The 57671-nt window shown below is 42.4% G+C and carries 42 protein-coding genes and 2 pseudogenes (1 of these 44 running past the window's edge); 20 read left to right on the top strand and 24 right to left on the bottom strand.

Features of this window, described 5'->3' with window-relative positions:
- Positions 1-114 carry the final stretch of a type 1 glutamine amidotransferase gene (locus tag H6G97_RS12445; protein WP_190940912.1) on the top strand. It extends 705 nt beyond the left edge of the window, so the window shows 114 of its 819 coding nt (coding positions 706-819); the start codon falls outside the window, past its left edge; it ends in the stop codon at positions 112-114.
- 53 nt (positions 115-167) lie between these two features.
- Here H6G97_RS12445 and H6G97_RS12440 read toward each other — a convergent pair whose 3' ends face one another.
- The 3 genes from H6G97_RS12440 to H6G97_RS12430 all read right to left on the bottom strand — a co-directional run bounded on the left by H6G97_RS12440 (position 168) and on the right by H6G97_RS12430 (position 2327).
- Positions 168-332, bottom strand: a complete 165-nt coding sequence (locus H6G97_RS12440) for a hypothetical protein (protein ID WP_190940911.1) — start codon at positions 330-332, stop codon at positions 168-170.
- Between the two features lie 131 nt (positions 333-463).
- Positions 464-1801: a TRAP transporter large permease gene (locus H6G97_RS12435; protein ID WP_190940910.1), complete on the bottom strand. Its 1338-nt coding sequence runs from the start codon at positions 1799-1801 to the stop codon at positions 464-466.
- Positions 1785-2327 (bottom strand): TRAP transporter small permease subunit, encoded by a 543-nt coding sequence (locus tag H6G97_RS12430; protein WP_190940909.1) that lies wholly within the window; start codon positions 2325-2327, stop codon positions 1785-1787. Before H6G97_RS12430 ends, H6G97_RS12435 begins: the two co-directional genes overlap by 17 nt.
- Before the next feature lie 446 nt (positions 2328-2773).
- Here H6G97_RS12430 and H6G97_RS12425 point away from each other — a divergent pair.
- Positions 2774-4302, top strand: a pseudogene (locus H6G97_RS12425) (YifB family Mg chelatase-like AAA ATPase).
- Between the two features lie 34 nt (positions 4303-4336).
- Here H6G97_RS12425 and H6G97_RS12420 read toward each other — a convergent pair.
- Positions 4337-4600, bottom strand: a complete 264-nt coding sequence (locus tag H6G97_RS12420) for a hypothetical protein (protein WP_242054907.1) — start codon at positions 4598-4600, stop codon at positions 4337-4339.
- 130 nt (positions 4601-4730) lie between these two features.
- Here H6G97_RS12420 and H6G97_RS12415 point away from each other — a divergent pair, with 130 nt between their 5' ends.
- From H6G97_RS12415 to H6G97_RS51205, 5 genes and pseudogenes are all read left to right on the top strand, one after another.
- Complete coding sequence (locus tag H6G97_RS12415; RefSeq protein ID WP_190940908.1) at positions 4731-5747, top strand: YihY/virulence factor BrkB family protein; 1017 nt, start codon at positions 4731-4733, stop codon at positions 5745-5747.
- Between the two features lie 155 nt (positions 5748-5902).
- A complete protein-coding gene (locus tag H6G97_RS12410) occupies positions 5903-6454 on the top strand; it encodes a DUF421 domain-containing protein (RefSeq protein WP_190940907.1) in 552 nt (183 codons plus the stop codon).
- Between the two features lie 40 nt (positions 6455-6494).
- Positions 6495-7790, top strand: coding sequence for an adenylosuccinate lyase (gene purB, locus H6G97_RS12405; RefSeq protein WP_190940906.1), 1296 nt, complete (start codon positions 6495-6497; stop codon positions 7788-7790).
- 222 nt (positions 7791-8012) lie between these two features.
- Positions 8013-8573, top strand: a complete 561-nt coding sequence (locus H6G97_RS12400; protein WP_190940905.1) for a DUF4126 domain-containing protein — start codon at positions 8013-8015, stop codon at positions 8571-8573.
- Between the two features lie 54 nt (positions 8574-8627).
- Positions 8628-8733 (top strand): annotated as a pseudogene (locus tag H6G97_RS51205) (DUF433 domain-containing protein); the annotation flags it as partial.
- A gap of 317 nt (positions 8734-9050) precedes the next feature.
- Here the strand turns inward: H6G97_RS51205 and hemH are convergent.
- On the bottom strand, positions 9051-10217 hold the full coding sequence (hemH, locus tag H6G97_RS12390; RefSeq protein ID WP_190940904.1) for a ferrochelatase: 1167 nt from the start codon (positions 10215-10217) through the stop codon (positions 9051-9053).
- A gap of 93 nt (positions 10218-10310) precedes the next feature.
- On the opposite strand from hemH, the gene H6G97_RS12385 reads away from it, so the two are divergent.
- Entirely contained in the window at positions 10311-10934 is a 624-nt protein-coding gene (locus H6G97_RS12385) for a class I SAM-dependent methyltransferase (RefSeq protein ID WP_190940903.1), read from the top strand.
- 30 nt (positions 10935-10964) lie between these two features.
- On the opposite strand, the gene H6G97_RS12380 is transcribed toward H6G97_RS12385, so the two are convergent.
- The 5 genes from H6G97_RS12380 to H6G97_RS12360 all read right to left on the bottom strand — a co-directional run bounded on the left by H6G97_RS12380 (position 10965) and on the right by H6G97_RS12360 (position 16275).
- A complete protein-coding gene (locus tag H6G97_RS12380) occupies positions 10965-12221 on the bottom strand; it encodes an FAD-dependent hydroxylase (protein WP_190940902.1) in 1257 nt (418 codons plus the stop codon).
- Positions 12222-12344: 123 nt separating this feature from the next.
- On the bottom strand, positions 12345-13238 hold the full coding sequence (locus tag H6G97_RS12375) for an N-acetylmuramoyl-L-alanine amidase (RefSeq protein WP_190940901.1): 894 nt from the start codon (positions 13236-13238) through the stop codon (positions 12345-12347).
- A gap of 191 nt (positions 13239-13429) precedes the next feature.
- Complete coding sequence (locus H6G97_RS12370) at positions 13430-13765, bottom strand: hypothetical protein (protein WP_190940900.1); 336 nt, start codon at positions 13763-13765, stop codon at positions 13430-13432.
- A gap of 11 nt (positions 13766-13776) precedes the next feature.
- On the bottom strand, positions 13777-14883 hold the full coding sequence (locus H6G97_RS12365) for a TRAP transporter substrate-binding protein (protein WP_190940899.1): 1107 nt from the start codon (positions 14881-14883) through the stop codon (positions 13777-13779).
- A gap of 165 nt (positions 14884-15048) precedes the next feature.
- Positions 15049-16275, bottom strand: a complete 1227-nt coding sequence (locus tag H6G97_RS12360; RefSeq protein ID WP_190940898.1) for a pentapeptide repeat-containing protein — start codon at positions 16273-16275, stop codon at positions 15049-15051.
- A 720-nt stretch (positions 16276-16995) separates the two neighbouring features.
- Between H6G97_RS12360 and H6G97_RS12355 the strand changes: the two genes are divergently transcribed.
- The gene (locus H6G97_RS12355; protein WP_190940897.1) at positions 16996-17691 is read left to right on the top strand and encodes a response regulator transcription factor; all 696 of its coding nucleotides are present in this window, start codon (positions 16996-16998) and stop codon (positions 17689-17691) included.
- A 699-nt stretch (positions 17692-18390) separates the two neighbouring features.
- On the opposite strand, the gene H6G97_RS12350 is transcribed toward H6G97_RS12355, so the two are convergent.
- Positions 18391-18675, bottom strand: a complete 285-nt coding sequence (locus tag H6G97_RS12350; protein ID WP_190940896.1) for an Npun_R1517 family heterocyst differentiation transcriptional regulator — start codon at positions 18673-18675, stop codon at positions 18391-18393.
- An 869-nt stretch (positions 18676-19544) separates the two neighbouring features.
- Here H6G97_RS12350 and ndhM point away from each other — a divergent pair.
- From ndhM to H6G97_RS12330, 4 genes are all read left to right on the top strand, one after another.
- Positions 19545-19904: an NAD(P)H-quinone oxidoreductase subunit M gene (gene ndhM, locus H6G97_RS12345; RefSeq protein ID WP_190940895.1), complete on the top strand. Its 360-nt coding sequence runs from the start codon at positions 19545-19547 to the stop codon at positions 19902-19904.
- Between the two features lie 763 nt (positions 19905-20667).
- Positions 20668-22947, top strand: coding sequence for a protein phosphatase 2C domain-containing protein (locus tag H6G97_RS12340; RefSeq protein WP_190940894.1), 2280 nt, complete (start codon positions 20668-20670; stop codon positions 22945-22947).
- Between the two features lie 361 nt (positions 22948-23308).
- Entirely contained in the window at positions 23309-24889 is a 1581-nt protein-coding gene (locus H6G97_RS12335) for a CHAT domain-containing protein (protein ID WP_190940893.1), read from the top strand.
- Between the two features lie 150 nt (positions 24890-25039).
- Positions 25040-25687, top strand: a complete 648-nt coding sequence (locus tag H6G97_RS12330; RefSeq protein WP_190940892.1) for a hypothetical protein — start codon at positions 25040-25042, stop codon at positions 25685-25687.
- A 320-nt stretch (positions 25688-26007) separates the two neighbouring features.
- Here H6G97_RS12330 and H6G97_RS12325 read toward each other — a convergent pair whose 3' ends face one another.
- From H6G97_RS12325 to H6G97_RS12280, 10 genes are all read right to left on the bottom strand, one after another.
- A complete protein-coding gene (locus H6G97_RS12325) occupies positions 26008-27390 on the bottom strand; it encodes a PrsW family glutamic-type intramembrane protease (protein ID WP_190940891.1) in 1383 nt (460 codons plus the stop codon).
- A gap of 863 nt (positions 27391-28253) precedes the next feature.
- On the bottom strand, positions 28254-28706 hold the full coding sequence (locus tag H6G97_RS12320) for a nitrate reductase associated protein (protein WP_190940890.1): 453 nt from the start codon (positions 28704-28706) through the stop codon (positions 28254-28256).
- A gap of 200 nt (positions 28707-28906) precedes the next feature.
- Positions 28907-29365 carry a phosphate-starvation-inducible PsiE family protein gene (locus tag H6G97_RS12315; protein ID WP_190940889.1) on the bottom strand — a complete coding sequence of 153 codons (459 nt, stop codon included), beginning with the start codon at positions 29363-29365 and terminating at the stop codon, positions 28907-28909.
- 282 nt (positions 29366-29647) lie between these two features.
- Positions 29648-31855 (bottom strand): molybdopterin oxidoreductase family protein, encoded by a 2208-nt coding sequence (locus H6G97_RS12310; protein ID WP_190940888.1) that lies wholly within the window; start codon positions 31853-31855, stop codon positions 29648-29650.
- A 193-nt stretch (positions 31856-32048) separates the two neighbouring features.
- The gene (locus H6G97_RS12305) at positions 32049-33569 is read right to left on the bottom strand and encodes an MFS transporter (RefSeq protein WP_190940887.1); all 1521 of its coding nucleotides are present in this window, start codon (positions 33567-33569) and stop codon (positions 32049-32051) included.
- A gap of 94 nt (positions 33570-33663) precedes the next feature.
- Positions 33664-34503: a nitrate ABC transporter ATP-binding protein gene (locus H6G97_RS12300; protein WP_190940886.1), complete on the bottom strand. Its 840-nt coding sequence runs from the start codon at positions 34501-34503 to the stop codon at positions 33664-33666.
- 81 nt (positions 34504-34584) lie between these two features.
- Positions 34585-36573 carry an ABC transporter ATP-binding/substrate-binding protein gene (locus H6G97_RS12295; RefSeq protein WP_190940885.1) on the bottom strand — a complete coding sequence of 663 codons (1989 nt, stop codon included), beginning with the start codon at positions 36571-36573 and terminating at the stop codon, positions 34585-34587.
- 91 nt (positions 36574-36664) lie between these two features.
- On the bottom strand, positions 36665-37498 hold the full coding sequence (gene ntrB / locus H6G97_RS12290) for a nitrate ABC transporter permease (RefSeq protein WP_190940884.1): 834 nt from the start codon (positions 37496-37498) through the stop codon (positions 36665-36667).
- Positions 37499-37605: 107 nt separating this feature from the next.
- The gene (locus H6G97_RS12285) at positions 37606-38928 is read right to left on the bottom strand and encodes a CmpA/NrtA family ABC transporter substrate-binding protein (RefSeq protein WP_190940940.1); all 1323 of its coding nucleotides are present in this window, start codon (positions 38926-38928) and stop codon (positions 37606-37608) included.
- Positions 38929-39084: 156 nt separating this feature from the next.
- The gene (locus H6G97_RS12280) at positions 39085-40689 is read right to left on the bottom strand and encodes a ferredoxin--nitrite reductase (RefSeq protein ID WP_190940883.1); all 1605 of its coding nucleotides are present in this window, start codon (positions 40687-40689) and stop codon (positions 39085-39087) included.
- A gap of 494 nt (positions 40690-41183) precedes the next feature.
- Between H6G97_RS12280 and H6G97_RS12275 the strand changes: the two genes are divergently transcribed.
- The 7 genes from H6G97_RS12275 (at position 41184) to H6G97_RS12245 (ending at position 50212) form a co-directional block, all read left to right on the top strand.
- Positions 41184-41597, top strand: coding sequence for a QcrA and Rieske domain-containing protein (locus H6G97_RS12275; protein ID WP_190940882.1), 414 nt, complete (start codon positions 41184-41186; stop codon positions 41595-41597).
- A 43-nt stretch (positions 41598-41640) separates the two neighbouring features.
- A complete protein-coding gene (locus H6G97_RS12270) occupies positions 41641-42939 on the top strand; it encodes a HEAT repeat domain-containing protein (protein WP_422394180.1) in 1299 nt (432 codons plus the stop codon).
- Between the two features lie 774 nt (positions 42940-43713).
- The gene (locus H6G97_RS12265; protein WP_190940881.1) at positions 43714-44667 is read left to right on the top strand and encodes a WGxxGxxG family protein; all 954 of its coding nucleotides are present in this window, start codon (positions 43714-43716) and stop codon (positions 44665-44667) included.
- Positions 44668-45095: 428 nt separating this feature from the next.
- Positions 45096-46043 (top strand): LysR family transcriptional regulator, encoded by a 948-nt coding sequence (locus tag H6G97_RS12260; RefSeq protein ID WP_190940880.1) that lies wholly within the window; start codon positions 45096-45098, stop codon positions 46041-46043.
- A 112-nt stretch (positions 46044-46155) separates the two neighbouring features.
- Positions 46156-47691 (top strand): protein kinase domain-containing protein, encoded by a 1536-nt coding sequence (locus H6G97_RS12255; protein WP_190940879.1) that lies wholly within the window; start codon positions 46156-46158, stop codon positions 47689-47691.
- Positions 47692-48479: 788 nt separating this feature from the next.
- Positions 48480-49133: an MORN repeat-containing protein gene (locus H6G97_RS12250; protein ID WP_190940878.1), complete on the top strand. Its 654-nt coding sequence runs from the start codon at positions 48480-48482 to the stop codon at positions 49131-49133.
- Between the two features lie 491 nt (positions 49134-49624).
- Positions 49625-50212, top strand: coding sequence for a L,D-transpeptidase (locus H6G97_RS12245; protein ID WP_190940877.1), 588 nt, complete (start codon positions 49625-49627; stop codon positions 50210-50212).
- 61 nt (positions 50213-50273) lie between these two features.
- On the opposite strand, the gene H6G97_RS12240 is transcribed toward H6G97_RS12245, so the two are convergent.
- The 3 genes from H6G97_RS12240 to H6G97_RS12230 form a co-directional block, all read right to left on the bottom strand.
- On the bottom strand, positions 50274-51125 hold the full coding sequence (locus H6G97_RS12240; RefSeq protein ID WP_190940876.1) for a hypothetical protein: 852 nt from the start codon (positions 51123-51125) through the stop codon (positions 50274-50276).
- Positions 51126-51240: 115 nt separating this feature from the next.
- Entirely contained in the window at positions 51241-51672 is a 432-nt protein-coding gene (locus H6G97_RS12235) for a hypothetical protein (protein WP_190940875.1), read from the bottom strand.
- Positions 51669-57050 (bottom strand): eCIS core domain-containing protein, encoded by a 5382-nt coding sequence (locus H6G97_RS12230; protein ID WP_190940874.1) that lies wholly within the window; start codon positions 57048-57050, stop codon positions 51669-51671. Before H6G97_RS12230 ends, H6G97_RS12235 begins: the two co-directional genes overlap by 4 nt.
- Between the last annotated feature and the right edge of the window lie 621 nt (positions 57051-57671).

Below are 57671 nucleotides of genomic sequence, written 5' to 3'. Positions count from 1 at the left end.
CAGCAGGAAATTACCTTAAAACCATTTGACGATAGCCTCGCTGCACAAGCAAGAGAAGCGATGTTTAAGCGATTGAAAGTGAGTTTACCAAGCGCTGCGGCTGCGAAAGTTTAAATTTTCGTGTTTTTCTCGTTCCCTGACTTTCACAGGGAACGCAATTCCCCGGTTTAAAATATTCGTCCCTCTTTAAGCATTTTGCGGATTGAGGTTTTATCTAAAGCTACTTCTTGCCGCAGTTGTTGCGTTGTGGCAATTGCTTCTTGAATTGATTTTTTTGTCGTCCGCTTTCTCCAAGCGTTATATTGCAGTACATTTTGGAGTTGCGATCGCAATGGTATTTTTGGGCTTAGGCATCTCAAAGAAAAAGAGGGAGCGGTAAACTTAGTTTGCGTCTCCCTACATTCAAAACAACCAAAAAGTCCCAAATTAAAGCCTTTTGATTTTTGACTTCCGCCTTACCGCACTAGTTTCCCAAAGAAGGCAAGAAACTGACAATTCCAGGGAAAATAATAATTAACACCACCACTAATAGCTGCAACAAAATAAATGGTATTACACCACGATAGATATCCTTTGTAGTAACTTCTGGTGGCGCGACACCCCGCAAGTAAAACAGCGCAAAGCCAAAGGGAGGAGTGAGGAAAGATGTTTGCAAATTTGCTCCCAAAACTACACCATACCAAATCAAGTCAATACCTAAGTTTTGGGCAACTGGTACAAACAACGGCACGACAATAAAGGCAATCTCGAAAAAGTCGATGAAAAAGCCGAGGATAAATACTACCGCCATGCTGACAATCAAAAAGCCAGTTTTACCGCCGGGGAGATTGGCAAGAACATCGAACATGAAGCGATCGCCATTTAATCCCCGAAAGACTAAACTAAAAGCTGTGGAACCAAATAGGATAAAAACTACCATACTAGTGATTCGCAAAGTAGCATCACAAACTTGACGCAGAGATTCTAAGGTAAGTTTACGATTAGCAGCCGCCAGTGCGATCGCACCACCACAACCAACTGCACCCGCTTCTGTCGGCGTAGCAATGCCAAAAAATATACTCCCCAAAACTAACAAAATCAGGATCAAAGGCGGTATCATCACCCGAATTATCCGCCTTCCCAAAGCTTTACCACCAATATCTCTCACCTCAGCAGGTAAAGCTGGTGCTAAATCTGGCTTCAAAAATGCCACAATCAGCACGTGTACGGCAAATGCACCAGCCATCATCAAACCGGGAATCACCGAACCGAGAAACAAATCGCCTACCGATACACCCAATTGATCGCCCAGCACTACCAACACCACACTCGGCGGGATAATTTGCCCCAAAGTTCCTGATGCAACTATCACACCAGTAGCTAATTCTTTGTTGTAACCATAGCGGAGCATAATTGGCAGAGAAATCAAACCCATTGCCACCACAGTCGCCGCTACTACCCCAGTAGTTGCTGCTAACAGCGCACCCACCAAAATCACAGCTAAAGCCAGTCCGCCGCGCAAGCGTCCCAACAAAATCCCCATCGTTTCTAAGAGTCTCTCCGCTATCCCCGATTTCTCCAGCATTGCTCCCATGAAGATGAAGTAAGGGATAGCTAATAAGGTATAGTTTGCCATGATGCCAAAAATCCGCTGTGGCATGGCAGTTAGAAACACTGGGTCAAATACACCTAAGCTAATTCCCAATATTCCAAATAAAATTGCCACACCACCCAAAGAAAAAGCCACCGGATACCCCAGCGACAGCAACACCAAAGCACCAGCAAACATCACTGGCCCCAGCCATTCATAAGCCAGCGTCATGATTTTCCTCCCTGCTTTGAAGAATTGCCAAGTTTTTGATCGCCTGAGAAATTCCCTGGAAAATCAGCAGCACAAAGCCAACAATAATCATTGCTTTAATGGGGTAACGAGGCAATCCCCCAGGATCAGATGAGGCTTCCTTAATTAGCCATGAAGCCACAACCGCATCCCAAGAAAAAACAATCGTCATGATACAAAATGGGATGAGGAAAAATATAGTCCCTACTAAGTCTGCAAGTGCCTTTCGCCGAGACGGCCAATTACTGTAAAAAATATCAACCCGGACGTGTTCGTTGTGCTTCAGGGTGTAAGCTGCTCCCAACAAGAAAACTAAATCAAAAATGTACCATTGAGATTCTATGTAGGCGTTAGAAGTGAAGTTGTTACCGCTAATTCTTCCGAGATATCGCCCGATAACATTCCACACGCCAAGCACGATCATTACTAGTACTAGCCAACTAGTAAATCGACCAATGCGTTCAATGCAATTATCAATAATATTTGATATTCTTAATAATTTTTCCAATAGTTATTTTACCTCTCGAATTGTTGTAAAAGACTTCTTTATAGTTTTAAGGGTTTGTATAGCGGTTCCCATTCAGATGCGGTACAAGATTATATTGCAAGGTATAGGGGCACGCAGTGCCGTGCCCTTACGGGTGTAACTCACGTAAACTTACCCATCAATTTCAAATTGACAGACCATCGGTGATCTGTCCCATTAAATATAATGGGTGAACTCATTCTTAACTTTTCTTCCTTTGCGCTTTTTGCGCCCTTCTCCCTTGGCGCTAGCCTCTCCCTTTGGGAGAAGGGGAGACGCTAACACGAATGCGGTTCGTTCTTTTATCCCTCAAGATTAATGGGACAGACCACTAGCCTTAATTCCGAAAAATCGTCTATGTGGTTTCACTAATGCCAATCTACCAACTCATCTGCTAGAGATTCTAAAGGTTTAGTGTTATATAAGCAATGCTTGCTAGAGTCTGGAGTGCATCAATTGTGGGCATCGATGCCGTCAAAGTCGGCGTAGAAGTCGACGTGTCAGGAGGATTACCGGGAATTGTTGTCTTGGGACTGCCAGATTCGGCGATTCAAGAATCAAGAGAAAGAGTCAAAGCAACTTTGAAAAATACTGGCTTTGCCTTTCCGATGCGTAAAATAGTTATTAATTTAACTCCGGCAGATTTACGCAAAGAAGGCCCCTGTTTCGATTTGCCTATTAGTGTGGGAATTTTGGCGGCTTCTGAGCAAGTTAGCGCTGATTTGTTAGGGGATTATCTATTTTTGGGCGAAGTCTCTTTAGATGGCAGTTTGCGTCCCGTGGCTGGTGTCTTACCGATCGCAGCAGCAGCCCAAAAGATGGGAATTGCAGGTTTAGTTCTCCCTGCTGATAATGCCCAAGAAGCGGCAGTGGTTGAAGATTTGTCTGTTTACGGCTGCAAGCATTTGTCTGAGGTGGTGGATTTTTTAAATAATCCGGGGCGTTACAAACCTGTGCAGATAGATAGTACAACACAGACAACAACAGCATCCTACCCTGGCACAGATTTGCATGATGTGAAAGGACAAGCTCATGCGCGTCGTGCTTTAGAAATTGCTGCGGCTGGTGGGCATAATCTCATTTTTGTCGGGCCGCCTGGTAGTGGGAAAACCATGCTAGCAAGGCGCTTACCGGGAATTTTACCGCCATTGAGCTTTGCCGAATCTTTGGAAGTGACTCGCATTCATTCGGTAGCTGGTTTATTGAGAAATCGCGGTTCATTAGTACGCGATCGCCCTTTTCGCAGTCCCCACCACTCGGCATCTGGGCCTTCTCTAGTTGGTGGTGGAAGCTTCCCTCGTCCTGGAGAAATCTCATTATCTCATAGGGGCGTGCTGTTTCTTGATGAACTCACTGAGTTCAAACGTGATGTGTTGGAATTTCTGCGTCAACCTCTAGAAGATGGCTACGTCACAATTTCCCGCACCAAATTATCGGTAATGTTTCCCGCGCAGTTTACTTTGGTGGCGAGTACTAATCCCTGTCCTTGCGGTTACTATGGCGATACTATCCAACAATGTACTTGTTCTCCCCGCCAACGCGAGCAATATTGGGCAAAACTTTCTGGGCCGTTGATGGATCGAATTGATTTACAAGTTGCAGTGAATCGCTTGAAACCAGAAGAAATTACCCAACAACCGACGGGAGAAACATCAATATCAGTACGCGAACGAGTGCAACAAGCAAGCGATCGCGCAATCACCCGTTTCCAAGGAGAAGTAAATCTGCGTTGCAATGCCCACATGCAAAGTCGCCATCTCCAGAAATGGTGCAAGTTAGATGATGCTAGTCGCAATTTATTAGAAGCAGCAATTAGAAAATTAGGTTTATCAGCAAGAGCAAGCGATCGCATTCTCAAAGTAGCACGGACTATTGCAGATTTAGCAGGAGAAGATGAGCTAAAAACCAATCATGTAGCGAAGCAATTCAGTATCGCACAATCGATAGGATGCAGTAGTAATAGCTATTTTTAAGGTAATCTCAAACACCCTCTAAGACCTAGAAGAAATTAACTGACCAATACGCTTGAGAATTTGCAAAATTGCGTACAGTTCTCTCGCGGATGCAAACGGAGCAAAGACTTTTGACAAATCGTACTGTGGTGTATTTGTTTGCATCACTTTGACAAATAAAATATCGTCTCCATTCGTTACTATCCCAAACACAGGTTTACTGGGGTTGGAGTTAGCTATCATATAAGCTAGGGCTTGCGGTACAGCTGACCAAACTGAAAGTGTGGTTTTTTTCGACTCCATGTCACTATAAAATTCTAAATTCCTCCCCAAGAACGCTTCACAAACACCCTTGGGAGGATGCTGCAACTTAGGAAATCAGTATCCAATATATCAGGGACTAAGCAACACCTCGTAGAAGGAAGCTGATTGGATGAATATACAGGCGATTTGGAAGTTATTACAAGAGACGTTCAAAGAATGGAGTGAGGATAAAGCCTCACGGTTAGCGGCGGCGTTAGCTTATTACACAATTTTTTCTATTGCACCATTGCTAATTATTGTAATTGCGATCGCCGGGGCAGTATTTGGCGAAGAAGCAGCAAGGGGTCAAATTGTCGGACAAATTCAAGGTTTAGTTGGCCCAGATGGGGCAGAATTTATTCAAACAGCGATTCAGAATGCTAACAAACCACAAACAGGAGCGATCGCTTCTATCATTAGTATCGTAGTTCTCCTAGTAGGTGCTACTGGTTTATTTACCGAGTTGCAAGATTCCCTGAATACGATTTGGGAAGTGAAACCGAAACCCGGACGAGGCGTTACTAACATTATTCGCCTACGGGTTTTGTCCTTTGCAATGGTGATTGGTATTGGCTTTTTACTTTTAGTTTCTCTGGTAATTAGTACGGCATTAGCAGCATTATTAACATACTTTAGCAACTTAGTGCCAGGTGTAGATTTTCTCTGGCAGATTATCAACTTCATCCTCTCTTTTGCCATCACTACATTCCTGTTCGGACTTATTTTTAAAGTTCTACCAGATGTCGAAATTGGTTGGAGCGATGTTTTAATTGGAGCTATGCTCACCTCCTTTTTGTTCTCTATCGGTAGATTTTTCTTAGGACAATACTTAGGTAATGGCAGTTTTGGTTCAGCCTATGGTGCAGCAGGTTCACTGGTGGTAATCTTAGCTTGGGTTAACTATGCCGCGCAGATTCTTTTCTTCGGTGCAGAGTTTACCCAAGTTTATGCCAGAAGGTACGGCAGCGGCATAACGCCAAGTAAACATGCCATACCTCTATCTGATAAGACACAATCTAATGGCAAAGCTCCAACAAAACAAACATCGACTAATAAAAAGCCCTCTTCTAATTTTATTAATCGCTTGTTCCGGTCTTTCAAGAAGCCCAAGCGCTTAAAACAGAGAAGAAAAAATCAGCGATTTTAATCTCTGAATACTGGGATTATATATTTGTAACTCTGATAGAGATTGAAGTATTTGACCTCTAATAAAAGTCAGTTTTATGAAATAAGACTACAGATAAATAACCTGATACTGGATTTTTCCAGAAGTCTATTGAAAAAGGAAGAAAATCAGCGCTAATGGAAAAATGGTTTTTTATCGATTGGCAGGCAATTTTTGTTCCTAGCATCAGCGTCTTTGAGTTGATGATCCGTGGTTCGCTGGTTTATTTAGCGCTGTTTTCAGTGTTACGTCTGCTTCCTAGCCGACAACTAGGAACACTAGGAATTACTGATTTACTCGTAGTTGTGCTATTTGCTGAAGCTGCCCAAAATGCTATGGCAACTAATTACACATCGATTACTGAAGGCGCTATCCTGGTAGGGACAGTGATTTTTTGGAGTTATTTGCTGAACTGGTTGGGCTACAAACTTCCCCAGTTTCAACGTTTTTTGAATCCACCACCGTTGCTACTGGTAAAAAATGGTCGGATGATTCAGCGTAATCTGCAACGAGAGTTAATTACAGATGATGAATTAATGAGCAAGTTACGTCAGCAAGGTGTGGAATTTTTGGCTGATGTGAAGTTGGCATATATGGAAGCTGACGGTAGGATTAGTATCATCACATCGGATTCAAAAACTACTCCCGTCCCTGAGCAAAAAATAGCGTTAAAAAGTGATCTACATTAATTAAACTGTAAAATATGACGGTTGTATTCTGTGCCGAACTGTGATTGAGCGCTATACTTTGCCCGAAATGGCTAATCTGTGGAGTGAAGCCCATAAACTAAAAACTTGGCTGCAAGTGGAAATTGCTGTTTGTGAGGCTCAAGCTGAACTTGGTTACATTCCATCTGAGGCGGTTGAAGAAATTAAGGCCAAGGCAGATTTTGACCCAAAGCGGGTGCTGGAAATTGAGGCTGTAGTCCGCCACGATGTCATTGCTTTCTTGACAAATGTTAATGAATATGTTGGTGATGCCGGACGCTACATTCACCTGGGTTTAACTAGTTCGGATGTTTTGGATACAGCTTTAGCACTGCAATTAGTTGCCAGCCTGGATATATTATTGCAACGTCTGGAAGATTTGATTCAGGCAATTCGCCAAAAAGCACGGGAACATCGTCATACAGTGATGGCCGGCCGATCGCATGGTATTCACGCTGAACCGATCACTTTTGGTTTTAAGCTAGCTGGCTGGTTAGCAGAAGTGTTGCGACATCAAGAACGGCTGACAATACTCCGGCAAACGATCGCTGTGGGTAAGATTTCTGGTGCAGTGGGAACTTATGCCAATATTGAACCGCGTGTAGAAGCGATCGCTTGCCAAAAACTCGGACTCAAACCCGATACGGCCTCAACCCAAGTTATTTCCCGCGATCGCCACGCCGACTACGTGCAACAATTAGCTTTGGTAGCCGCAACCATCGATCGCTTTGCTGTAGAAATTCGCAATCTGCAAAAAACAGACGTTTTGGAAGTTGAAGAATTCTTCGCCAAAGGTCAAAAAGGCTCCTCAGCAATGCCACACAAGCGCAATCCCATCCGTTCAGAACGCCTGACAGGAATGGCACGACTCGTCAGAAGTCATGCTGGTGCAGCTTTAGAAAACGTTGCTTTATGGCATGAGCGGGACATTTCCCACAGTTCTGTAGAACGGGTAATTTTGCCAGATGCTTGCACCTTAACGCATTTTATGTTGTCAGAAATAACCGACTTGGTGAAAAACCTGTTGGTCTATCCTGAGAACATGAAACGGAATCTCAACTGCTACGGCGGCGTTGTGTTCAGCCAAAAAGTGTTACTGGCTTTGATAGACAAGGGAAGCAGCCGAGAAGAGGCTTATGCGATCGTTCAAGAAAGCGCTCACGCCGCTTGGAATCAGCCAGAAGGCAACTTCCAAGACTTGATTAGCAAAGATCCGCGTGTTACCCAAAAGTTATCTCCAGCTGAACTTGAGATTTGTTTCGACCCCCAGCAACATCTGCGGCATTTAGAAGAAGTTTACCAACGATTGGGAATTTAAGATTAATTTGCTTGTAGTGAGCGCTTGAGCGCTTACTACGAACCTGTTACTTGTTACCCAAAAAATACGCAGATATTATCAAAAAAAAATATATTTAAAGATACCAAAAATAATTAATATTGCATTGCTGAACAGTTTCTTTTTGATGCTGGAATTATTGCAAGCACTGGGTAGTATATACAAACAAATACTTACTTGTTTATTAGTGTTACGAGTGCTTTGATGATTGAAATCCTAGCCACACTTTCAGCATCGGCAGCAGCAGGAATGAGAATAGGTACACCTCTGCTGATTATTGGACTATTGCAGGGCAGTAACTTGTGGTCACAAGTTCCAATTCTATCTCACATTTATCCACCAATATTATTAGGTTGCCTCAGCTGTTGGTCTTTAGTTGAATTATTAGCCTCAAAAAAGCTGTGGGGGCAAAGATTGCTACAACTAGTTCAGTTATTCATGTCTCCCCTAGCAGGCGCAATTATGGGGTTAGCAGTAGCGACAGCAACAGCAACACCGAACTGGCTGGTTGCCATGATTGGAGGTTTATTAGCTTTGGTACTCCAGTTAGTCCAAGTTGGTTGGTTCTATCGCTTACGTGGCTTACCATTGTGGGCAGTATTTCTTCAAGACACCTTGTGCGTTGCTTTAGTACTTTTTGCCTTTGATGCTCCCTGGCAAGGAGGATTAATTGCTTTAATACTGCTTTGGTTTGCACTTCGTAGCGCGAAGCAGTGGTATGACTGGTATCACTTAGGGAATAGAGATAGGACAAAAAAGTACTGAATACTGAGTGCTGTTAGCAATAGCAGAAAGTTTCGCCCGTGGTGAGTTAACTAAATGAATGAATTATTAGAATCGTATTACGCAAATTCCTGGTCAATGTGGGGGTCGTCCTTGCATTCGAGGTATGAGAATTAGAGTTAGTGACATTTTAGAAATGTTATTTTATTTAGGGACTTGCAAAAAATGGCGTTGCAGAACAGTGGGATGAATTGAGGCAAGCAGGGGAGGCAGGGGAGGCAGAGGAAGCAGGGGGAGAATTTTAGAAGTTGCCAAATCATCCCGCAAATATGCAACGCCCAAAAAATAAATTATCCCAAATTATTTCTAGATTTGTAGGGGCGCAAGGACTTACGCCCTTACAATTGGATATTTTTTAACTGGAAGTCCCTTAATCCACGTTCCTTAAGAGTGAAGAGTTTTGTTTATCTCCTTCTCCCTTCATCTCCCTCTGCCCTTTTGCCTCTTCCTCAATGTTCTTTACTGCAAAATTCCAATCATGTGCAAGAAGCCGTGACCGGTAATCAACTCTATGATTAAGGCAATAAAACCTAGCATAGCAATCCGACCATTCCATACTTCAGCACTAGTTGTCAAACCCCACTCCCAACGTTCTTGAGGGTACATTTTTACCATTTTCTTTATTTGGGCAGCTTGCGAAAGCTTGAAACTGGGGTTTTTCAGCGCATCAATCACTAATTCTGCTAGTGCATTAATAAATACTGGATTGGTATTAGGAGCAGGTACGCGGCGGAAGTTGTGAATTCCTGATTCTTCAGCTACTTCCCGATACTCAATATCAATTTCTTGTAGTGTCTCAATATGCTCTGAGACAAAACTGATAGGTACGACAACCAAATCTTTCACGCCTTGTGCGCCTAGTTCTTTGAGGGCATCTTCAGTATAGGGTTGGAGCCATTCTACTGGGCCGACACGACTTTGGTAAGCTAAAGTGTGGGGATTGGGTCGATTGAGGGTCTGCATAATCAACGCAGTACATTCCTCAATTTCTTGTTGGTAAGGGTCGCCTGCTTCTTCAACGTAGCTTTTAGGAACGCCGTGAGCGCTGAAGAATATATGAACCTCATCCGGGTTAGGAAACTGCTCAAGCTCTTGGGCTATGAGTTGCGCCATTGCTTGGAGATAGCCTGGTTGTTTGTACCAAGAAGGAATGACAGTGTAATCAATCGGTTGAAGTTTTGGATCTTCTTGCCAGAGCTTGTCTAATAGCCGGAAGCTGGAACCACTGGTACTGATAGAGAACTGGGGATATAGCGGTAATATTACTAGGTGTTCTACATTATCTTGGGTAACTTGTGCGATCGCTTCTTCTGTATAGGGATGCCAATAACGCATTCCCACGTAAATTTTAACTTCTTGCCCCAAATGACTCAACTGTTTTTTTAAGGCTTCTCCTTGCGCTTCTGTAATCTGCCGCAATGGAGAACCACCACCGATTTGCTTATAATTTTCTTGAGACGTTCTGGTTCGCCGCGTGGCAATTAACCAGGCTAAGGGCTTTTGCAACCAACGAAATGGTAGGCGAATAATTTCCGGATCGGAAAATAGGTTGTATAAAAACGGCCCGACATCCTCTAGCTTATCGGGGCCACCGAGATTGAGTAATAAGACGCCTACACGACCCATAGCAGTTACTTTCCCCCAATCTTTTCAGGTTTTTTACTAATGTTAACCATATATCTTTATTAAATATAAAGCTTAATAGCAAGGAAATATGCAATGGCAACAATTTTAAGGGATTGGAGTTACCGCTATCAGTGGCTATATGATGGTATTTCGCGTTTAGCAGCCTTAAGTGTAGGTGGTGAAGCGCGTTTTCGACAACTTGCTTTGCAAGGCTTAACAATTCACTCAGATACTCAAGTTTTAGATTTATGTTGTGGCAGTGGTCAAACAACGGAGTTTTTAGTAAAGTTTTCACAAAATGTAACGGGATTAGATGCTTCACCCAAGTCTTTGCAACGGGCGCGGCATAATGTACCCGAAGCTTCATACATAGAAGCTTTTGCTGAGAAGATGCCATTTACAGATAATTTGTTTGATGTAGTGCATACCAGCGTTGCATTACACGAGATGGAACCTGAACAATTACGAAAAATTATTAATGAAGTTCATCGCGTGTTGAAGCCAGCAGGGGTATTTACGTTCGTGGATTTTCACGCTCCGACAAATCCGCTATTTTGGCCTGGTGTATCAGTGTTTTTATTGTTGTTTGAGACGGAAACAGCTTGGCAATTATTAAAAACTGATTTGCCTGAATTATTAACTGAGACTGGCTTTGAAGTGAGTAAGCCAACTTTATATGCAGGTGGTAGTTTGCAAGTGATACAAGCGAAGAAATGAAAGTTCAGGAGGCTTTCTGCCTCCTGTTTCTTATCGTTTTGCTAATTCTGGAGTCCGCCCCTTCAAGCCAATCATCAATTTCAGCATAAATACCTTTAATATAGGTACTCGTTGCAAAAGCCACAAACCCAGGCGACGAACCACTACTACAGGAAAGAAATTATTAGAAAACATCCGATCTAACAAATCGGTGAAACCTAAAATCGTCAGATTCTCTAGTTTGCGCCAGCGTTCATAACCTTTGAGAATCTGAATATGGCCAATATCTTTACCCGCTTTGTGCGCTGCTTGAATTACTTGTGCCAAAGCTGCTGCATCCCGAATCCCCAAATTTAAACCTTGTCCGCCGACGGGATGGCAATTGTGCGCCGCATCACCAATTAATGCTAGTCGGGGAAGAACGTAGCGATCGCTTTGCATGAGTTGTACTTGAAAAACAAAGCGATCGCCTAGTAATTCCAATTTTCCCATCTGATCGCCATAGCGACGGCTTAATTCTGCCAAAAATTGCTCATCATTTAAAGCACACAAAGCTTTTGCTTCTTCGTGAGGGGCTGTCCAGACAATGCGGCAACGGTTCCCCGGTAAAGGTAAAATCGCAAATGGCCCACTAGACCAAAATCTTTCGTAAGCAGTGTCGTTGTGGGGCTTTTCTGGTTTGACAAATGCCACGATGCAAGATTGCCAATATTTCCAGCCCGAAGTTTTGATTCCAGCAGCTTGGCGAATTGGCGATCGCGATCCATCTGCTGCTACAACTAATTTGCTGCGAACCGTCTTTAGCTGATCAGCAACTTTTATATCTATCGTGACTATATTCTGCTGGTATTGCGTATTTACCACTTCCGCCGGACACAGATAAGTCACATTTGGGCAATCTTGGATAAAGTCTTGCAACGGCTGCAACAGGGCTTGGTGTTCCGCCACATAACCCAATTCTGGCGTATTTATATCATCTGTGGTAAATTCCACCACATTCGGATAATCGGCATCAGAAAGACGAACTCGGCAATACTTGGCGATTTGAGGCAACATTTTGTCCCAAACGCCAATTCCTTCATAAATTAGCGACGAAAGCTGATGAACTGCATAAGCTTGTCCCTTGGCTACTGCCGCTGATGCCACTTTTGCCTCGATCAGCAAGACACTCAAACCAGAATTTTTTAAAGCAGAGGCTAGAGTTAACCCAATAATCCCACCGCCGACAATTACCAAATCATATTCATATCCCCGCTCATTTGGCGGTGTTGGTTGAGGGGAAATTTGCTCAAGCTGCGTTATGGTCATTGTTAAGTTAGATTACAGCGTTAACTCTTATTTTGACGCGATCGCGCCTTCTTGAGCAAGTTAACAATTCAAAATTCTATCTATAAGCTAGGTATAAAGCCTGTTTTACTTCTGACTCCTGAATTATTTGCTGACTCGATAAATTGGTTTAACCTGACGATAAGTATTAAGTAAGCTGAGAAATTTATTCCCATCAAAATTTATCGGGTCAACTTTTTTACCAGAACGGTCTACTAAATGGTGCGTAGTGATGCGATCGTCCGGGACTTGACTTTGAGCAATTAACCAAGCAAGAGAATTATATTGAGCTTCCGTATAGCCGCTATGGGTTTGCTGGCTGCTACCGTCATAACCATCTGGCGGTGTTTCCAAAGAAACGTGATAAGCAAAATTATTCACAGACGCGGGTAAATTCGGATTAGTCTGCACAGTTTCTACTCCCTGTGGAGTCTCAAACACTGAGTTAGCTGCACCAAAAGCCCGCTTGTCTGGCGGTACTAGATAAACTACCGTTCCGTCTAACTTAACTAAAGCGTGGTAGCTTGCTTGTACATTTTCATCATCATGGGCTACTTGAAAGAAATTGATGGCGCTGGAAGCAGAATAACCAGTTTCATGGAGGACGATAATCGGTTGATTGGTGAGAGGAAGGCCGTTAACATCTTGGGCGTACCTTTCTCCATAGTTAGTTGGGTTAACTGCAACAACTTGATAATTAGGTCTATACTGTGCAAAAGCTTGAGTGGTTACGTACCTTGCTACAGACTTGTTAGCTACAGGACTGTTAGTCTTAACCGGCGACTTGATAACATTTTGAGATTTCTTCTCTGGCTCTTTCGCTGATTGGAATTGCGCCTGGGGATATTGACTCCAGGCTGTAACCTGTGGATTGGATATACGGGATGTTGTCAGATTATTTTGTAATTTTGTCGCTCGTCCAATTAGCAGCACTACAATTAAAGCCATGAACATCAGCGAGATTAGTAGCACCCTAGTCGCCCAGTCTTTAAATCTCATTTTTCTAATACGCGTAAAACAGTAATGTCCTTCGTAGGGGCGCATAGATGTGCTACCCTACCGCCGATGGTATTCAAACGAAAATCGCTATAGTACCTTAATTTTAGTTAAATATACGTTACTAGTATATGTTGGAATCCTAAGTAATTGTTTTAAATACTTACTCTGTCTAGAGAGCTATTTAAATGTTCTCAAAACCATTGCTGCTGGTTCAGGTAATAGTTAGTGAATTGTGTCTCTACAATACAATTCAAGATTGCAATCTTAAATTTAATATAGTTAGCGTTTATACCCTGCTGCATGGGTTCGCACAACCACAAGTAATGTCCCTCTGAGTCAAAATTTTCTTTAATCTTCCCCAGCGCTACTGGGAAGCTTTTTCTTCTAAAATAGGTTTTCAGAAATGCGGTAGAAAAGGTCAAAATGCTCCATGAGGGGCGGCTGTCTGCATCTGGCTCGTCGATGTGGGTGACGACGAGTAAAATCAGAGATTCTAGGGCTAGGCTTTGTATGTCATTTACTTGCAAACTGCTGTAAGTTACCTGATGTTATTAGAAGTGACAAAATTGGCATAACTTAATTCGTTAACACGATTCCAATTAAAAATTTGCTGGCGAAAGGCTTTCCACTGTTCGTAAACTTGCTTAAAAGCAGCATCTTTACTGGCATTTTCTTCAAATAAGTCAAAGGAGATTTTCTGGGCAGCTTGCAGAATTTCCTGGCTGTAAGGAACTAGCTTTGTACCACCAGCCAGTAACCGCGTTAGCGCTTGCCCATTCAAGGAATCGTATTGACTCAGCATATTCAAATTGGCTTCAAAACTCGCTGTTTTCAAAACCTGTTGATATTCTTTGGGTAGGCGATTCCACGCGGTTAGGTTAACTAACACATCCAAGGTCGGCCCTGGTTCCCACCAGCCAGGATAATAGTAGAATTGCGCGGCTTTATTTAAACCGAGTTTTTCGTCATCGTAAGGGCCTACCCACTCAGCAGCATCAATTGCTCCCCTATCCAATGCTAAATAAACTTCGCCTCCAGGCAATACTTGCACATTCACCCCTAAACGGGACATGACTTCGCCACCCAATCCGGGAATTCGCATTTTCAAACCTTTAAGGTCAGAAATAGACTTGATTTCTTTTTTGAACCATCCCCCCATCTGTGCGCCGGTGCTACCTGCGGGAAAACTAATTACATTAAAGTTGGTATAAATTTTGTGTATGGCTTCTAATCCACCACCGTTATAAAGCCAAGCATTCTGCTGTTGGGCATTTAAACCGAAGGGTACGGAGGTGGCGAAGGCTAATGCTGAACTTTTGCCGATGTAATAGTAGCTGGATGTGTGACCGCATTCAACTGTCCCAGCTTGCACAGCATCGAGTACTTGCAATCCTGGTACTAACTCTCCAGCAGCAAAGGGCGTAATCTGGAAGCGTCCATTGGTCATTTCTTCAACTCGCCGGGAAACTGTTTGAGCGCCGATAAAAGTACCTAAAGATTTGGGCCAGCTAGTTGCCATCCGCCAACGGATATTTGGCAGTCCTGCTTGTACACTAGGGGATTTACCAGTTTGAGTACAGGAAACTAGAGTAGCAGCAGTTGCAGTAGCGATCGCAGCTGTGTTAAAAATCTCTCGGCGTTTCATAATTGTTCGTGATTTAAATTGCAGAAAATTTAGCCTGATAGAGAATATTTATCAGGTTTTTGGCAATTTTTTAGTTTTGGGTACTAAATTAAACGCAGTAGGGGCGCATACTTATGCGCCCCTACTGTACGATCAAGTTTTAAATGCTGAAACTTTAGCCTGTTATTACCGCCAATGTTGGGGTATTTTCAGATTTTCCGGTAGGATTGTGGTGCGATCGCCAATTGCTTGCTCAATCTGCTGTGATTCTACATTTTCTGAGCCGCTTAAGTTTGCTCCACACAGGTTAGCTTCTTGGAGGTTAGCTTCTTGCAGGTTAGCTGTACTAAGTAATGCATTTTCTAGATTAGCGACAGTAAGTTTTGCCCTTTGCAAGTTAGTGCCAATCAGGTTTGCATCTTGGAGATTGCTACCCTCGAAGTTGGCTTCTTCCAAGTTAGCATCACAAAGAACTGCCCCTTCTAAGTTGGCATCACAAAGAACTGCCCCTTCCAAGTTAGCATCACAAAGAACTACCCCTTCTAAGTTGGCATCATAAAGGATTGCCTTAGAGAGGTTCGCTTTTCTGAGGACTACGCCTTGGAGATTGGCTTCTGCGAGGATTGCTTTCGAGAGGTTGGCTTGATAAAGGATTGACCCACAAAGATAGGTTACTGATAAGTCTGCCTCAGAAAGATTTGCTCGTGTAAAATTGACCCATTGCAAGTTAGCTCCTCCAAGGATTGCTCTAGAGAGGTTAGCTTCCGTTAAGTCTGCATTACTCAGGTCTGTATTGCGTAAATCAAGTTTTTGATTGACCGGATCTTTGTATGAATCGCGTCGTCCAATTACAGTTAAAGCTGTTTGAATATCTGTAGGAAGTTTTGATGATTCCCGTGGTTCGCCCTCATATTCCTGATTCACTGAGGCATTTTCGCGGATAAAAGCAGCGAGAATTTCCATAATTGTCCAATGGTCTTTTGAAGAATCTTTAGCAATTCTTTCTAAAGCATAAATTGCGGCAAATCGCGTCTCAATCTTTTCACTCCCCAGTTGTTCAATTGCTTTAGAAAAGCGTTCGGAAACAATTTCTTGTGGAGTTAGTTGTGGGTGATTGATTCCATTTTCGATATTCTTATCCCAAGCTAATGTTCCAGCCAGGAGTTGTGTTAACAGGCTCTGACTCTCATCCAGAGAGACTTTGGAAGTATAGTAAGCATTAATAATTAATGCCAATCCCCCAATGATTATGGCAATAGTTGTTAATGCTTGGGTGATATATTCGATTTTATCTTGAGTAGAAAAACCTTGAATGGTTGCAATAAAGGATAAAATTAGAGTAAATGATACAATAAAGAGAACTGAGATAAATATCAACAAACTCGTGAGTCCATTGGTCTTTATGAAAGACATATTATAAGTCTTCATATCCAACTCCTTACGGAAATAAATTTAGGTTTATCCTAAGAGTATCCGTGAAGTTATGATAGAGTACAAACACGGATAAAATTGATCAGTACTTAAATCTAATACATAAAAATCTATATAAGTAATCTAAATCATTGGTAAGAACTAAAATCCTCGACTTTATAAAGAAGTCAGGGATCTGATTATTCATGAATGATTAAATATTAGATATCTGGTGGAATTAAATATACGTTATACTATTTAACTCAATAGCCGATATAAATATATAATATCAAGTCCGGGTAATTCCCCCAGTGATTATACCCTACCCCTTAATCCCCTTCTCTTAGCGGAATCGTGTATACACAAGTCGGATGTAAAGTAGGTGAAGAGGATTTTTGAGCGGTATTTGCAGACCCAAGCTTGATAAAAAGGGGGCAGCATTTGGTTAGCATCGGCATCCAGTAGTCAGCGATGCTTTGAAAGGGGTGGAGCAAAAATAGTAACTCATATTGGCGATCGCTTTTAGCCCTGACGGCAAAACTCTCTTCAGTAGTGGCTATGAAAAGATAGTTAAACAGTGGGATGTTAAAACAGGCATCTGTTCTGAATACTTGGTCAGCTATCGCCCAACGTTAACAAGCAATAGTTTTTCCTTTATCCCTTTTGTTCAATGACTGTCAACTTTCGCTAAATTGGAAAAAGGTAAACTTAAGGAAATTTTAAATGTCAGCACAATTGTTACTGGTGGATGATGAACCAGGGATACGGGAAGCCGTGAAAGACTATCTGCAAGAGAGCGGTTTCAGCGTTCAAGTCGCCAGTAACGCCCTTGAAGGTTGGGAATGGATGCAGCTGAATACACCTGATTTAGTGATTTCCGATGTGATGATGCCTCAAGTGGATGGCTATCAGTTCCTGAAGCAACTACGAGAAGACCCCCGCTTCCAAGCACTCCCGGTAGTATTTTTAACTGCTAAAGGTATGACAGGCGATCGCATCCAAGGTTATCACGCTGGTGTTGATGCCTATTTACCCAAACCTTTTGATCCAGATGAGTTAGTCGCCATAGTCGAAAATTTACTCGCCCGCCGCGCCGCGAAGGCCACAAGTACTGGAGATGACGCTGAAACCCCTGATCTTGCCGAACTAGCCAATCAGATTGCCCAAATTAAGGCATTGTTAACTCAAAGAAATGCCATTTCCCAATCGCCAGCCCCTTTTAAAATTGATTTGACACCGAGAGAACAAAGTGTTTTAAATTTGGTCGCAGAAGGGTTGATGAACAAAGAAATCGCCCGTCGCTTAGAAACCAGCGTCCGCAATGTAGAAAAATACGTCAGTCGTTTATTTAGTAAAACCGGCACCAATAGCCGTACAGAATTAGTTCGTTTTGCTCTAGAACACGGTCTTGCTAAATAGGTATTGGGAATTGAGAAGCGGCAGAGGGGTAAGGGGAAGAATAGACCTCTTGCAAAAGTGTTTTTTGCAAGAGGGGGGAAAAGGGTAAAGGTTAAATGGGAAGGAGACAATACAGAACCTTTTCCCCCGCCCCTTATCCCTAGAGGGGGCCCCACCTTCCCCCTTCACCTTTTCCCGACTTATGCAAGAAGTCTAATATATTACTCTTTCCCCTCTGCTCCCTGCTCCCATGACCCTGGGTAATTGGTAACAGGTAACTGGCTGCTAAACCATGAGCTATTACCAGTAATACATAAAACATAAGTATTTCAGCAAATCAGGCACTTAGCTAAAGCAAAAGCTAAAAGGAATGTTATTTATTTTTACTTTGGTCTTTTAGATTTTCATTTGATTCGCGCCTGCTGTCCAATTCCCCATCTGTAAAGACACAGGGTTTTGTTCTTCCGGCAATGTTCTGATAAAAACTCGGTAAAATGCACCCGGCTGAATTTGCTCACAGATTCTACCAGTACCCTTTGCTACAAAGTTTTTAATAGCGGAAACTGTTCCTGGGACTTTGTGCTGCTTAAGACATTTACAAAGTAGAAATCACAATATTTTATGAATTCTACTTGCTGCTTAGTTTTATGCCAACGGGGGTATGGGATCAACATTTGATTTGATGCCCAAGTCACGTTTTTCACTACTTAAATTACACCTTTAAGTCTGGGAATTTTCGGCAACATTACGCAAGCGCATTAGCTGACGTCGCATTTGAGGTGAGGCTTTAAACTCAGATATTTCCTGCGCTTTAACGGACGCTTGTAGCGTCTCTAGAAAGTCATCAGAACCTTCGGTTAAAGCATCAAGTAGCACCTGTAAGAGCTGCTCGCGATCGCTCAATAGACTCTTTTCCTCAATCAACCGGAATTTGAGATGGATTTCGCACTCATAAACACCTACTTCGAGATTATTTATCTGGCGTGGTAATGCTTTGGAGTTCATAACTATTGAGATTCCTTTACTTGGTTGTCATGAGGGTAAGGAGGTAGATGTCCAGCAAAAATTCTTTATATCTCTTTTGAATCCAAAGTGCTTGAATTAAGAATTTTTCTTCATCAATCACCTTTGTATTCCATTTCACTCTCCTGTGTTCTATTTACAAGCTAAACTTTCCCTGTCTAAATTCTGATGTTTCTGTGCCAGATGTAGCTTATGGTAAGCCATAACTATTATTCAGTTTTTAAGATTCTACACAATAAAGTTTCTGTAAGAAGTTGCCCAACCTTTTTAAAGGTTTTTACATCAACTTTATGTTAACGTCAACAACAGTTTGACTTGTTACTCTAATTTTGGTGTTTATACGTAAGTAAAAACGCTTATTTTTTTTGAATTTATTATAGCCAGAGGTCGATGTAGCCTGATTCAGTAAAATTACTATATGTACGTTTTCTTCAATATAAAAATCAGGAGAAATTGATAAACATAATTATTAATGTAAAAACATTTTGTTCTCCCCAAAAAAAAAGTACATAGATCAAATTATTCCTACAGAATGCTTTGCCCTACTGGGTTTTGAGCTTTGTGGGTGCAAAAATTTTGGCAGTAAACAAGATTATTACACCAAAAAAAATACTTAACCCAAAAGTTTTTACAGAAAAAATATTTTGACTACTGTCAGTACTAGCAGCTAATTGTATCTTCAACTGATAACAGAGGTAGCAAGAAAATCAGTACAGGTGATATTTTTACTTATGCCCATTCAATATACCCTTTTGAAACTGTGTTCAAAGCTTGTAAATTGAGAGCATCCAAGCTTAGATATAGCGTTTACAATAATTTCAGTGTAATCCACCCAAATCTTACACCCTTTTATGGATAACCCGATGCTGCTCAAGTCCACAACCCGGCATGTCCGCATTTTTGCAGGTGAAATTGACCGGGATGGCGAACTGATTCCTAGTCAACAAGTCCTAACGTTAGATATTGACCCAGATAACGAATTTAATTGGAATGAAGATGCGCTGCAAAAAGTTTATCGAAAATTTGATGAACTTGTAGAAGCATCTAGTGGCGCAGACCTCACAGACTATAACCTGCGCCGTGTGGGATCAGACTTAGAGCATTATCTGCGATCGCTCCTGCAAGCCGGCGAAATCAGCTACAATCTTTCTGCCCGTGTTACCAACTACAGCATGGGAGTCCCCCAAGTTGCAATTGACGACAAGCAATAAGCGAATGAGGTAACGGGCTGACGGAACCCTTCTGACTTCTGATGTCGTCTGGAAAAGCCCACAAAAATCCTAACCCCTTAACCCCCTTCCCGACACGGGAAGGGGGAAAATTAAAACTCTCTCCTTTTCGGCTACGGTGTACATACATCTTTGTCTAAAAACAAAATCGTTAACGATTCCTCTAAATTCCCCTTGAAAAAAGCGACTTTGAAGGGCAAGCCACTTATTTGGGGACTTCCAGTTAAAAAAAATAATCAATCGCTGTGTAGGTAGGGGAGCAAGGGGCAGGGAGCAGGGGAAAAGAAAAATATCATTTGAAGAAATTGGGTAATTTATTCTCTGGAAGTCCCTTGTCAGCTACTTCTGCCAAAATTATATTTGCTATTCTTAATTCTTAATTAAAGTTAATTGTTGCTATCCTACTTATAAACTAAATAAATACCAAGATGATCTGCCTCTTAATGATGGGGTAATTTAGCAAAAACAAATAGCGCAGTTATGGTTGGGTTATGCTTTGGTAACAGGGTTGAAGTTAGTTGCTTTGGCGATGAAGAGTCACAGGGCAATAAAAGCTATGATGAGGCTGTAGGGTTGACTTGGGGGCGTATTCTTTGGATAAGTAAGTATTAGCACCTGCTTATATCCGCCAGCTAAAATCATCATCTAAACTCTGGGTATGTCAAGTTTAAGAAAGATGAGCGGTCTAGATTGTCCCTACTAATGCTATTAAAGAAATTGCCAATCGCTGATCGGTGCGAAAACTATGGAAAATGACGCGGCAACGCTCTACTGTCCAAACGAAAATTGTCAGGCTGCTAACCCCCTGACTCATAAGTTTTGCCAGCGATGTTCCACGCCCCTACCCAAAAATTACCTCTGGGCTGTGGTAGATAGCCCAAGTGTGGGTAGCCCTGGAGAAATATTAGCCGATCGCTATCTAGTCGTTGATAAATTTGTTCTTTTAGATACGAAGCCCGGTTTATTAGCCCTAACCCTTGAGTTAGATAATTTACAGCCTCTAAGAGCTTACCTGAGACTCATTCCCTACCGCTTACACGTACCGCAGGTATATGGAGTGCTTTTTCTAACTGACGGGCCCTCCCATCGAGAAATATTACTCTTAGAAAAACCGCCAATATTAATAGATGACACAAGCCAACAAGTGCGTTTGTGCAGCGAGTTAACCACTGCTTGGCGTGATGCAACATCAATGCGCCAACTCAATTGGTTATGGCAAATCGCTCATCTGTGGCAACCTCTTACAAGTGAAGGTGTCGCCTCCAGCTTACTTGACTCTTATGTATTACGGGTAGAAGGCTCATTAGTACGTTTGTTGGATTTGCGTTTCGACGATGAAACATCCCCAGAATTGCCCCAATTAGGTGAATTTTGGCAGCAGTTAGTACATGAAGCCAAACCAGCTATAACTGAATTTGTTGATCGGGTTAGCCGTTCCTTGATTCAGGGAGAAATTCACTCAACCGAGCAATTAATCGCAGTTTTAGACCAGGGACTGGCTGGGTTAGGGCGATCGCAAACGCCTACGATCCAAATTGTCACCAGAACCGACACCGGGCCAAGTCGCCAACGTAACGAAGATGCCTGTAGTCCACCCAGTGGTACTTTGGTAAGCAAACCGCCCCAGCCAACAGCCTTGGCAATTGTCTGTGATGGCATCGGTGGCCACGAGGGCGGTAATGTCGCCTCAAATTTAGCCATTGAAACGATCCAACAGCAGGTACAGCAACTAACAAAAGTTCCTTACGACCACATAGACCCTTCACTACTGCTTAGTGACTTAGAAAAAGCAGTGGCAATTGCCAATGACAAAATTAGTCAGCGCAATGACGGTGAAAATCGCCAAGGGCGGCAGCGTATGGGCACGACTTTAGTCATGGCATTGCCTGTTGCTCATGAAATGTACATTACCCACGTTGGCGATAGTCGTGCTTACTGGATTACACGCCACGGCTGTTATCAAGTTACCCTTGATGATGATGTCGCCTCCCGCGAAGTGCGGCTAGGTTATGCCATTTACCGCGAGGCTGTACAACAAAGTGCTGCTGGCTCTCTCGTCCAGGCTTTGGGCATGGGGCCCAGCAATTCATTGCATCCGACATCGGGGCGATTTATGCTAGATGAAGATGCAGTTTTTCTGCTCACCTCCGATGGTTTGAGTGATTTTGATCGGGTGGAGGAGTACTGGGAAACAGAAATTTTACCGATTCTGGGTGGAGAAGCAAATATAGCAACTGTTGCTGATAAATTAATCGAAATCGCTAATACTAAAAATGGACACGATAATGTCACCGTCGCTTTAGTTCACTATCAAGTCCAATACTGGGAACCAGAAATCACGATCAAAGCAGTGATTCCCGAGAGTTATTCTGCCAAAACTGTTAATTTAGCATCCAAAGCGACAGATGCGACACTTTTAGGTAGCCCAAACCATAAAACTCAAGTGATTCCAGACACTGAGCCTGCCAAAGCTCGCCAAGTACCGCTACAGTGGATAGTTCCGTTAATATTTGTGGTAACAGCAGGTTCTTTAGGATTGTACGTAAAGCAACTGCGATCGCAATCATGGCGATTTCCAGTTTTTTCCAATCCGTTACAAACTCAAAATCCTACCATCGGAGCGACACCCGCAGCGCGATCGCTTGCTAACTTGTCTCCTGGTTGGGTAATTAAAACCAACAATGAAATCTCCTTGGGAAACAACCAATCACCACTTCCCCGTGGGACTTTTTTAGAAGTTATTGAGAAAAAATCAAACCCCAAACCTACTTCGGGAGATTTTTTAGTATCTATGCGAGTCTGTGCCAATAAAAGTACACAAACTCCTGCTAATACTAATAAACCAGCCGTAACCGCTTCAGTTCCACCAAATTCTAAACTTTTGCCAGCAACAGAGAAAACAGTATTGCTAAACTTGTCCCAACTCAACCGTTTTGGCGATGTTTTACAATCAGACGCACCAAATCCATGTAGAACTGTCACGCAACCGCCAGTTATTGAACCACCTGATACCAGCCCAACTTAGTCCAATACTCGATAAACTGGTAAAAACCTGGAATAATAACAGGTAACAATCAGAGTAAAAAACTTCCAAGGTCAAAAAAATAGAAAATTTTTACCTTGGAGAATTGTTATCAAAACAGAATTCAGGAGTCAGGAGTCAGAATCCAGAATGAATTATGTACGATTAGTGGATAGCGACGCGGAAAGCGAGTCCGCGAACGTCTGAATAACCGAGTTCAAAACCCCCACTATATCTCTGATTTGGTGCAAAACAATTAATGCCGGGTTTAAATCCCCCACTCATTTATTCTGAATTCTGAATTCTGGCTTCTGAATTCTTCTCTTAAAATTATTTGTTTATTAGCTTTTAGTTTAGTGAATCCATGCCATCCCTGAATTTGGCGATCGCCCGTCTTCTAAACACTGGCACTGACAACTTCGCCATTTGGGTGGTCAAGGCTCCCTATCCCAGTGGCTACGTTTTACGTGACTGTGTATGGCCCGTTGAACTGACCCAAGCTTGGCGAGAATGGCAGCAGATGTTTGCTGGTCATGGTCGCTTAGATATTTCCCCAAACTCAACATCTCAAAAGTCCAACCCATTCCCCGTAGATTGGATTTTACCCTCTTCAGGTCAGACCACTAGCCCTTACAGCAGTCGTCTGATGCAATACTTGGGAATGAATTTATGGCGTTGGGTATTCGACGGACAAATTCTCGGTAGTTTAGAACGCAGTCGCGGGATTGCGATGGGTCAGCATACACGTTTGCGCTTTCGACTAGAAATTCGTGACCCGGATCTCATCGCTTTGCCTTGGGAAATTATGCAGCGTGAGCCTGGTCAATCGGCTATGTCTCTTTCTCAAGATTTACTATTTAGTCGCACCAGCACTGAAGTTGACCCCTTACCCTATTTGCGAACTGACCAAGCTTTAAGTATTCTGCTGGTTTTAGGTCATGATGACAAGCTACAACTAGAACAAGAAGCCGCTATTTTGCAGCAAAGTCTTGCGGATACGCCTGTGGGTGGTAATTCTTCAAGATATGCACCTTGTATAGTGAATAAACTCTTACAACCAACTCCACAAGAGTTGATTCAAGAATTAGAAAGCAGACCATACAATGTTTTCTTTTACGCGGGGCATGGTTTGCCAGACCCAGACGGGGGGTTACTGTTTTTGCGACCAGATATGCCCCTCAATGGCATAGAATTGGCGCAAGTATTGACCCGTACAGGTGTGAAACTAGCGGTTTTTAACGCCTGTTGGGGCGCACAACCAGCTGCAATTAATAATCAAGCGATACCTGCCAGCAGTTTAGCAGAAGTCCTGATTCGTCATGGTGTACCTGCGGTTTTAGGAATGCGCGATGAAATCGCTGACCATGAAAGCCACAGTTTTATTCAAGCCTTTACCGAAGCTTTGCGATCGCACAAGCCAATTGATGAAGCCGTAGCACAGGCTAGACAAGAGTTGTTAACACTGTATAAATTTAATCAACCTGCTTGGACTTTGCCTGTTCTCTACCTGCATCCAGATTTTAATGGCGAACTCATTAAAAATATGGACGAAGGTATTACAGAACTACCAGACACAGCCATTCCTGATGTAGGTTCTCCGGTTTTCACTGCAACTTTACGATCGCTTGCTCCAAAAGGCAAAACCTGGTTATTGCATTATGGAGTTACCCGTATCGGGCGCACGAAAGACAATGATATTATCATCCCCGAACCATCTGTATCCAAACGCCATGCGGAAATATTCTGCCGCAATACTCTTACTGATGCTACATTAGTGCGAACTTATTACTTGCAAGATTTTTCCACCTACGGGACAACCTGGTTTTTAGGCCCTAATGGTTGGCAACAAATCCTCCGAGAGGAAGTCCCATTGAAATCGGGAATGCAGTTAAAGTTTGGAAGTGCTAGAGGTGAAATCTGGGAGTTTGTTATTGAAAACTCATAGCAAAGCTATTGCGTAAATGAATTTTTATGTTAAGTGCCATCAGCCTTTAAAATATGCTTTTTTGGGAGAAAAAATCAATATTTTTTGCGGAAATCTCCTCTGAGAACTTGTAGCTGTCAATACCACCAAAGAATCGTGAGGTTAGAAAATATGGCTAATAAGATTAACGGCTCAGACACTTTCTCCCCTTTGCCATCTCAAATAGATTTAGAATTATTAGAAGCATTACTAGAACCAGAAGATGCTACTTATCCTTGGAATCCAGCAGATGAGGAATCAGAAGCTTATTTTCAGGAACTAGAACAACAGTTCGGAATGCAAGATTTGCTTGATGAAGAACTGACGAGGCGATCGCAAGATTTTTATAGCCATCTAGACGCACTTTGGTCGGGGATTACTTCTACGTCAGAGGATAATGACAATCGACAACAGGCAGTGGTGCTTAATCTTCAAGAAACATTACGTGCTACTTTTTCCGCCTGTGTCCCCCAAACACTACTTAACACTATTGCAACCAAAGCTGCTGAGATATTTGCTGCTCGCCAATTAATCAGTGAGCAACTGGTTGAGTGTGTTCAGACAGTATTACCAACTTGGGAAACAGAGGATCTTTTAGTTTTGGCTCGTCCTTTCGCCTACGCTATGCGAAGTAGCGAATCGCAAAATGCCGCATCTGCACTTAGTAATCTCAACAATAATGAGTGGACAGCTTTATCAGAAATAGAGCAAGCGAAGGCTACTTTAGCGATCGCTTCTTATGCTTTTATTCAACTCAATAACTGTGAGTCTGAATTATGAATGGGGAATGGGGAATGGGGAATGGGGAATAGGGAGTAGGAGTAGAGAAAGCTAAAATTTTCATCGTCACCTGCGCTTTGCTGTAATGCTGCTCAAGGCATCTCTTACAAAGATGCTGGTTTCCCTTATGCAGAAGCGCAAAGAATGAATCGAAAATTAAGACTTTTGCAACAAGTTAAACATCTTTATTTTTTAAGTATAATCACCCATAATAAATTTACGGTAGGCTGATTTTCAAACTAAGCCATCTATCCCAAGAGATAAATATTCAAGCATTGGGCATTGATTGTTCTTCCTCATCTCCTCCTGCTCCCTATCTCTTATTTTGGCCCCAGAAATCGGGTAGCAAAATTTTGCGATCGCGTCGGTGACAGTGCGCGTGCTTTAAGAATTGCTGCCATCAAAAAGGCGTAAGATAACACCCCAACAACTACCAGCAGCAAGGCATTTATTGATCCTGTAGCATTCCACAGAGCATGGAGCGCAGAGGCACTAAGATAACCAATAGAAAGAATTTGCCAACTTCTACTAGGTTTGAGAACAGCCAAGCCGATAAAATAACCCAGGTAGCCACTATAAGCCATGTGTCCGGCTACAGAGCCTAAAATACGCGGAATTAGCAGTTGTAAACCCGCCAGTTGACCAGCAGCGCCTATACCAACTTGTTGCGTGACATTTTGAGTAATATCTGGCACATACTGACCGAGAGTTTCTAGCAGAGTGAAGCCCACAGCTGAAGCTGTTCCCAAGAGAATACCATCTAGAGGTTCCCAAACCCCTATACGTTCCCGCCAAGGTGAAGACAATATTCTACCGATAGCAAAGGCCCCTAATATAGGCAATGCCTTAAGTAATTCCTCCATCAGCCCAGCGCCAAAAAACATCCGTACCAGCAACTCTGTGAAGGTGATAGATTCTTGGGGTGTGGGCAAGGTTCCAGGTAGGATGCCGCGAAAAAAGAAGATAAATAGATCCAGCAGGGGACTGAGCAAAATCAGTATCGTACTCATTGCCGCAGCCATTAGCACCCACCAAGGCTTCTGTTTGCCGCAAAGTTGGTAAACAAAATAGTAGGCAGCAAAAGCGATGTAAGTTGCGACGATCACTTGATTAGCTTGGGGCCGACCGACTGTAGCAAACATCAGCACCACAAAGATTACAGTCAGTATTCCCGGTATGAGGTAAGCTTTACGAGTTAAATCTTTACCAGTGGAAATAATTGGAAAAAGCTGCGTGAAGCTAACATAATCTGGCTGCTTTAATTGCGTGTGGCCGTGGTAGTTCGTCGCCGAAGGCAGTGGTACAACTTGGTTCACTGTCGTCGCTGGGGTGATTGAGGTATACTCGTATTCAAAAACGTATTGTGGGCCATCAGCACCTAAAGAAATGCGATCGCCTGGGTGCAATTCCTGACATTCATACAAGCGTTGTCCATTTAAATAAGTGCCATTAGCACTATTTAAATCACAAAGCACCCAGCTAAATTTGCTATCTGGGGATAGAGAAAGGGGACGAACCACCGCATGACGACGAGAAACCATCCGGTACGTCATGGCATCCAAGACAACTTGGCAGCTGGGGTCGCGTCCAATTACCATTTCTTTACTGGGGGGCAGTGAGTAGCGAGATTCGGCTCCAAAAGTTGCCCCATTACCAGACACTAGCCGCAGAAATGCATTATGTCTTGCGTTTTTGCCTGTCATCAAGTTAGAGTGCGTTTCTAAACTAATTCTTCACATAATTTGGTGGCAGGACTAACCTTAGCCACATTAACAGCAGCATTGCTAAATCCACTATAGCTTCACTTACTGCTAAGAAATTTAAAATTATCGATGCAAAATTTTAAATTGTTCCACCTAATGTAAATAAGTATTCCATCTAGTGAGACTTTGTTCTAAACCTGGCTTGTTAGGCGGATAAATCAGATTGTATCGGTACTGTACTTTTGGCATCCTAGCTGTAAATTAAACCCACGGCAATTTCTCAAAAATAGTAGTTTTTACTGCATTTAGTTCCATTTCAAAAATATATAATTTTTAACCGTCTGTTTTGAAAAATCCGGGTTGGAGGTTTTTCCCATGAGTAACTGGCGAACCTGAAAGACCGTTTTTGCTATTGGTAATTGACTAATCTCCTTTGGAGTGGGTAATAGGGAAAGAAATTGCTCTGAAGATTGAACCAAAAGATTTCCGGTATTTTGCTTCAAACAACTGTAGCTAGTTCTGGGTGTTCAATCTTAGTGCCAAATACTCTGAGGAATTTTGCCAGCCATTGGGGGTGAATCGATCAAGTTAGTACGCTACGTTATGTATTAACCTATATGCGAATTTTTGATACATTACAGCACAGTTAATCCCGTAATGTATGATTTGAGGGCGGCAAGTTAACAAAGCGTAATGCACACTACAGATTTTTTCTGTTATATCATGTCCGGTTAAATAATTGTCATTGCCAACGAAGTAAAGCAATCCCAAAAGCCTTGCGATTGCTTCGTTCCACTTCGTTGCACTCGCAATGACATATCACAAGTAATTTGCCGGACATGATATTAGTGACTATTGACTAATTAAAGCAGATGGAATTCTGCGATCGCTCTTTTAAAGTTTTTGCTTTCATGTCCTGGGCGGCTGAGTTTAATCAAGGCAAAACGCTGTAAGGGTGTTAAAGCTGCCCAATGTTGCTCTGTCAGGATTACACCTATTTCTTGAGCTTTTTCCTGGATGCTGGCTGGTACAGTGGCAGAGTCTAGCCATGCGGGATGTGGCTCGATGGGCAATTTTGTAGCAGGTATACCTGTACGTTGTAGAATTAATTGCTGGATATGCTCGCGGTAAGATTGAATTTCCGTTTCTGTAGTGCAAGGTAATTCGACAAAAGCTTGACGCTCGGCTGTAGTCATTTGATTCCAATCAGATAATTTTAGCTTAATGCCACAGGTATCTAATTTGCAACGCACCTGCATAGGGATACAACGCAGGGAATCAACAAAATCTGCTTCAAATTCAAAGAAATCTGTCACGTTGCTTCGCTCCGAATTTATAGTTCAAAATTCAAAATTAACAATCCCCATAAATTTAGGGGTTTATATCCTTTTGCTTTTCGGTCAGAAGAAAGTATTTAAAATTAGTTTATTATGTTGTTGCTCAACAAATTTAAAACTACTGAATGAGTATTGGGAGTAGGGAGTAAAAAATATTTTTTAAATCCACAAAAGGTTTTTTATCTTGCGTCTCTAGAATTACTAAGACGAATTATTAAATAACTAATTGATAAAGCGAGAATAGCAATTCCTAAACCAATTATATCAATACCTCCAACTTTCTCTAAGTCAAGAATAATAATTTTTCTGGCAACAGCAATCAAAGATGTAACAATAACTAATTCAACCTGAAAAACGTGTTTTCGCAAATAGGCTGTAATGTTTTCTAATATTTCTAAAGCAATTAAAATATTTAAAAACAAACCAAATATTTTATATAATGTTGTATTAAACTTTCCATAAGGCGCTGTAAATAACTCTTTAAAAATAAATACTCCTAAATCTGCGATCGCTACCAAAATCACAACTACCATGAATAGAGATAGAGCTTTAGAAACTAGCACTTCTATGTTTTCAATAAAGTGCATGAAGTTGTCATCTTTGGTAGCTACTAAAATTCGCCTAAGTAACCTTTTCATGTAATGCACCCAATTTTCAAATAAAAGAAAATCCCATAGATAAATCTAGAGGATTAAAAAAAGATGATTTGTAAGTTTATTATCTTATTTTTACTCTTTACTATAGCTCAACTCGGCGCTGGTAAAACCTGTGCTTAGTAGAAACTTGCCCTCTTTAGATATAGTAATTGGTATGAGTCAAGAGTAGAGAACCATAAAAAATGATAATAACTATTAGCTATTGCTTATTGACTAAATTACCTATTGGTGATTATTGATTACCATAGAGCTACAAAGTGTAGCTTACCATTGTGAGGACTGGAGTTGATAATCTTTGACTGTAACTTCCACAGAGATTGGTATCAGTTGCACAGCACAGGCTTTTAATTCTGGTTGCAGTGAATCGGGGCACGCCTCTGGATGGGTGAGGGCGTTGGCTTCGGCATTATCTGCCCACAGCGAACCCCAGTGCATGGGGACAAAAACTGTACCAGGTGCGATCGCTTTTGTCACTTTAGCAGGAAACTTGGCTTTACCCCGACGCGATCGCACTTCTACATACATACTATCTACAATACCTAACCGAGTAGCATCACGGGGATGAATTTCGATAAACGGTTCGGGATGCATTTTACAAATTTTTTCAATCCGCCCGGTACGTGTCTGCGTATGCCAGTGTCCGTAAAGTCGCCCATTAGTTAGCACAAAAGGATAATCTGGGTCTGGTGGTTCTGCTAATCCCTTTGAGTAATATGCCCCAAATCGAGCGCGTCCATCAGAGGTGTGGAAACGCAAGTTAGTATATAACCGTTTCCCAGAGCGATTGTCTTCCCCTGCTCCTCTGCTTCCCCTGCTCTCTTCAGGATGGGGCCATTGAGTCGGGCCATGCGTCTTTAATTGCGCGTGACTGATACCCGTCATATCGCAAGGGCGATTTTTAGTTAGTTTGACAAACTCAGCATAAACTTCAGCAGAGTTAGCAAAGGCAAATTCTTTCTCAAAACCTAATCTACGCCCAACTTCGGCAAAAATTTCCCAGTCTGCTTTAGCTTCTCTTGGCGGTTGGTGGAATGCTGAACAAAGAGTTACTACTCGTTCAGAGTTTGTCATCACGCCAGTTTTTTCACCCCACTGGGCGGCTGGTAGCAAAACGTGAGCGTAGGCAGCGGTTTCTGTGGGATAATAAGCGTCTTGGTAGATGGTGAAAGGCGATCGCAATAATGCCTTTTTCGTGCGCTCCAAATCTGGCATACTCACAGCTGGATTAGTAGCCGCAATCCACAATAACTCTACAGCGCCATTTTCCAAACCAGTAATCATATCCCAAGCAGTCAAACCGGGATTGGGCGAAATCTGTCCCGGCTTAAGTCCCCAAAACTCCTCAACTTCTGCGCGGTGCTGAGGATTTTTTACCACCCGATAACCTGGTAATAAATGCGCCAAACCTCCGGCTTCCCTTCCTCCCATTGCGTTCGGTTGACCAGTGAGGGAGAAAGGCCCAGCCCCAGGTTTGCCAATCTGTCCAGTCATCAGGTGCAGGTTAATGATAGTTCTTACCTTAGCCGTCCCTTCTGACGATTGATTCACACCCATTGACCATAAAGACAATACTCGCTGCGATTCACCCCAATAACGAGCGGCTGTTTCTAAATCTTCAATGCTGATTCCACATCGATGAGCTACTATTTCTGGCGGATAGTGGCGAATCACCTCAGCATAAGCGGGAAAATTGCTGGTGCAGTCGTCCATGAAGATGGTATCGATGTAATTCCAGCGCATCAACAAGTGGGCGATGCCGTTTAACAAATCGATATCTGTACCGGGACGAATGGCTAAATGCAAATCAGCTGCTTCTGCGGTTGGCGTGCGACGGGGATCGACCACAATCATTTTGACTTTGCGGTTCTTTTTGTGATATTTTTCCAGCCGATTAAAAACGATGGGGTGACATTCGGCTGTATTAGTACCAATTAAAAATGCACAGTCAGTTAACTCCAGGTCTTCGTAACAACAGGGTGGGCCATCTGCGCCAAAGCTTTGAATGTAGCCAGACACCGCACTAGACATACATAAGCGAGAGTTGGCATCAAAATTATTAGTACCCAGACAGCCTTTCAACAGTTTCTGGGCTATGTAATAATCCTCAGTTTGAAACTGGCCGGAACCATACATACATAAGGCTTCTGGCCCTTGGGTGAAGCGCACGGTTTGAATGCGCTGCGTGATTATATTAAAGGCTTCATCCCAACTAACCTGGCGAAACTCTTGATCTAAGGAGTCTCGCACCATTGGGTAATGTAATCTATTTTTATCTAAAGATTCTGCGATCGTTGCGCCTTTGACGCAAACCATTCCTTGGCTAGATGGATGGGCTTTATCGCCGCGCACCCGCCAAATTGGATTACCTTGACTATCTCGATTAGTTGCTTTGTTATGTTGGGCTGGGGGCGAAACTTCCAGTCCACAGCCCACACCACAGTAAGGACAAAGAGTTTTGGTAAATTCAGTCATGGCAGTTTGCTTTGAGTGGAGAGTGTGGGAGGTGGGGGAACAAGGGAAGAATTTTTTTTAATACTCGACAAATAAGGGACTTCCAAGTAAAAAAATAATCAATCGTTTTGGAAAGCAGGGGGAGAAAAAATTGGATAGTGACGTTGGATGCAGGAATTGACTAATTTAATTCTTGGATGTCCCTAATTCGTAATTAATACTTCTTTTCTTCAGCGAAAACAGGGAAGTTTTCTGCTGCGAGTTCTGGTTCATCACCTTCATGGTGTTCAGCAAATGAGCCTTTAGGTTCTTTCAACAAGAAGGCACAAAGGAAAGTAACAATCAATGCAGTAACACCGAGAGTCTGAAAAAAGATTTGATTACCAATGTCACCCGGCGGTAAAAAACTGTATAAAGTAAGGTAGGCTACGGCTCCTACATTGCCGTAAGCACCAACATTGCCAGCAATCTGACCAGTAACTCGCCGCTTTACCAAAGGCACGATTGCAAAAGTAGAACCTTCCCCAGCTTGGACAAAAAATGAACAAGCCATAGTCAGCATAATTGCTATAGGCAACCACCAATTACTACTGACACCGCTCATCAATAGATAAGCAATACCCATGCCACCAGTCAATATGGTCATTGTCCATTTGCGACTACCTACTGTATCAGATACCCAACCGCCGCCGGGACGTGCAAATAAGTTCATGAATGCGTAACTAGCAGCAATCATCCCTGCCAATACTTTGCTGAGAGTGAAAGTTGATTCAAAAAATGCCGGTAGCATGGAAACAACTGCTAATTCTGAACCAAAGTTGACGAAGTAAGTTAGTTCTAGTATTGCCACCTGAGAAAATTCATAGCGGTCTTTAGGGGCATATTGTTTTTTACCTATCATCAAGTCTTGATTCACGTTCCAACACTTATAGGCTTGGAAGAGGTACAGACCAATTAACAATAGATAGACAATAAATAACTGGGTTGGAGAAAGTAAACCAATTTGAGAGATGCGCCAAGCTAGCAGGGCTAAGATGCCAACTAAGGGAATATTAGTCAACATCAGCAACCAAAAGCTTTTCTTGCTAGTAACTTCTATGCCGCCGTGACGAGAGGGGCGCTGATAAACTTTGCCAGGGGGAGTATCTTGAACGTTGAAGAAATAGATTACTCCATAGATAGCGGCTATTATCCCAGTTAAAGCGATCGCTAGCCGCCAGTTAAGTTGACCAGCAGCGAAAAAAGCTGTTAACGCCGCTATTGAAGGTAAGGTAAAAGCCGCACCTGCTGAACCAAAATTACCCCAGCCACCATAAATCCCCTCTGCGATGCCAATTTCTTTCGGAGGAAACCATTCAGCAACCATCCGAATACCAATCACAAAACCAGCACCTACTATACTTAATGCCAAGCGACTGATGATCAACTGGCTGAAGTTTTGGGCGAATGCAAAAGCCAGGCAGGGAATGGCAGCATACATCAGCAAGATTGAGTAAGTAATTCTTGGCCCATATTTGTCTAAAACCATACCAATAATGATGCGGGCTGGCACAGTCAGGGCGACGTTACAAATAGCGATAGTTCTAACTTGTCCTTCACTTAAGCTAAATGCTTCTTTGATGGCTGTTTGAAACGGGGCAAAGTTAAACCAGACTACAAATGATAGAAAGAAGGCAAACCAAGTTAGATGTAAGATGCGATAGCGATCGCTGAATGAAAATAAATTTTTAAGCATTCAAATCTTCCTAATTGAAGAGGACACACAGAAGAAGGTAGGGAAGCAGAAGAAAATTTCTTAACTCTTGACAAATGACTCTGCGAAGCGGTAGTTACTCGTCAGCATGAGCAAATCGGCGGAATAGGAAGTCTAGAGCGTAGTTTCGCAGGTTGTAGTATTCTGGATCTTCCATGATGCGGCGACGATTGCGGGGACGGGAGAAGGGAATATTCAGGATTTCACCAATGTGAGCAGATGGGCCGTTAGTCATCATCACAACTCTGTCTGCGAGGAAAAGCGCCTCATCTATGTCATGAGTAATCATCAGTACGGTGACTTGATGTTCACGCCAGATTTGCAGGAGTTCTTCTTGTAATTCTTCTTTTGTGATGGCATCTAATGCCCCAAAGGGTTCATCAAGAATCAATACTTGCGGACGGATGGAAAGGGCACGAGCGATCGCAACTCTCTGCTTCATCCCACCAGAAAGCTGATTGGGTTTTTTGTCAGCCGCTTCTGTGAGTCCCACCATTGCCAAATGTTCTCTAACAATCGCCCGTTTTTCTGCCTGGGGTTTTTTAGGAAACACCGAATCAACCGCGAGATAAACGTTATCAAAGACACTCAGCCAAGGCAGTAGACAATAATTTTGGAATACCATCATCCGGTCTGGGCCTGGTTCGGTGATGGGTTTGTCTTGCAGCAGGACAATACCATCGGTGGGAGTGTTAAACCCGGAAACCATGTTGAGCAGGGTTGATTTGCCGCAGCCAGAGTGACCGATTATGCAAACAAATTCACCCTCGCGCACTTTCAGGTCAACTCCATCCAGTACGGTGTAAGGGCCTTCAGAAGTTGGATAAATTTTGCTTACACCTTCAATCACCAAAAAATCTTCTGCTTTTTTCGTTTGCAGTTTATTAATTTGGGTTTTGCTGTTTACTATTTGCATCGTAAGTTTATCTATGGGTAGTTTGTTATTTGTTCTTTGTCAGTCACAAATGACCAATGACCAATGACTAATGACCAATGACTAAATAAATACTTCTTCAATACGTATTTGTCGTTTAATTTCCAGACTTTTGAGATACTCTATCGGCTCTGATGGGTTAAAAACTTTCCCATCAAATAAGTGAACAGGGTCATCTTCTCCGATATCGAGTAAGCCGAGTTCGCGGGCAGCAGCACCAAATATATCTGTGCGACAGACTCTTTCAATTACTTCCACCCAGTTTTTTGGGAAGGGTGTTAAACCCCAACGTGCCATCTGAGTGGCCATCCACAAAATTTCAGTGCGGTTGGGATAGTTGGTTTGATTGAGATAAAACTGGTTGTAGGCTTTGAATTCTTGTGGTTCTGTACCGTCGCCGCGATCGTAGCGATCGACGAAACCAGGACGAACATATACAGGATCTATGTCTAAGTACTCAGGACGGCAGATTATTTCTAAAATTTCTTCGCGGTTGCGGAAATCATCACAGTATTTACAAGCTTCTAACAGTGCTTTAAGCAGAGCAAGATAAGTTTCTGGATATTTCTGCGCCCAATCTTCCCGCACTCCCAACACTTTTTTTGGCTGTCCTGACCAAATTTCTAAAGCTGTGGCGGCAACAAAGCCTAAGTTTTGATGAACAGCAAGATAATTCCAAGGTTCTCCAGCACAGTAACCGTCAATATTTCCGGCTTTGAGTTGAGAAACCATTTCCATTGGTGGAATCACCGTTAAGCTGACATCTCGATCGGGATCGATGCCACCAGCCGCCAGCCAATAACGCAGGATTAGGTTCACCATTGAAGTAGAGTGAGCTACACCCAAAGTTAGAATTTGGTCGGGAGCAGCGTTAATTGCTGTTTTTAAGCCAGCCAGATTTCTAACACCTTGGCTATACAATCTTTTGCTTAAGGTGATGGCGTTCGCATTGCGAGAGATATTTAGGGCATTGATTATAGGAATTGGTTTTTTACCACCAGCACCCAAAGTTAGGGCTAAGGGCATTCCCGCCAGCATTTGGGCTGCGTCTAATTTGCCAGTAACAACGCCTTGAGCTATTTCCTTCCAGGTATTGGCACGAGTGAGGGTGATGTTTTCTAAACCGTACTGAGCAAAGAAGCCTTTTTCTTGAGCAACGATTAAAGGTGCAGCATCAGTCAGAGGCATAAAGCCAATTTCTAAATTGACTTTTTCTAAGCCGTTGCGGGATATGGCTACTGGTGCTGAAGTCTGCTGTGCTTTGCGTTTCTTAACCAGTTTTTGTTGGTTGAGGAAGTAAATCATTTCATTCCGCAGACTGTAGTAGCTGGGATGTTTGACGACTTCCAAGCGTTGACGCGGCCGAGGGATTGGAACTTCGAGGATTTGCCCGATATGAGCTTCTGGGCCATTAGTGAGCATGACAACGCGATCGCTCAACAACAGCGCCTCATCTACATCGTGTGTCACCATCACACAAGTAACGTTGTGTTCGTTGCAAATTTTCATCAGTTGTTCTTGCAAACTACCCCGTGTTAGGGCATCCAACGCCCCAAAGGGTTCGTCTAGCAGTAATAACTTGGGACGAGTTGCTAAGGCGCGAGCGATCGCTACCCGTTGTTTCATTCCCCCAGATAACTCGCTAGGACGTTTATTCGCCGCCAGACGTAGCCCCACCATATCGATATGTTCTTCGATAATGCTTCTGCGATCGCCTTTGGGTTTATCCTTGTACACTTCATCCACAGCTAGGGCAATATTTTCCCGTACTGTTAACCAAGGCAGCAAAGAGTAGTTTTGAAACACAACCATCCGATCTGGACTGGGTTCTCTAACTTCCCGCCCTTCTAACGTCACACCTCCAACACTTGCTCTATCTAAACCTGCAATGATGTTGAGCAAAGTAGACTTACCACAACCAGAATGTCCAATTAGAGAAACAAATTCCCCTTCTTGGATTTTCAAATCAATATTTTTTAGAGCAATATATTTGCCGCCATTCGGAAGTTCAAATACACGGTCAATGTGGTCAACTTCAACAAAAGTAGTCATTTGTTAATTCGTAATTCGTAATGACGCTCGAAGACTCGCTAACGCTGCGCTAACGTAATTCGTAATGGGGAAGTAGCTTATTTACTATTCCCTACTCTGGGACAACTTTGCTAGCTATAAAGCCAACCATTCTATCTAGAATCAATCCGACTAAACCAACATAAATTAGTGCGAGGATAATTTCGCTTAAGTTAGTTTCTGTGGTTGTATTGTAAGCATCCCAAATAAATGAACCAATTCCTACGCCACCGACTAACATTTCTGCTGCAACGATTGCTAGCCAAGATAAACCAATGCCAATGCGTAATCCTGTGAATATATAAGGAACAGTTGCAGGAAACACAACTTTTAGGAAATACTTTAGCCCTTTCAAACGTAAAACTCTAGCTACGTTTACATAGTCTTGAGGAATTTGTTGTACGCCCACCGTAGTGTTGATCACAATCGGCCAAATGGATGTAATGAAAATCACGAAAATAGCTGAAGGATTCGCTTGTTGAAATGCTGCCAGAGAAATTGGTAGCCATGCTAGAGGCGGTACTGTCCGCAACACTTGGAAAATAGGATCAACGGCATTATAGAGTAACTTGTTAGCACCAACAAAAATCCCTAATGCAATGCCAACAATTGCTGCTAGGGAAAAACCTAAAGCGACCCTTCCCAAACTACTAAGTATCTGCCAGCCCAAGCCTTTATCACTTTCACCATTATCAAAAAATGGATCGATGATAAAAGGATTCCAAGTTTCTGAAAATGTTTCTATTGGGCCGGGTAAACCAAAGTTAGGAGTTAAACAAACTAGTTGCCAAATCACTAGAAAAATAGCTAATGCTACCAGTGGTGGCACAATTTTTTGCGAAACTAATTTATTGAAACTTTTGCGGTTATTTTTTCTGAAATTGCGACTTCCAAGAATAGCTGCCATTTTCTTTGTTCTCCGGTTGTCTTTACGACGTAGCTAGGCGAAAAATTAAAGTTTGTAGTGAGTTAGCGCAGTGTTATCACAAAGGGAGATTGTGCCTAAATACTTCATTAAACTTTCTTGATTTTTAAACTTTGTAAATATTCTTCTGGTTTCTCAGGGTCAAATTTTACACCATCGAAGAAAGTTTCAACTCCACGAGAACTACTCTTAGGAATCTCAGAATCAGCAACACCAATAGCTTTAGCTGCTTGTTTCCACAAGTTCTCTTTATTCACTTGATTAACTATTTCTTGAACTTTAGTATCTTTTGGTAAATAGCCCCAGCGAATTTCTTCTGTTAAAAACCAAATATCATGACTTTTGAAAGGATAAGAAGCATTATCTACCCAGAACTTCATCGGATGTGAAAAGTTTTGCTCAGTCCGTCCATCGCCGAAGTCAATATTGCCTTTAGACCTTTCTAAAATATCTGCAACCGCAACGTTAAAGTATTTACGATCAGAACAGATTTTGCACATTTCCTCTTTATTTTCGGCGCGATCGCACCATTGTTGAGCTTCCAAAGTTGCCATCAACAATGCCTGTGCAGCATTAGGATTTTGATCAACCCAATCTTTCCGCATCGCAAAGGCTTTTTCTGGATGATCTTTCCACAACTCGCCTGTAACTAAAGCTGAATAGCCTAATTTTTGGTTGACCAATTGAGCGTTCCAAGGCTCTCCTACACAGAAAGAATCGATAGTGCTGACTTTCATATTTGCCACCATTTGTGGTGGTGGTACAGGTGATAAAACCACATCTTGATCTGGATTAATACCGCCAGCTGCTAGCCAATAACGCATCCATAAATCGTGGGTGCCGCCAGGAAAGGTCATACCAAATTTCAAGGCTTTTTGCTCGGCTTTGGCAAGATTCGCAGTTTCTTTCAGCGCCTTACTTTCTAATTTTACATTCAGGTTTTTAAATTTATTTGCAACAGAAATAGCCTGACCATTGGTATTTAATCTTGCCAAAATATACATTGGCACTTTATCGTTAATGGTCATCAAATAAGGCATGGGGCTGAGGATGTGTGCGCCATCAATACCACCGCCAGATGAGCCTATTTTTAAATTATCACGGGTGACAGGCCAAGATTTTTGTTTGATGACCTCAACATCAGTCATACCATATTTGGCAAAGAAACCCTTTTCTTTAGCAATAATTAGGGGAGCAGCATCAGTTAGAGCAATGAATCCTAATTTGGCTTTGGTTGTTTCTACCTTTGGCGCATTAGCTACTGTAGAGACATTGGCAGCCGGAGCCGCAGAGGGTGCATTACCACCTGTTGATGCTGTATTGCTACCGGAAGAACAACCATGAGCCAGGATAGAAGCCGCCGCCGCAGTAGTGGTGGTTAAAATAAATTTTCTACGCGAAATATTTTTCATTTGTCCTTTAGTCTTTGTCATTTATTAATCACTACCGATTAAGTAGCGAGGCGTAAATAAATTCAAGTTTGTAGTGAGGACTTTAGTCATAATAAACCTTGCTCACTCACTACGAACTAGGATTTTATTTCCTATTTCATGCTCCCCAGCTACTTACTAACTGTTAATTACTAAAGCTTCTTGCTTGAGTTTTGCCCCAAAGTTTTTGATTAGTAAATCTTGCAATACTGGCTGCAAGTCTTCGCATGGTATGCCTTTGGTAACGCAAGTTCCCAAATGAGCATCTTTGCCGACTTTGCCACCCATATATATGTCAACGCCTTCCAAGGTTTTGCCATTTTTACGAGTTTTAGTTCCCATTAAGCCAATATCTGCAACTTGAGGCTGTCCGCATGAGTTGGGGCAACCTGTCCAGTGAATTCGGACTGGATTGGTGAAGGTTAAGTCTTCTTCTAAGGCTTTAATCATTGCCAAGGCGCGGTTTTTGGTTTCGATGAGGGCAAAGTTGCAAAATTGTGCGCCTGTGCAAGATACTAGCGATCGCGTCAGCAAACCTGGATCAATAGAAAACCTTTCTAGCAAAGACTCTGTTAAAAATGTTGCTAACCGCGAGTCAGAAATGTTCGGGATAACGATATTTTGCTCAACCGTGAAACGGATTTCACCACTGCCGTAAACTTCTGCTAAACGGGCGATTTCAAACATATCTTCGGCATACAACCGACCGACGGGAATGTTCAAGCCTGCGTAATTTAATCCTGCTTGTTTTTGTTTATATACCCCGATGTGGTCGCGTTTTTCCCAGTCGATTTCGTCTTTTGCTGCTGCGGATAACAATGATTTACCCAAACGGCTTTCTACTTCTGCTCGAAACTTTTCTAAACCCCATTCATCCATTAGCCACATCAAGCGCGATTTTTGCCGATTAGCACGCGGGCCATGATCGCGAAAAACTTCCAAAACCGCTCTACATACAGCTACTACATCTTCGGGAAGTATCCAAGCATTCAGAGGAATCGCCGCCTCACAACGTTTAGCTGAGAAAAAGCCACCGACAACGATGTTGAAGCCAAATATGGGTGATTGGGAAAATTCTTGTCCAGCACCTAGTACCCAGTCTTCACTCCCTTCCTTAAATGCTGGAACAAAAGCTAAATCGTTAATTTCAGCATGAACTGAATTGTCTCTTCCCCCGGCGATCGCAATATTAAACTTCCGTGGTAAGTTGCTAAACTCTGGGTTCCCTTCTCCTTTGTTGGTGAGCATATCTTGAATTTGCTGTACTAACTCTCGTGTGTCATACAACTCATCTGCATCTAACCCCGCCACAGGATCGCCTGTGATATTGCGAACGTTATCCATCCCTGACTGGACGCTGGTTAGGCCAACTGCGTGAAATCTATTAAAGATATCTGGTAAATCTTCAATTCTGATCCCCCGTAATTGGATATTCTGTCTCGTAGTAATATCAGCACAACCATCATCACCGTAACGCTGCACCACTTGAGCTAAAACACGCATCTGACTGCTGGTGAGAATACCGTTAGGCATCCGTAACCGCATCATAAACTTACCTGGGGTAACTGGGCGAAAAAACACACCCATCCACTTAAGCCGATGATCGCGATCTGTTTCGTCCATTGCCTCCCAACCCAAGGCGGCAAATTTCTCTATTTCACTCTTGATGGCTAGTCCATCTTTTTGTGCTTTTAGTTTCTCAAACTTATTAAGGCTGGTAGTGGTAGTTGCTGTTTCTGTCATTAGGCTGACTCTCGTTACAAATTATTGATATGGTGAGGATCTGTAGTGGTAATTGCCCAATATCAATCGAGCCGTAGTTACATCAGGTGCTGTATCTACGAAGATTAAGGATGAAAATTTAGAACTTTTTTAAATTCTGTAGAATATGGTTGGTTTGTAGGGGCGCACAGAGGTGCGTTTGGCGTCATTTACATCTTGGGAATTTGTCAAGCAGGTTTAGATAATGTTCATGTAACAATTTCGATACTCATAACTTAAGGCGAGATTTTTGTTAAAATCGTATAAATTGTTACGTTTTTTGGATAAAATTGCGAAACACACATGAATAATATGCATTTTTTGCATCAAACTCACTAATAAGCGATGCAGAACCCTTAATTAACGCTATTTGAGATGACGAAAGCGATTTTAGATTGCCATAGATTAATCGAAAATCGAAAATCCAAAATTCAGTGGCAGATGTGAGCTAAAACCTAGATATTATTTCAGCAACTATGAAACGTCGTGATTTTATTAATTGGGTAGGTTTGGGTTTGATTGCGAGTTCTTTACCTGTAGCGATCGCAGCTTGTTCTTCTCAAACAACTCCAGCATCTGGGGATTGGCAAGCAGTGGGTACAAGGGCAGAATTAGATAAAACAGGTCAATTGTTGGCAAAAAACTCACCTGCTGGCCCTGTGTTGGTAGTCGGTACATCTAAAGCCGGCAATCTGACTGCTGTTGATCCTACTTGTACTCACGCAGGCTGCACCGTAGCATGGAAAGCTGAGGCAAAAAAATTCGCTTGCCCCTGTCATGGTTCTGAATTTGGGGTTGATGGAAAAGTGCAAAAAGGCCCAGCGACAAATCCGCTAAAAACTTATGCCGCCAAAATTGAGGGTGATTCAGTTGTAGTTAAGCCAACCTAGTGAAGGCAGAAGGCAGAAGGCAGGAGGCAGGAGGCAAGATATTGTGAATAGCATCAAACAGCTTTTGGTGCAAGCTGAGGCAGCATATAATGCAGATGATTGGTCATTGCTAATTCAATATTTACAACAGTTAACTTTAGGGGCAGATTCGGAACACCCAGAGATAGTTAAAAATCGAGAATATCTGCTGAAATTAACACTTTCAATCTTAGAAATGGGGGATTTTCACCAACGCTGGGAAATTACCAAAGTGTTGACTCACTTGGGAAATATTTCCATCCCACCACTTATTGAGATATTAGAAGATGAAGATGCAGAAGAAGAATTACGCTGGTATGCAGCAAGGACTTTGGGTGAATTTCAGCAGCCAAATGCAATCGCGTCTTTAGTGGAATTGTTGAAAACTGATGAGGATGAAGAACTCAAAGCAATCGCAGCTACAGCACTGGGACAAATGGGTACTGTTGCCATCGCTTCACTAACAGAGCTTCTATTAGATGAAGATACACGGCTTTTGGCAGTGCGATCGCTTTGTTGTATTCGGCAAGCAGAAACCATCGCACCACTGTTGAGTGTAGTCCAAGATCCCCAAGTAGCAGTCCGCGCCGCTGCAATTGAAGCCCTCAGCAGTTTTCATGACGAACGTGTACCACCAATTCTGTTGAACGCTTTGGATGATATAGCTGCCACAGTTAGGCGTGCAGCAGTACTTGGTTTAAGTTTTCGCCCTGATTTACACCAAGCATTAGATTTAGTGAAAAGACTACAACCAAAGCTGTACGACTTTAACCTTGAAGTTTGTTGTGCAGCCGCAGTTGCCCTTTCTCGAATTGGTAGTAATGAGGCTGCTAAATACTTATTTGATCTGCTAATCTCACCTCATACACCTCTACCACTGCAATTAGAAAGTATCCGCGCTTTAAGTTGGATAGGAACGTTATCCAGTTTAGAATATTTGCAAACAGCACTGAATCAAAGCAATTCTGAGACACTCTGGCAAGAAATTGTCACAGTTTTGGGACGAGTGCAAGAATCGCAGTTAACGACACCAGCCGCCGAAATCTTATTGCAAATACTGCGATTGCAACATCCAGTCACAGAGATTGCCAGCATCAGAAGTGCGATCGCCTTGTCTTTAGGGCAGTTAGGTAAAATGCAAGCAATTGAACCCTTGATTTCGCTGCTAGCCGATCGTAATACATCGGTGAGACTGCATGCGATCGCTGCACTAAAAAATCTGGATGAGGAAGCCACACATCAACAATTGCAGCAGTTAGCAAACAATGCCACACTCACACCAGATTTGCAACAAGGAATAGCGATCGCTTTAGCCGAATGGTAAATTTTAGAACTGTAACTTTTAATCGCCTAGTCTCTCGTTGGTACAGCCTTTGGTAGATAAATAAGAGAGAACTAAAGCTGTTGCTACAAACCTTAAATTATTTACGCCGTCCTACTTAACTGAGAACAAAAGTATTCCTTAAGTCTAAAGTAAGACACACCTGAAGTATGAACTTATAAGTTCTCAGGTGAAATAAGCTTGTGGAGTCTCCTTAATAGAGTATTAACCGTTGGCAGCATCTGGCTGCTTATAGTTTTTAGTTCATTTATAACCAAATAACTTTACAACCTCCAAAACGTTTGATTGATTCTTTTGACACTCATAGACTAACTTTAATGCCAAATTAATTCCTGCGATATAAACGGTTTTACTCTTATGGTAGAAGTCAAGCAAAAAACTAACAGTTATGCTTGCTGTGTAGCAAGAACAAAATAATTCATAATAAGTAATTCAAAATGGGATAGAAATGAATGTAGTTATATATTAAAAATAAATATCGTCATTCCTTATCTATTATGAACAAGCGACTTTAGTTGTAAGTTCTTAACCTTGAATTAGTAATTACCAATTATGAATTGTTTTGTTTAATCTGAACAATACTTAGTTAAGTTTTTATGGAATCTTCAAATGCTTTCAAGTTTTCCAAAAGAAGTTAGGTGAAAGACTGCTGAACTCTTGTGAGAATTTACCTATTTAGCAGTGGATTGAGTAGACAATATCGGTTTTGAAAATCAATCAACCCAGAAATCTAGAACATAAAAGGAAACATTAAGTATGAAGCCTTCCGATTTATCTAAAGCTGTTTTAGCTACTGCCTTTGCCATCAGTTTCGCTTCTGTGTCTTTACCTCCTTCTGTTTTTGCCCAAAGTGGAGGCTCTGGCAGTGCAGGCTCCAGCAGTGGTGGCACTAGCTCAGGTACTGGAACTACAGGCAGTGGCACAGGTACTGGAACTACAGGTAGTGGTAGCAGTGGTCTAGGTAGTGGCACAGGCACAGGTACTGGAACTACAGGTAGTGGTAGCAGTGGTCTAGGCACTGGAACAGGTACTGGAACTACAGGCAGTGGTAGCAGTGGTCTAGGTAGCGGCACAGGCACAGGTACTGGAACTACAGGTAGTGGTAGCAGTGGTCTAGGCACTGGAACAGGTACTGATTCCACAGGTACTGGAACTACAGGCGGTGGTCTAGGTAGCGGCACAGGCACAGGTACTGGAACTACAGGTAGTGGTAGCAGTGGTCTAGGTACCGGAACAGGCACTGATTCCACGGGTACTGGAACTACAGGCAGTGGTATAGGTAGCGGCACAGGCACAGGTACAGGTACTGGAACTACAGGTAGTGGTACTAGTGGTCTAGGTACTGGAACAGGCACTGATTCTACGGGTACTGGAACTACAGGCAGTGGTATAGGTAGCGGCACAGGCACAGGTACAGGTACTGGAACTACAGGTAGTGGTACTAGTGGTCTAGGAACTGGAACAGGCACTGATTCTACAGGAACTGGAACAGGTACTGATACCACAGGTACTGGCACAACTGGCACTGATACCACAGGCACTAACAGAAGTATAGATAGCACAACTTACCAAAGAACTAGAGATCGCAGTTTCAATTGGGGTTGGCTAGGTTTGGTTGGTCTAGCTGGTTTAGCAGGTCTAACTCGTAATCGGGAAAAACCCCGTGCTTATAGCGATCCTAATGAAGTAACAAGTTCTCGCCCCAGATAGTATTAACCACACTACACCCAATACGGTTGGGATAAGCATTTTTCACTTTCCTTGTGGTCTGGGGAAAGGATAAGGGGTGTATTTAAAACCTTTCCCCTTTAACCGAACCGTATTGACACTACACCTATTGCAAAAGTTGGAAAACCGCCAGGGGCTTAAGTCTCTGGCGGTTTAAGTATTTTTGCAATAGGTTTCTCTAAAAGTCTTATCTAAAAATTCATATATTTCAGCAGAAAATAGTCAATTATTTTTTGGCGGTATTTGCCGAAAAAATCGATGTAAAGCGCATAATGGACGATAAAGGCGGTAAAAACTGATTTACTTAAATATCAATTAGAGTCAACGACCTGTAACAAATTCTACTAAATTGCGGTTAAAAATCCGTTAACTTAATAAAACCGATAAATGTAATTCAGGCTACATACAAAATGCGCCTAGAGCAGTTGCAAGCCTTTCTAGCGATCGCCCAAACCGGCAGCTTTCAACAAGCAGCGCGAACATGTGGTGTTACCCAATCGACGATTAGCCGCCAAATTCAGGCATTAGAAGCAGATTTGGGGATAGAACTGTTTCACAGAAGCAGTCATGCCAAGCTGACGCTGGGAGGTGAACGTTTGCTACCCCGCGTCCGCAAAATTTGCCAAGAGTGGCAGACTGCTACAGAAGAATTAGCCGATTTAATCGCCGGCAAGCAACCAGAACTTTGCATTGCCGTAATTCATTCCCTGTGCGGATCTTACTTACCACCAGTGTTGCAAAAATTTTGTCGTGATTATCCAGATGTGCAATTGCGGGTGACTTCATTGGGAAGCGATCGCGCCTTGAAAGTCCTTAAAGATGGATTGGTGGATTTAGCAATTGTGATGAATAATCGCTTTTTAACCACTAGTAGAGAAATGGTGGTCGAAGTGCTTTATGATGAACCGATAGAAGTTCTAACCGCAGCCAATCATCCATTAGCCCAATATGAATTCATCCCTTGGTCGGAGCTAATTCGTTATCCCCAAGTGGTTTTTAAAGATGGTTATGGGATGCAACGCTTAATACAAGATAGATTTGAGCGAATAGAAGCTACACTCCAGTCGGCTTTAGAGGTAAATACGCTAGATGCCTTCCGGGGAGTGGTGCGCCAAGGAGAACTGATAGCTTTGCTACCTCAATCAGCATTACTGGAAGCTCGTCTTGACCCTACTCTGGCGATTCGTTCTTTAGCTAGCAATAACATTAGTGGTTTAGCAGATGGTTCCAGTTTGACTCGTCGGGTAGTTATGGTAACAACTCAAGACCGTCTGCAAATTCCACCCATCAAGCACTTTTGGCAACTCGTGCGGGAAAATATTCCACTGCAAATTGACCAGCAGCGATCGGCTTCCTAATTGTTCGTGATTTAGTGGCTATGTTTTTAAGAGTTTATAATATATGTATCTACTTACGTACATGATGTACTGTCACCTTACTATATTCCTTATTTAATGCCGGATAAATCTGATGCATCCTACTGGCACAGTACTCCGCAGTCGTTATAAAATTATTCAACCCTTGGGAAGCGGTGGATTTGGCAAGACATATTTGGCAGAAGATTTGGATATACCTACAAATCCCAAGCCTAAATGTGTTGTCAAACATCTGAAACCGCAAAATCAGGATGAAGCACTTCTGAAGGTTGCTAAAAGTTTATTTAATCGGGAAGCTGAAATTTTATATCGCTTAGACAAGATTCATAACCAAGTTCCCAAACTATTTGCCCATTTTGAAGAAAACGGCGAATTTTACCTAGTACAAGAATTTATTGATGGGCATGACTTAAGCAAAGAAATAATAGCAGGTCAGCCTTGGGATGAAGCACAAGTAAAAAAACTGCTTAGAGATGTTTTAGAAATCTTAGCAGTTATCCATCAACAAAATATTATTCATCGTGATATTAAGCCACAGAATATCATGCGTCATCAAGACGGAAAGATTGTGCTGATTGATTTTGGAGCAGTGAAAGAAATTAAATGCTTGGATACAAATACTCAAAGTCAAGTCACATCAAGCATTCTCATCGGCACAAATGGCTACATGCCAAATGAACAAGCTAATGGCAAGCCAAAACTATGTAGTGATGTGTATGCAGTAGGTATGCTGGGTATTCAAGCCCTGACAGGCATGGCACCTCGAGATTTACCCGAAGATCCCGTAACAGGTGAAATAATTTGGCGGGATCAGGCGAATGTCAGCGACAGATTTGCCGAGGTGTTAGCAACTATGGTGCGCTCTCACTTTAGCCAGCGTTACCAAACAGCAGCAGAAGCGTTGCAAGCACTTACTCAATCACCACCGCCACCGCCACCATCATCACCATCACCAAAACCAAAGTTAGATCGCTGGCGATCGCTATCTAATGGCAAAGTTATGGTAACAGGCGGAGCAGTTTTACTTGGATCTATCGTGTCTTTGTATGTGGTGTCTAGATATATCATTCAATCACCAACTCCCCCAAAGCCACAAGCAGTTACTCCAAAATCGCTTTCTACAATCAAAAAATTCCCTCAGCTACCTTGCGATAGCGAGCAACAGCTAGCCTCACTCCCTACAGCTACAGGAGAGCCAACCTGGGAAACTAACATCTATAGATATTATGGGCAGATCAATCCACAAACAAAAGAAGCCAACGGTAGAGGGTTGATGGTTTTTAAGCAGAATAATTTTCAATACTATGGAGACTTTAAAAATAATAAACGTAATGGTTGTGGAAAATTATTATATCCGGTCAACAGTAATATTAACTATTATTTAGGGCAGTTTAAAAATGATGAATTGCAAGGGCTAGGATATTTAAAATGGAGGAATGGAAACGAATATAGAGGAAACTTTGCTAATAATAGATGCCAAGGAGAAGGAGTATATATATTTGCAGATAAAACTGAGCGAGATGGAGCCTGGTATGAAGATAAATTAGAAGGAAGTAACTTATTATGTAATAAGGAACCTTCAACGCCTAGTATGCCAAGTATCAGCTTTCTCAACCCAAAATCCTTTTAACTAGTTTTCAGTTTCTTTGCTTAGGAAACAGTTTCTCCATCAATTTAATTTCAGACGTTGACGGTGGTTTAAATTCCTCAGACCGAATTGCATTCAAAAATAGTAAATTCAGTAGACCGAAAAATTCTGCATTAGCGTTCGTGCAGTGTTTCGTAGAGAAGGTATCGCTCTGTGATGGAGATAATTGTTAGGTTTGGAAGTATATCTAATTTACCAACCGATGCTTATGGAGAGCGGAGGTAGTTTTTAAATTGGGTATCTCCCACTTGATTAATGTTGTTAAGCTTGGTTATTGCTTGTTCAACTTGTCCTTACTAAAGTTCGACTTCAATCTCTACCATCTATTTTTTGGCAGCCTGTATCTTATACAGATTCTCTTTGATTCTACGTGAGTATATATACTAGTTTTACTTGATAAAGGCTTTTATCAATTTTCAAATTTTGTAAAAAAGATATTAACCAAAGACTCTATTTTATTACTGTGTTTAAAAGCCAAACATCTATCTATATAAATATTTTTATTATGTATGAAACATTAAGTTTATTTTCATGTATAGCAATTAAATAAATTTCATAGTTTACACTTAATTTATGAATTATATTTTGATGAAGTGAATTTCATACTAAATCTCTATTAAGACATAGTTAATATATTTTGTAATAGTCTGGCTGCAATATTAGCATACTATCGTTATTTATAAGTATTCATTAAGTACGATTTTCTAGAGAGTTAGTATTTATTAATGAGTTTCAATTAATACACATTATAAAAAGAAGAAAGGTGTTTTATGAAGATAAAATTTCTACTTTCTACTTATTGCTTACTTATTTCTACAAGTTTAAGTCTTCTTCCGATACAGGAAATACTAGGGCAACAATCATCGCCAGTATCTCCTGAACCAATGACTATACCACGTTCCCCAACAGCACCATCCTCTACGCCAAGTGCTGCACCAGTTCCCACAACAGCACCAAATACGATACCAACTTCTTCAGAATTCTCCCAACTACCTTGCAATAATGATCAACAGCTATCCTCGCCCCCCCCAGCTACAGGCAAGCCAACCTGGGAAACTAACATCTATAGATATTACGGGCAAATCAATCCAAAAACGAAAGAAGCCAACGGTAGAGGGTTGATGGTTTTTAAGCAGAATGGTTTTCAATATTATGGAGACTTTAAAAACAATAAACGTAATGGTTGTGGGAGATTATCATATCCGGTAGAAAGTAATATTAACTATTACTTAGGTCAGTTTAAAAATGATCAATTGCAAGGGTTGGGACATTTAAAATTGAGAAACGGAAGCGAATATCGAGGAAACTTTGCTAAGAATAAATGTCAAGGAGAAGGAGTTTACATATTTGCAGATAAAGCTGAACGAGATGGAATCTGGAGTCAAGATAAATTAGAAGGAAGCGATAATTTATCTTGTAATTAGAATTTAGGAATTAAGCTTGCTGATTCTTTAATTTTGCATTGTTGAGAAAAAGCATATTTTAAGGTAGTAATGAAGATAGAACAATATATCAGGTAGCCTGATTAAGGCTTTAAGCATTGCCTCAGAGGTTGTTTGAAAAGTGTTTCGCCGTGACTTTAGGTACTTTTAGACCCCCAACTGCTTAAAAAGGAGGAAACCGGAATCAAATTCCCCCAATTTATCCGGGGATTTAGAGGGTTCTAAAACTTTTGATACCGACAAAACGCTTTTCAAACATCCTCTCAGATTTGGAATTGTACGATGTATGCCCTTTGATGAATCAGATAATACCAATTCACTCAAACGCTCATTGAGAAAGCCATACATAACAAGGGTTGAGGAGTATATATATGCCGCATTCTTTTTTGAAATTGGTATACTTTCTTACAGTTGATTAAAAAAAGTGATTATTTTAACTTAAATAGCTAGCTTCGCTCCAAGCTGAATAGTTTATGCAAAACAAGATAATCAAGAAGAACCTGGAACTTTGTACTGGTTTAAGTATTGGTTTTGGTGCAATTGCGCTGTTGTTCTGGCTGCAATTACAGCATACTGCTAGGGTGAGTATTGAGAAACGCGCAGATTCCCAAAAAACAATTGAGAAGCCAGCATCTTCTATAGTCAAGCCAACTGTTCTCCCAGTTTCTAAACAACACATCCATCTGGTACTTAAACGAAGTATGCGGAAGCTGTATGTATACAAAGGAGACAGCTTACAAGCTAGCTACCCAGTCGCGGTTGGTAAACCAGGGTGGGAAACGCCAATAGGAAAGTTCAAAGTTATTGAGATGTTGAAAAATCCAGATTGGACACATCCTCAGACTGGAAAATTAGTTCTTCCAGGTGCAAATAATCCCTTGGGAGAACGCTGGATTGCATTTTGGAATGTTGGCAGACAATACATCGGATTTCATGGTACTCCTGATAGAACATCTGTCGGGAAAGCAGCTTCTCATGGTTGCGTTCGGATGTATAACGAGGATGTTCGTGAACTGTATGAAATGGTCAAACTTAGTACAACTGTTATAGTAGAACCTTAATCTGGGTTTACTCCATATAAATATACTAAAAATCTCCAATGCTGAATAATTGGCTTACCTTTCAACCTGGGTGTAAATTTTGCTCATCTTCAAGGGTTGCTTTTGTTGGTGAATTGAAGCCGCCACTAGCAAATGAGACAAAACCACGGGTTCGCAAAGATTGGCTGATTGCATCTTGTGCTGATTGTTTGTAATCTTGCTTTCTTTTTTCTTCCAGGCACTTTTCTTCCTCGACAAAAAAATCTTTGATCAAAGATTCAATAGTTTCATCAATTTTCTGACTAACTCTATCAGGGGATTGGTGGATTTGGCCTGTCAAATCCCGTAGTTTAGCAACTATTTCGTGTAGGTATCCTTCAATTTCTGCGGAGGAAAGCGTCTCTTGCAGCTTTCCGGGTAGTTCTTCAATTTCCTCGTTGTTAATTGCTTCGGCTTGTAGTGTTTCTCGCAGGGAACGTACACGCGATCGCCTAGCCTCAACTTGGGCAGGATTTTGATCGGTTGATTCACTCAACAAGCCTTTGAGATCAGTGTAGAGATTAACAAAGGCAGTTTGCGCTGCTTCTGGGTTATTTTGCAACTCTTCAGGTGTGATACCCAAAAGTGAGGAGATGATATTTGGGATTGATGCGGCTTGATCATCTTCTAATGTCTGTGTTGAGACTGAAGTGAAGTTGGATAAAGCAGTTTTTGCTTCCTGCATTGCCTTATTCATCTCAGCCTTGAGGTATGCTTTTGCTTCTTTTTCTGGAATTTCAAAGGGAGCGATCGCAGTTTGTGTGACTTTCTTTGTAGTACCAGTCAGCGTACAGATGATGAAGCTTCCCCTCGATAGCTTTTGGTTTTTGGGAATGAGAAAGTAACGCGATCGCTTGGAATCAGTCCAGAGGGAACTTTTATCCTTGGGTTTCATAGCTAACTCCTGGTTTAGACTACAATGCAGCTATTTTTTACCAGACAGTTCCATCATTTCACTATCCAACAGGCTGTGTTCAAGTGTTGCAATGTTTCTAAACTAAAAAAGCATTTTATTGCTGCCAAAAAGCTCTAATGTTTTCTGGTACATAGTCAAGAGTATAACCTTCATATCCTGTCCAACCAGTAGGAACATATTGATGTAAAGGTATTTCAGAAAAACCGTTGACGTATGTTTTTTTGTCAAAGTCAACAACTGTGGTCAGTGGCCAATTATTAGCTCCTTCTTGCTTAATTAACTGTTGTAAATCTGTAACAAGTAGTTCATATGGTTCCATTGCTTTAAGGAAATGCACGGCGTTCGTCTCATCTACTTTGAGCAAGTTATTTCGGAATACAACATCACTTTTTGAAGGATCGAAGTCTGGGTCATATGAGGCATAATCTAAGATCCACTCAGCCACAGTGCCACCAAAGAACCGCCACTTCGAGTTGTATTTTACAGCACCAATCAGGTCGTCAGGATCTAAATCTTCTGGTTTCATTTTTCATCCCTCTCTATTTTTACTGTACCGGGGCGAGCAGCCTTTTCTAGCTGTTCGATCCACTTTTCTGGCAATCCATAAGCAGTAGACTCATGTTTTTGTAAACCTAATTGCTCACGAACTTCAGGAGTTGTCTTTGATGGATCAGAAATTTCTGGTGCCCCCCTGTTTCCACGAATTTCCGCTTGTCTTACCGCATTTGCGCGAACTTGTTGAACGAATGCAGGATCTACTTCAAAAGATATAAGGTATGCACCAGGGCGATTGTCTCTTAAATACACCCTCATCCGTTGTGGATCATCAAAGGTTATGTATAATTTTGTCTGTTTTGTTTTACCAGGTTCGGGTATCACTTTTATTTCACCATTTCCGCCAACTTGTAACCGCTCATGGCTGATCTTTGGCAAAGCTGTGCCTCCTTGGACACGGTAGGCATATGATGCTGACTGCTCTACCTCTGATGTGTTTCCTTTAGTAGGTATATTTGCCTCCGGTGGCTTCAAGTCTGTAGTATTGACATCGGACGTTTGTGCTTTAGCTCCAGGTATATTCTCATCCTGCCTAATGTCATTAGATGATTGCTCAGTTTGTTTCTTTTGAGATAATTCATCTGCAAACTGCTCTGCTGCTTTAGCTTTTGCATCCGCATCTTTTATGTTTTCAATCTCGTCGAGACGTTGTTTGAGATCGGGGTTTTGTTCAAGTATTTCTTTGTATTCTTGCCTTATTTCTCCACAGGTTGAGCAGCGAACGACGCGACCATCTTTGAGAACTTTGATTTCATGTCCATCGGCCGTTGTTTCTTTGGCAACAACACCAGGCTCAACTTCCGGCTCATCCACATGAGTGCTGCGTCCAGTTTGTGTGGTTGTCTCAGGAGCTTTCACCTCTATTTCAGGTTGCTTGCCACCAGGCATATCCATATCAGGTCTGGTGGAATTGGGCGTATCTGCCACTAAGCGATCGCCTCTTGGAATTTCAGTTGCAGGGCGCTGAACACCAGGCACATCCACATCGGGGCGACCAACTGTAGGTGCATCAACTTTGCCGCCAAAACCGCTTTTAATTCCATCTCCCAGCGAAGTGCCAAACCGCTCTCCTGCTTGGAATGTCCTGGTTTGCATACCTTGAACACTGCGACCAAATTTACCCAGTTTACCCAGATTAGCTGTAGAGATTTGGACGGCTGCACCGATACCCGCACCAATCAGAATTCCTTCTACAGTAATTGGGTTCCCCACTGCCAAGTCACCAGCAATCGCGCCAGCAATATCGAATGCCACATCAATGCCAAACTTTAGGACAGATTGAGTCAGTCCGGCACCAAGTCTACCTGCTTGACCCAATGCGTTACCCAATAAGCCACCTGCACCACCCAGCGCACCACCGATCGCACCCACCAAGGCAGCTTTACCTACACCGTCTAGCAGGTTCTTGCCGTCGATGGCGTTGTTGCCCATCTGAATAACGGCACCAGCAACAGCACCAACAATTGCACCACCAACAACTGTACCGATCGCACCTGCTGCGGCTCCTGCTCCCAGTGCCCCAGCTACCGCGCCAACGGCACCAATAACTGCCGGAGCCACAATTATTGCCACAACAATGACAGCAATAACTAGCAAAACCTTGAGGACTGTTTTCCAGCGCGGTTCTTCTTTATCTGCTGCTTCGTCTGCATATTTCTGAATATCGGAGTCAAGATTCGGTTGCTTCGAGCCTTGTATAGCTCCACGCAGACCTTCTTCCAGGTCATTGACACTCTTTTGGAAGTTGCTATCCAAATTTTGGTTAACTTGATCGAAAGCAGTCTGAACCCCTTGGGTAGTTTGACCAAAACCTGTAACGGCTGTTTCGGTGGTATTTGTGACTGTTTTTGTCACAGCTTGCTGAATCTGGTTGAAGGTGTCTGTAGCGCCTTGATTGAGATTCGTTAAAGTAGACTTTGCTTCTTGAGTAACAGCCGCAGACTCTTCCAGCCCACTTTGAGCAATCTTACTTATTCCACCAACAACTTGCTGCCCTCCTTGGACAATCCCCTGTTCTGAGGCTGTAATGCCCTGTTCGGTTTGCTCCTGGACTTTAGCAACAGAACTGTCAAACTGCGCGAGCATTTCTGCTAAAGTTACACCTAACTCATCTGGATTAGGAACTGGCATTCCTTCAAGTTGAGCTTGGGTATCTTGTATTGCATTTTGGAGATTGGCAGCAGCTTGGTTAATTCCATCTTGGATGGAGGCGATCGCTTTTTCGGCATCCCGCTCAATTGCCGATACTTGGCGTTGCCCATAACCCTCTAACAATTGTAATTGGGCAACTTCCTGTTGGTTTAAAGACTGTAATGTACCCTGTAGGGTCTGGTTAGCCGTTTGAGTCAACTGGTTTTGAGCTTCTGCCAGTTGAGAAAGAGTCTGCTGTTCAACTGCATTTAAATTGTCCAGGCTTTGCTGTTGCAGAGTTTGCAGTTGTTCACGAGACTTCTTAGCTATGTCATGGATAGCTTCAATATCTTTCGGCTTGCCTTGAGCGACTCCATCAGCCTGTTTATTGCCTTCTTCAATTAAACCGTCTTTGTATTGTTTGGCTACTTCTCTGGCAGCCTTCGCTCTCGCTTTGAGTCGGTTATCGGTAAGTGGGCCGTCCAAGAAACTGTCATCTTTACCAGTAATTTGAGATTCCCATTGAGTAGCCTTTTGCTCGCCAAAAGCGATCGCTTCATTTCCTATCTTGACACCAGCAGCACGGTATTTCTCTCTAGCCTGGGTGTAAAATTCCTCAATCCGTGCTAATTGCTTATTTTCACTCGCGTCCACTTTCTGAAGAGACGTTGTATATTCTGTTCCAACTTTTTGACGGCTTGTGGCAGTTGCCTGAGAAGTTGTTGCTGTTGCTGCCTGATACTGTGCCTGAATTTGAGCTATTGTAGCTTGGGCTTCACTTTGCGCTTGATCACGCTGTTGAGCAATTTGGGCAGAAACAGTTGCCTTTTGTTGCTGAACTGACCCCATAATAGAAGCTTTGGTATTTTCAGCCGAATTTTGGATACGTGCGCCAATTCCTTGCCCTAGTTGTGTAATTGTCTGCACTCGCAAAGCCGCGTCAGCCAAAAAGCTATTTGTTATGCTGATAGCCGCAGCTTTTTGCTGTTCTTGGAAGATAGCATTTTCTTCTTCCTGCTCCGGTGTCTCTTCCTGCTGAGGGGGAGCAAAATTAATTCCTGTCGCTGCCAATTGGGAGGTTTTAGTATTTACAGCATTTTGCTTTGCTTTTGCTTCTAAAACGGCGTTTGTGGCTTGTTCTTTCTCTGCCACAGTTTTGGGGTTAACGGCTTTAGCTATTCCTTCTGGATTTAGCTTAGTGGCTTTCTCTCCAGTAACATCTGTTGCAGCTGCTTTTGATTGAAGTGGTTTTTCTAAGCCTTCACCTTTGACAGCACCAGCTTTTTGTACGCTTTCTTCACCTTTGAGTTGCTTTCCTTTATCTGCTTTAGTTTCAGGGTTAAGGGCTTTAGTTATTCCTTTTGGATTGGGTTTAGGCGCTTTTTCTTCAGTTGCAACAGATGTAACTGCTTTCAATTGAGGTAAATTCTCTAATTCCTCACCTTTAACATCACCGTCTTTGTTTACGCTCTTTTCGCTTTTGGTCTTTTTGCTCTCAGTTTTTGCAGCTTCAACAGCTTCTGCTGTCACATTAGCTCCGCCTTCAGTCTTTGCTGCTGAACCAGTTTCAACTACTGCTGAAGATTCATCCTGGGGTGCAGCGATTTCAACTGAATTTTCATTGCCAGCCTCACCCGAAGTTAACGCTTTTTTAGCTTCTTGTGCCTTTGTGGGAGACTGATCTTGCTCTTGCGGGTTGTCATCTGGTGGTGGTTCTGTTGTCCCACTAGCCAGAGAAAATTTTACGCCAGCATTTCCTTTAGCTGAGAAATTATTATCAAGTCTCTGACGTACATCCTTATCAACATATTCAGCTGCATCTTGCTCTATAGTTTGCGAGGATTGAGTGTTTACGGCTTGTAAATGAGGAGCAAGTTGGATAGTGCGACTAGGGAGTTCTTTGGCTTGCAGAACTTGTTGCTCTTGCTCACACTCTGAGCAAAGCCGCTGAATATCTATATCTTGATGAGATAGTTCAGAAACCCTCACTGCTTCTGTTTTTAAAGAATCAGGCTTCCGTCTGATTGCTTGGTCTGCCTTCGTCTGAACTGCACTACCATTTTGTTGGACAACATGGGTCAACTCATGGGCAAGTAATTCCTTACCTCCATGACTCCCTGGAGAATATTCTCCTTGACGGAAGAAAATATCCTGTCCGGTGGTGAAAGCACGAGCTTGGACGGATTGGTTCAGCTGATCGGAGCGGCTATCTGTGTGGACTTTAACACTGCTGAAGTCAGTTCCAAACGCCACCTCCATTGGTTGGCGGATGTCGTCTGAGAGTGGCTGTCCACCTCCACGTGCCTGTTGAATAGAAGTTTCTAGCTCAGATGTTGCTGCTATTCCTCCGCCACCTTTACGCTGCACTACAGGAGTAATGGAATCCGCCAGAGATTTCATTTGTAATTGGTCTTCTTCCTCTGGTAATGCTTCCCTTCGGATAGACTGGCGATTCACCGACTCGCTCATTCTCTGTATTACCTGACCTGCTACTCTATCAGCTTCCTGCTCGTAAACGTCTCCAGGCTGGTTAACTGTGAGTCTTGTTTGTAAACGCAGTGACATTCGACTAATGTCGTGGGTGAGAGGTTTGTTTGAGGGTTGCACCCTACTAACTGCTTGAGACGAAGCAGTTAGGGGTTTCATTTGTAATTCTTCCTTTTCCTCTGGCAATTCTTCCCGTTGCAGGGAAATACTGGAACCCGCCAGGGATTTCATTTGTAATTCTTCTTCTTCCTCTGGCAATTCTTCCCGTTGCAGGGAAATACTGGAACCCGCCAGGGATTTCATTTGTAATTCTTCTTCTTCCTCTAGCAATTCTTCCCGTTGGATAGATTGCTGATTTCCAGCAGGTTCGCTCATCCTCTGCATTACCTGCTGTGCTACTTTATCAGCTTCCTGCTCGTAAACATCTCCAGGCTGGTTAACTGTAAGTTTTGTTTGTGGGCGCAGTGACATTCGGCTAATGTCGTGCCCTAGAGGTTTTTTAAGCTGCACGTCAGTAGTTGCTTGGGACGAAGCACCAGAGGACTCTAAACCAAAACCGCGTGTTGGTTGTTTGAGTGTAGGTATTGAGAAGGAAGCGGTGATACCTTTTTTGTGCTGTCCTACGTGTTCTCCCATTTTATTCTCCTGATGACCGAGCAGCAAACGGGCGAGTAACTTGTTAATAGCAACATCTATAATATAGCGATCGCACTCATGGAGTAATTCACCCAAAGTCTAAGTTTTCGAGAAGTTTATTAATTAGTTAACACACCCGACAACAGCGATCGCACTTATTACTGCACTTCAAGAGGTGTAGGGTGGGCAAATTCTGAGAATTTGGCAATTTCATGTCCATTTCCCTAACCTAGAAGATATGCGATTGCATCTGTAGCAGCTTCCGTCTTCCCTGTAGCAACTTCCGTCTTTACGTTTCGGTGTTCCGTGCAGTCTGTAGCAACTTCCGCCTTCACGTTTCGGTGTATCGCGCAGTCTGTAGCAACTTCTGCATTAAATAATGGGACTATTTTCCAGGATTAAACTAAACAAAGTGATCGCACTTCGTTTCACTCTATAAGAGTAGCGATCGCGCTGAAATTAATTGGTAGCGATCGCTTAACTTTCAAGACAGTCTTAACAGTAATACGATTCTACCGCCGCAGGCAGTGTATATTTGTTATTTTCTAGCGTGGCAAAACTTACTAGAGAAGAGCGGAAATCCTGTAATCTTGACCTTGTAGCGAAATAATGGTGCAAAAACTTGGCAAGAAAAAGTTTAAAACCAGAGGCAACATCGTTTGAAGTACTCGATTGTGTTCAAAAAAAATGCCCTTCGTGCGGTCAAGCAATGTGGAA

Source organism: Nostoc flagelliforme FACHB-838 (genome assembly GCF_014698065.1).
In the GTDB taxonomy this organism is placed as follows: domain Bacteria; phylum Cyanobacteriota; class Cyanobacteriia; order Cyanobacteriales; family Nostocaceae; genus Nostoc; species Nostoc flagelliforme_B.
Note: the sequence above shows the minus strand (reverse complement) of the source record. Positions and strands in the feature narration are given on the sequence as shown.

What these genes read in the sequence shown, in the direction of transcription:
- H6G97_RS12435 (WP_190940910.1), bottom strand. Translation starts at nt 1,801, where the DNA reads ATGACGCTGGCTTATGAATGGCTGGGGCCAGTGATGTTTGCTGGTGCT.
- H6G97_RS12420 (WP_242054907.1), bottom strand. Translation starts at nt 4,600, where the DNA reads ATGGAGTCGAAAAAAACCACACTTTCAGTTTGGTCAGCTGTACCGCAA.
- H6G97_RS12415 (WP_190940908.1), top strand. Translation starts at nt 4,731, where the DNA reads ATGAATATACAGGCGATTTGGAAGTTATTACAAGAGACGTTCAAAGAA.
- H6G97_RS12410 (WP_190940907.1), top strand. Translation starts at nt 5,903, where the DNA reads ATGGAAAAATGGTTTTTTATCGATTGGCAGGCAATTTTTGTTCCTAGC.
- H6G97_RS12400 (WP_190940905.1), top strand. Translation starts at nt 8,013, where the DNA reads ATGATTGAAATCCTAGCCACACTTTCAGCATCGGCAGCAGCAGGAATG.
- hemH (WP_190940904.1), bottom strand. Translation starts at nt 10,217, where the DNA reads ATGGGTCGTGTAGGCGTCTTATTACTCAATCTCGGTGGCCCCGATAAG.
- H6G97_RS12385 (WP_190940903.1), top strand. Translation starts at nt 10,311, where the DNA reads ATGGCAACAATTTTAAGGGATTGGAGTTACCGCTATCAGTGGCTATAT.
- H6G97_RS12380 (WP_190940902.1), bottom strand. Translation starts at nt 12,221, where the DNA reads ATGACCATAACGCAGCTTGAGCAAATTTCCCCTCAACCAACACCGCCA.
- H6G97_RS12375 (WP_190940901.1), bottom strand. Translation starts at nt 13,238, where the DNA reads ATGAGATTTAAAGACTGGGCGACTAGGGTGCTACTAATCTCGCTGATG.
- H6G97_RS12365 (WP_190940899.1), bottom strand. Translation starts at nt 14,883, where the DNA reads ATGAAACGCCGAGAGATTTTTAACACAGCTGCGATCGCTACTGCAACT.
- H6G97_RS12360 (WP_190940898.1), bottom strand. Translation starts at nt 16,275, where the DNA reads ATGTCTTTCATAAAGACCAATGGACTCACGAGTTTGTTGATATTTATC.
- H6G97_RS12355 (WP_190940897.1), top strand. Translation starts at nt 16,996, where the DNA reads ATGTCAGCACAATTGTTACTGGTGGATGATGAACCAGGGATACGGGAA.
- H6G97_RS12350 (WP_190940896.1), bottom strand. Translation starts at nt 18,675, where the DNA reads ATGAACTCCAAAGCATTACCACGCCAGATAAATAATCTCGAAGTAGGT.
- ndhM (WP_190940895.1), top strand. Translation starts at nt 19,545, where the DNA reads ATGGATAACCCGATGCTGCTCAAGTCCACAACCCGGCATGTCCGCATT.
- H6G97_RS12340 (WP_190940894.1), top strand. Translation starts at nt 20,668, where the DNA reads ATGGAAAATGACGCGGCAACGCTCTACTGTCCAAACGAAAATTGTCAG.
- H6G97_RS12335 (WP_190940893.1), top strand. Translation starts at nt 23,309, where the DNA reads ATGCCATCCCTGAATTTGGCGATCGCCCGTCTTCTAAACACTGGCACT.
- H6G97_RS12330 (WP_190940892.1), top strand. Translation starts at nt 25,040, where the DNA reads ATGGCTAATAAGATTAACGGCTCAGACACTTTCTCCCCTTTGCCATCT.
- H6G97_RS12325 (WP_190940891.1), bottom strand. Translation starts at nt 27,390, where the DNA reads ATGACAGGCAAAAACGCAAGACATAATGCATTTCTGCGGCTAGTGTCT.
- H6G97_RS12315 (WP_190940889.1), bottom strand. Translation starts at nt 29,365, where the DNA reads ATGAAAAGGTTACTTAGGCGAATTTTAGTAGCTACCAAAGATGACAAC.
- H6G97_RS12310 (WP_190940888.1), bottom strand. Translation starts at nt 31,855, where the DNA reads ATGACTGAATTTACCAAAACTCTTTGTCCTTACTGTGGTGTGGGCTGT.
- H6G97_RS12305 (WP_190940887.1), bottom strand. Translation starts at nt 33,569, where the DNA reads ATGCTTAAAAATTTATTTTCATTCAGCGATCGCTATCGCATCTTACAT.
- H6G97_RS12300 (WP_190940886.1), bottom strand. Translation starts at nt 34,503, where the DNA reads ATGCAAATAGTAAACAGCAAAACCCAAATTAATAAACTGCAAACGAAA.
- H6G97_RS12295 (WP_190940885.1), bottom strand. Translation starts at nt 36,573, where the DNA reads ATGACTACTTTTGTTGAAGTTGACCACATTGACCGTGTATTTGAACTT.
- ntrB (WP_190940884.1), bottom strand. Translation starts at nt 37,498, where the DNA reads ATGGCAGCTATTCTTGGAAGTCGCAATTTCAGAAAAAATAACCGCAAA.
- H6G97_RS12285 (WP_190940940.1), bottom strand. Translation starts at nt 38,928, where the DNA reads ATGAAAAATATTTCGCGTAGAAAATTTATTTTAACCACCACTACTGCG.
- H6G97_RS12280 (WP_190940883.1), bottom strand. Translation starts at nt 40,689, where the DNA reads ATGACAGAAACAGCAACTACCACTACCAGCCTTAATAAGTTTGAGAAA.
- H6G97_RS12275 (WP_190940882.1), top strand. Translation starts at nt 41,184, where the DNA reads ATGAAACGTCGTGATTTTATTAATTGGGTAGGTTTGGGTTTGATTGCG.
- H6G97_RS12265 (WP_190940881.1), top strand. Translation starts at nt 43,714, where the DNA reads ATGAAGCCTTCCGATTTATCTAAAGCTGTTTTAGCTACTGCCTTTGCC.
- H6G97_RS12260 (WP_190940880.1), top strand. Translation starts at nt 45,096, where the DNA reads ATGCGCCTAGAGCAGTTGCAAGCCTTTCTAGCGATCGCCCAAACCGGC.
- H6G97_RS12255 (WP_190940879.1), top strand. Translation starts at nt 46,156, where the DNA reads ATGCATCCTACTGGCACAGTACTCCGCAGTCGTTATAAAATTATTCAA.
- H6G97_RS12250 (WP_190940878.1), top strand. Translation starts at nt 48,480, where the DNA reads ATGAAGATAAAATTTCTACTTTCTACTTATTGCTTACTTATTTCTACA.
- H6G97_RS12245 (WP_190940877.1), top strand. Translation starts at nt 49,625, where the DNA reads ATGCAAAACAAGATAATCAAGAAGAACCTGGAACTTTGTACTGGTTTA.
- H6G97_RS12240 (WP_190940876.1), bottom strand. Translation starts at nt 51,125, where the DNA reads ATGAAACCCAAGGATAAAAGTTCCCTCTGGACTGATTCCAAGCGATCG.
- H6G97_RS12235 (WP_190940875.1), bottom strand. Translation starts at nt 51,672, where the DNA reads ATGAAACCAGAAGATTTAGATCCTGACGACCTGATTGGTGCTGTAAAA.